The organism is Actinomycetospora sp. C-140, from assembly GCF_054796175.1.
Window position 1 is genome coordinate 1 of record NZ_JBTWNF010000010.1, and the last position, 57671, is coordinate 57671.

The following is a 57671-nucleotide window of genomic DNA, read 5'->3' on the forward strand; positions in this document are numbered from 1 at the left end:
ACACCTCCTCCACGACCGGTGATCCGCCGGCTCCGCGCGCCGTGCACAGGAAAGGGCCCCCGGGCGGGAACTCCTGCCCGAGGGCCCTTTCCGTCGTCGGGTCGACGACCGGGGATCAGGTCTCCACCAACACCGCATTGGTCAACGTGCCCACGCGCTCGACCGTCACCGACACCGAGTCGCCGTCGCGGAGGAAGACCGGCGGGGTCCGCGTGTAGCCGACGCCTGCCGGGGTCCCGGTGGCGATGACGTCTCCCGGCAGGAGCGTCATGGTCTGCGAGAAGTAGCTGATGATCTCGGCGACACCGAAGATCATGTCGGACGTACTGGCCTGCTGGAGGGTCTCGCCGTTCACCACGCAGGAGACCTCGAGGTCCTGCGGGTCGGGGATCTCGTCCGCCGTCACCACCCACGGCCCGAGCGGGCAGAAGGTGTCGAAGGACTTCCCCCGCACCCACTGGACGTCGGCGAACTGGACGTCGCGAGCCGAGACGTCGTTGCAGGCGGTGTAGCCGAACACATGGTCGAGGGCGTCGTCGACGGCCACCCGGTGGGCGACCTTTCCGATGACCACCGCGAGCTCGGCCTCGTAGTCGACATTCGTGGTGTCGGCCGTCCGGTAGCGGATCGCGTCGCCGTGCCCGACGAGGCAGGACGGGTACTTGGAGAACAACAGCGGGTTCTCCGGGATGTCGAGCTGGACCTCCGAGGCGTGCGGTTTGTAGTTGAGGCCCACGGCCAGGATCTTCGACGGCTGGCTCAACGGTGACAGGAACCGCACGTCGGCGACGGGGACCGGATCGATGCCCGGCCCCACCAGTTCCCCGCCGGAGACTGCCCGGAGAATCGATTCCCCCTCGCCGCCGCCTTCCACGATGAGAGGGATCACCTGTGTGTCATCGATGCGGCAGGCGGCGATCGTGCCGTCGGGGAGAACAGCGCGCGCGAGCTTCACGGGATGGTACTCCAGATGGGATGCGGAGGGGGAGACGAGATGGTGGTTTCGGAGAGGGACTTCGAGTTGGCCGCGGACGGCCCCACCCGAGATCTTCATCGCCGCGGTCTTGGCCGTTCGGGAACGTACGGGCCCGCTGACTCGAGCATGCCCTCGATCATGCGCGCATGGACGTCGATGTACATCAGTGCTCCGGAGCTTCAGACGGTCCCACTGCGGCGAAGGACGTCGGGGGCGGGACCTGGCGGCCTCTTGGCGAGGTCAAGATGGCTGTATACAGTAGCACCGACACCTAGCCGAGACATCGTTCTCGTGGAGGGCACCATGGTCCATCCGCACGGACCGGGATACGCGCTGCCGGACGAGGATGTGCACGACTATCGGGTCGCCGACCGGACCCTGCGCTACGCCGACGTCGGCGAGGGCCCCGCGATCGTGCTCATTCACGGTCTCGGCGGGTCGTGGCAGTCCTGGCTCGAGAACATCCCGGCCCTTTCACGTGGCCACCGGGTCATCGCGTTGGACCTGCCAGGCTTCGGGCGGTCCGAGAGCCTGCCCGCGCACTCGGGGGCCAACGAGTTCGTCGAGGCGATCGACGGGCTGCTCGCCCATCTCGGGATCACGTCGGCAGTGATCGTCGGGCACTCCCTCGGCGGCCTCGTGGCCACCCTCGTCGCCGAGCGCCGCCCGGGTCTCGCGCGGGGCCTCGTCCTCGTCTCCGCGGGCAGCGTAGGGCTCGGCCGGGCCCGGCTGGCGGCGATCGGAGCGGGCTTCGGCCTTTTCGACGCCGTGGTGCGCCGTACGCCGCTGCTCGATCTCGTCGCCACCCACCCCAGCCTGCGCTGGATGTTCCTGCGGTGGGCGGTCCAGCGACCCACCACCCTGGACCCCGACCTCGCCCGCGAGGTCATCCCCGCGATGAAGGCGCCCGGCTTCGCCGACGCCGTCGCCTCCGGGGTCGAGGTCGTCCGAGCCGCGGAGCCGGTCCGTGTGCGGTGCCCGACGATGCTCATCTGGGGTCGCGATGACCACCTCATCCCGCTGTCGACGGCGCATCGGCTGCGCCGTTCGTTGCCCGGCGCCCGACTCGCGGTGCTCGAAGACGTCGGGCACTGCTCGATGTTCGAGTGGCCGGAGGTCTTCGACCAGATTGTCCTCGGCTTCCTGGACGAGCTCGACCGCGGCACCGCCCCGCCCCCCGACCGCTTACCGGCAGGGCACGAACCGGTCGCGTGGTACGCCCGTCCCCGCCAGACCGGGGTGGTGCGCGCGGTCGTTCGGCTCGCGCGCCGCGGCCGTCGTCGGTTGACCCAGATCCTCGGTCTCGCCGCCCCGCTGCGGGTCGTGGCGGGTCCGCCCCCGCTCACCGGCCGCTCCCACCAGGAGATCGCATGACCACGTCGAACGAAGACCAGGAGGACGCCCGCCGGGCGTGGGCCGAACTGGCCGCCTGGGGTACCGGGACCGAGCTCAACGCGCTCGACTCGTTGATGTGGCGGACGTCGCGTCCTCCGGCCGACTCGTGGGCCGCGGTCGTGGCCATCGTCCTCGACGCCGAACCGGAGTGGGAGCGGCTCTGGAACGCCCATCAGTGGGCGCTGCGGATGGTGCCGCGGTTCACCGAGCGGGTCGTCGAGCCCGCCGTGCCGACCGGACCGCTGCTGTGGTCGCCCGACCCAGCGTTCGACCTCAAGCATCACCTGCGCCGAGTCGCCCTACCCGATCCTGGCTCGATGGATCAGCTCCTCGAGATCGCGCAGACCCTCGCGGTGGAGCCGCTCGACGCCGAGCGCCCGCCCTGGCGCGGGGTGTTGGTCGAGAACCTCGAGGGCGGTCGGGCGGCCTATCTGCTCCACTGCCACCACGTCCTCATGGACGGGGCAGGGGCGACCCAGCTCATGGCCCGGCTGCTCAGCCGTACCCCGGAGCACCAGCCCGACAAGCCGCTCCCCGACCTTCCGCAGCGCCCGCAGCACTCGCCGCTCACCGCGGCGTTGCACGGGGTGAAGGGCCAGGTCGAGGGCGCGCCCGGGTTCGTCAAGGGCGCGGCGGCGCGGGCTCTCGGGGCCCTGCGCAGCCCTGGCGACGTGATCGACTACGTCCGCTCGCTGGTACGGGTCGCCTCGCCCCCGCCTCCCACGCACAGCCCGATCCTCGCCGGCGGCGGCGACCGGATGAACTGGCGCTTCGAGGTGTTCGAGTGTCCGATCGCCGACCTGAAGAAGGCCGCCAAGTCGGTCGGCGGCACCGTCAACGACGCGTTCGTCTGCGCCGTGCTCGGTGGGCTGCACCTTTACCACCTCGGCAAGGCCACCGAGATCGATGATGTCCCGATCTCGATGCCCGTCTCGGTACGTGACCCGAAGGACCCGATGGGCGGCAGCCGCTTCACCGCCGCCTTCTGGTCGGCGCCTTCCAGCGTCGCCGACCCGGCCGAGCGCATCCGACTCATGCGCGAGCGGGTGGAGAAGCTCCGCGGCGAACAGGCGCTGGACTTCATCAACACCCTCACCCCGGCGATGAACCTCCTCCCCGGCGGGGTCGTCGCGGCGACGCTCGGCGCCCTGACGACGAGCGCGGTCTTGACGACGAGCTCGTGGCTCGGCGTACGGGAGCCCGTCTTCATCGCCGGGGCGCGCTTCGAGCGGATGTGGACCTTCGGCCCTCTACCGGGCACGACGATGTGCGCGACGATGGTCACACACGTCGACACCGCCTGCATCGCGCTCAACGTGGACGCCTCGGTCTACACCGACCAGGAGCTCCTGCGCGAGAGCACCCAACGCGCGCTCGACGAGATTCTGGAGCTGTCCGGGAAGTGAGCGGCGAGCTCGGCTCGCCAGTTCGAGGGGTCGTCTCGACATCGGCACACACGGCCTCGCTGTTGCCGAGCTCGAGGCGGGACGTCGACGCGCGCCCCGGTCCAGGCCGACCAGACGCGCTCGCCGTACATCTGATCGCCGAGGTCGATCGGTTGACGCTTCGCCAGCCGACGGTTGCGCGACCTGCGTGCGGGGCCCCGGCCCCGTCCGTGAGCACGCTGTCCGCGAGCGCGAGGAACAAGCTGGTGTTCACGAAGACCGCCGGATGGCCGCGGGCCCAGGCGGAGCGGATGTCGTGGTGGCCGGGGAAAGAGTTCCAGTCCGCCTCGATGTGCGAGATCATCCGACGCAGGCTCACTGCGATCTCGCATCGACCAAGACTGAGGCGACCACGCCGACAACGGCAATCGGCAGCCAGCCGCCGTTAAGTGACGTCGCGTGGCGCGATAGCTGCGGCGTCGCGGACGGCGGCGGCGTGCGCAGGAGACGTCGTGGCGGCGATCCAGAGGGAACCGGTCGACCGCACACATCGTCAACCTGAGCATGACCGCCTCAGCATCAAGCCGTCGCCACCGTGACCCCGTCAGCGCGCTGTTCGCCTCCGCCCTCAGCGGAGACATCTGCGCCGAGCACGCCCTGAAAGAGCTCGCCATTCACGATGATCGGGCGGCCGAGGCGTTCTGCGCGCTGGCCTACGTGAATGATTCAGCCGCATCCGAGGCCGGTCCTGCGGATGTCGCCGCGACCGATCAAACCGTCGCGGCGGTCATCGACGCCATCACCCACAGGTCCAGGTCGGCGTGACCCGCTCGTCGAGAGGCGCGTCGCCCTGGTCGGGACCGGCGACGCCTCGCCCGTCTCGCCCACGGCGCCGGTGGTCCACTCCTCGAGGCTCAGGCGGGACTCGGTGACGACCGCGCCGGCCTCCCCGGCGTTGAGGCGCTCTTCGGTGGTGCGCTCCCCGACCGCGGCGGCGGCCGGGACCGGGCACGGCGGGAGTCGCCACTTGCTCGCTGCGGAGGATTTCGCCGCGCAGGCGCTCAGCTTCCGATGCGCCGAGCGCCCCGACGCAACAAGGGCGGCGAGCCGCTCGAGCTTGGACAGCTTGTCGTCAGCACCGCCGCCGCTGATTCGCTTCGTGTCGGCGATCCTGTTGATCTGTGCTGCCAACGCCCGTGGTTCACCAAGGGCATCGGGGCTAATCGCGATCGAGAACCGCCACTCGGGGTGGACGACGATGAAGCGAGCGGAGCGCGTGTCCGTGGTCTCCTTCTTGGCCGTCGCCATCCCGACGAGGAGCGCCGATCCCGGCAGCACCGCTCCAGCAGCCATACGGGTCATGGTCGGTCGGTGATGGACGAGAACCTGTCCATCGCACTCGACCGAGGCGCTGACGTCGCCATCGAACAGTTGGCAGGCGTCGGCCAGGATGATGCGGTCGTCGTACACCATGAGTTGTGGCATCGAGCCGAACCCCACCGGATTCAGCTGGTGAACGGTGCCGATGAAGCGCGCCCGTCGCCGTAATTCGCCAGCTTGAACAAGCTCATCGACTTGCGCCTGCAGGCTCTTCTTGAGTGCGCCGCGGGCGAAGACTGGGCCTTCAGAGCGTAGCTGGAGCGCGCGGTGAATCAGTCGCTCCTCGCCCTGGACATCCCCCTCGGCTGCCCTACCCGCAGCTTGTCGGAGCAGCTCCGAGCCGCGGCGCTCGACGTCGGCGACTCGGTCTTCGCGAGACGCCTTTCGATCGCGCGGCACCTCTGCCGACGGCGCGGCCGTGCCGACGCGGCTCCCGCGCGGTGGTCCAGGCGGAATCGGGCGAGACCGAAGATCGCTCACGAGCGCTGCGAGGGCCTCGGTGTCGCGCTCGTGTACCAGCGTCGTGATGGCTATCGGCTGCCCGTGCTCGTCGTCGCGAACCAGGCGGACACCCATCCTGCCCTTCGGCAAGGCGAAGCCGACCAGGTCCTCAGGGTTCAGGACAAGCTTCGGTGGGCGGCGATGAAGATCGTCAGTACCGAAGATCAGGCGTGCGGACGTGACGGCCAAGATGTTGAGCAGCGGTCGCAACGAGTTGACGAGGAACAGGCCACGAAGTTCTTCTGCCTCGTCCAGGTGGGGCTCGAGCCGCGAGGCAAGCTTGGCCGCCTTGCGACTGGTCCCCTGCCCGCATACGAGGTCGCCGTCAGCGCCGGGCCGGTCATCATCGTCCTGGTAGAACACCCATCCCGGTGGCGGCGGGCCCCAGGCGGGATCGGGTCGCCACCCTGCGGCCGCTTCCCAGCCGCGCGGTGGTTGAGGCCAGTTCGGCGGTGCGGTCCAGCGCGAGGCCATATCCCGTTCCTACCCACGCTGCGCGGAGCCCATAGGCGAGCCACCCATCTGGCGGTAGAACGTCTGTAGGCGTGGGCCGTAGCGCGCTGACGGGTCGTTCATCTTGGACGGGGAGCAGAGCGCCCTTGCTCGGTGAGGTCGGAGAGCGACTGTCCTCGAGATCCCTCCGCGTGGTGCGGGTCGTGGTGCGAATTGGGGTCTACCAGAGGCTCGTGGAGCCCTCAGAGACACGCCAGCGAGAACAAAGGCCCTGGTAGGAGCCTTGAGAAGCACCTTCCCGCGTTCTTACAAGCCGTCGGTCGCAGGTTCGAATCCTGCCGCGCCCACCGAAGGTCAGAGGGTTCCAGAGCTCCGAGAGACACCGAGACCCACCAGCGGCACCTCGAGGCCGCAATTCTTGCGGGCTTCGCGCAGGGCGACCACCTTCCGACCGTGAAGGCTCTCGCTACCGACGACCAGGTCGCCGTGGGCGCGGCCCACGTGGCTCCTCGCGACCCTGCGAGCACTCGGGACGAGTGACACCGACCGACCGTTCACTCCGGGGTGACCGTGTCTCTCGGTGCCCATTTCGATCGTCGTCGTGAGCCGAGGAGCGGATCCGGAGTTCGCCTCGCTGCCGGATTCGGGGCTGCGGCCACCCAACTCGCTGCGAGCCGCTTTCCGATGTCACGCCGCCCGTATGTCGCAGATTGTCGGGCTCGATAGTGGGCTCGATAGTGGGCAAACCGGTCGAGAAAGCGCTCGAGACACGATGTCTGCGTGACGATCCGGCGAGGTCGCGGCGAGAAGGCTCGCGAGTCGGGGCCACGATCGGAGAGCACCGGGCCCGATGCCGGCGCGCCCAGGTCTCCGGAAACCCCCACCCGGTTCACCACTCGACCTCTGCCCGGTGACAGGTCGTTCTCCTAGACTGACGTGATGGCGTCCATCACACCAACCGCAACAAAGCCGCTGCGGGTGGTCGTGGTCGACGATCATGAGGTCGTTGTCGCCGGGCTCAAGGCGATGTTCGCGCCGTTCACCGAACGGGTTCGCGTGGTCGGCTCGGCGCAAGGGGTCGACGAGGCGCTCGAGGTCATCGCATCGCAGTCCCCGGACGTGGTGCTCGCCGACGTGCGCCTGGAGGGCCAGAGCGGCCTGGATCTGTGCCGGCGCCTCGGAGAGCAGACCCTCGTGCACCGGGTGGTGCTCCTCTCGGTCTACGACGATGAGCAGTACCTGTTCCAGGCGCTGCGCGCGGGTGCATCGGGCTACCTGCTCAAGCACATCCACGGCGAGGAGCTCGTCTCGCAGCTCGAGCTCGCGGCGGACGGTACGACGGTCATCGACCCCAGGATGGCCGGTCGGGCGGTCAGCTCGGCCGCACGCCTCAACCGCGACGAGTTCTGGCCCGGCGCGCACCTCGGTCTCAGCCATCGCGAGAGCGAGGTACTGGCGTTGCTGGTGGCGAGCTGTACCAATCGTGCGATCGCGGCCCGTCTCGTCGTCGGGGAAGAGACCGTGAAGACCCACGTGCGTGCCGTGCTGCGCAAGCTCGGAGTCGGCGACCGCACGGCGGCGGTGGCGCTGGCATTGCGAGAGGGAGTGTTCCGATGACCAGGAGACGCACGGACCCGGAGAGCGCACCGGCGCCGGGGCGGAACGGATGATCGGAAGCCTGGGGTTCGCCGACCCGGAGCGCGAGAACGCCGTCCTGCTCGCCATCATCGAGGCGACAGCGAGCGGCCCCGATCCGGAATCGCGAGCCGCCGCCGTCGCCGGGGTGATCACCGACGCCACCGCCACCGACGTCTGTTTCGTCCACGTCCTCGACGACTCCGAACAGTCGCTGACGCTGCTCGGGGCCACGCCACCCTTCGACGCCCACGTCGGGTCGGTGCACCTGCCCCTGGGTCACGGGGTCAGCGGTTGGGTGGCCAGCCACGAGGAGCCGGTGGTGATCCTCGAGGACAAGGAGGCCGATCCGCGCTACCTGCCCATCCCGGCGCTGCGTGGCCAGGAGTTCACCTCGATGGTCTCGGTCCCGATGATCAGCCCTCCGTGGGGGCTGACCGGGGTGCTCAACGTGCACACCCGCGAGCGACACGACTTCGACGACCGCGACGTGCGCCTCCTGCTCGCGATCGGGCGTCTCCTGGCGGGTGGGGTGCACCAGGCCCGCATGCACCGTCAGCTCGCCGCCCGGGAACGCGCCCACGAGCGCTTCGCCGAACAGATCGTGGCCGCGCAGGAGACCGAACGGCGCCGCCTGGCCCGCGAGATCCACGACGGAGTCTCGCAAGGGCTGGTCTCGCTCTCCTACCACCTGGACGCCGTGATCTCCCATCTCGATCGCGGCGACCCGGATTCGGCACGCGACGACATCGCCGCCGCCTGCGCCCTCGTCGACAGCACCTACGGCGAGGCCCGCGCCGTCAGCGGCGCGCTCCGGCCTCCCGTGCTCGACGATCTCGGCCTCACCGGGGCGCTCGCCGCCCTGGTCCACGGCACCCCTGGCGGCATCGCCACCTTCGCCGTTTCCGACGACGTCGACCTTCCCGACCACGTCGAGACCGCGATCTACCGCATCGCGCAGGAGACCCTGCAGAACGTGATCAAGCACGCAGCGGCCAGCCGGATCACCGTTCGACTCGACACGGACGGCGGCGACGTGCGCCTCGTGGTGGCTGACGACGGCATCGGGTTCACCCCCACCGCGACATCGGAGGACGCCGGGGACGACGGCGGATTCGGGCTGGCCTCGGTGCGCGAACGCGCCGAACTCCTCGCCGGCACGCTGCACGTCACGACCCGCCCCGGCGAGGGCACCACGGTGACGGTCACGGCCCCGGTTCCCGACCCGCTCGGCTCACGCGACAAGGCCATCAGCACCTGAGCGCCGCCACCGCGCCCGACCCACACGTGCACCGACCTCCGCGGACTCCGGAGTCGGTGCTGCCGCAATCGCCACCGGGACCGATGACCCGGTGCCCGGCGTCCCCGGCTCGCGCGAGGCGGCGACCCGTCAGTGGAACAGTCCCTCGCGCAACGTCGCGGCGAGAGCTGAGGCGCGATCGTGGACCCCGAGCTTGCGGTAGATCGCTCGCACATGTGTCTTGACGGTCTGTTCGCCGACGACCAACCGCCGGGCGATCGCGCTGTTGCTCATACCGACCACGATCAGCGCGAGGACCTCGCTCTCCCGCAGGGTCAGTCCCAGGCGTCCGCCGGGCCAGTGCTCCTCCCACACTTCGGTCCGGGTCACGGTCGACGGCGCTGCCGGCGGCATTCTCGGGTCGACGACCACCTCGCCCGCACGGACGCGGAGGATGGCTGAGACGAGCTCCTCGGCGGAGACCTTCTTGAGCAGGTAGCCGCGCGCACCGGCTTCGAGCGCGTGGGTGAGGAAGTGTTCGTCATCGTGTGCGGTGAGGATGACGACACGCGCGTCCGGGGACCACGTGACGAGCTCGCGGCAGATGTCGAGCCCGTCGGCGTCACCCAGTCGCATCTCGCTGAGCACCACATCCGGAGCGAGTTCCTCGGCGAGCTCCACTCCTGTGCGTGCATCATCGGCTTCCCCGATCACCCGGACCTCGGGGTGGCCGGCCACCATCGTCCTGATACCGGCCCGGACCATCTCGTGACCGTCGATGATCACGACGGTCACCGGAGAGCTCAACTCCCCCGGACCTTCCCTGGTGATCCCCGTCGGCGACGGTGCGTACCCGGTCACGAGGGGTGGCAGCGTCCCGTCGCCGAGCTGGAACCCGGCGCCCTGCCGACCGACGAGGTCGGCAGGGCGCCGGGAGCCCGTCACCGCGCGCCGACCGTGGGGAGCTCCTCACCGACGGGGGGAAGACCTGCCGCGTCGCGCACGGCCTTCGCGGCGGCGGCGGGGTCGTCGGCCGAGTAGATCGACCCGCCGACCACCGCGATCTCCGCACCGGCCTCCTTCACCGAGGTGATCGTGTGGACGCTGACCCCTCCCGCGATGGAGAACGGCACGCCTGCCTCGCGGCCATCGGCCAGCAGCGACTCGATCGAGTAGTCGGGTCGGGCCTGCTCGTCGAGTCCGGCGTGGATCTCGACGAAGTCCACGCCCAGCTGCGAGACCTCGCGGATGCGGCGTACACGGTCGTCCGTCACGGTGATCATGTCGGCGACGACCTTCCGGCCCGCCTTCTTGCCGGCCTCCACGGCCCCGCGGATCGTGTCGTCGTCGGCCGTGCCCATCACGGTGACCAGATCCGCGCCGACGGCGAACGCCAGGTCGGCCTCGAGCTGGCCGGCGTCGGCGGTCTTGAGGTCCGCGAACACGAGCCTGTTCGGGTGGGCGGACTTGAGTGCACCGATGGCGCTGACACCCTCGGCTTTGATCAACGGGGTCCCCAGCTCGAGGATGTCGACGTACTCGGCGACCTGGCGTGCCAGGGTCAGCGCCTCGTCGAGCGTGGGAACGTCCAGTGCTACCTGCAGCTTCACGGCGTCTCCTGATCTGTTTTCGACGTGCTCCCGGTCGGAGCGGTCTTGAATTGAGCACCATCGTGCCTCGACGAGAGATGCTCGACGGTTCGATCCGAAATCGGACCGCCCACCACCGCGGCCCTCGCCGGCCGCACGAATCGGAAATTCCTCTCCTCTTTGGTTCGACGGTCGATCCCGATGGCGATGCGGACAGGAATTGCCCGGGCGGGGCTCATGTCGAGGCACGCGACCACGTGCGGCGTGCCGCGTCGACGACGGCGTCAACGGTGAGTCCGAACTGCTCGTACAGGGTCTGGTGGTCCGCGCTGGCCCCGAAGTGCTCGAGGGAGACGATCTCGCCCCGGTCGCCCACGAAGCGGTGCCAGGACATCCCGACCGCGGCCTCCACGGCCACTCGCGCGGTCGCCGCGGGCGGCAGGATCCGCTCGCGGTAGGACTCGTCCTGGGCGTCGAACCACTCGACGCACGGCATGGACACCACGCGGGTGGGCACCCCCTCGGCCTGGAGGACCTCGCGAGCCGAGAGGGCCAGCGCGACCTCCGAGCCCGTGGCGATCAGCAGGAGCTCCGGCGCCCCGGCGTTCGGCCCGGTGGGATCGGCCGAGGCGATCGTGTAGCCACCGCGCATGACGCCCTCGGCGGTGACTCCGTCGAGGATCGGGACGTTCTGGCGGGTCAGGGCGAGCCCTGTCGGCCCGTCCGGCGTCTCGAGGATGCGGCGGAACGCGGCGGCGGTCTCGCGGGCGTCGGCCGGGCGGACCACGGCCAGCCCCGGCATCGCACGCAGCGCGGCGAGGTGCTCGACCGGCTGGTGCGTCGGACCGTCCTCACCCAGCCCGATCGAGTCGTGGGTCCACACGTAGATCGTCGGCAGTTTCATCAGTGCGGCCAGCCGCACCGCCGGACGCATGTAGTCGCTGAAGACCATGAAGGTCCCGCCGTACACGCGCGTGCCGCCGTGCAGAGTGATCCCGTTGAGAATGGCGCCCATGGCGTGCTCGCGAACGCCGAAATGCAGCGTGCGCCCGTACGGCGACGCCTGGCCCCACATCTCGGTCTTGATGGTGCTCGGGCCGAACGAGTCGGCCCCCTTGATCGTCGTGTTGTTGCTCTCGGCGAGGTCGGCCGATCCGCCCCAGAGCTCGGGGAGCTGGTCGCCGACCTTCTCGAGAATCTTCGCGAGCGCCTTCCGGGTGGCCACCGGGTCCTCGTCGGGACTCCAGTCCGGCAGATGGTCGACCCAGCCGGCGGGAAGCTCGCGCCGGCGCATCCGATCCCACAGCTCGTGGCGATCCGGGTTGTCCCGCGCCCACGCGTCGAAGGATTTCTGCCAGGCACGACGCGCCTCTCGGGCCCGTTCACCCACGGCCCGGGTGTGCGCGAGCACGTCGTCGTCGACGGCGAAGCTGACGTCCGGATCGAAGCCGAGGATCGTCTTGACGCGCGCGACCTCGTCGGCGCCCAGCGCCGAGCCGTGCGCGGCGCCGGTGTTCATCTTCTCCGGTGCCGGGAAACCGATCACGGTCCGCAGGGCGATGAAGGACGGTCGGGCGGTCTCGGCGACCGCCCTGTCGAGGGCCTCGCGGATGCCGGCCACGTTCTCGCCGCCGCGCACCGACTGGACGTGCCAGCCGTAGGCCTCGTAGCGCTTCGCCACGTCCTCGGACAGCGCGATCGACGTGTCGTCCTCGATCGAGATCCGGTTGTCGTCGTAGATCACGACGAGGTTGCCGAGCTGTTGGCGGCCGGCGATCGAGGACGCCTCGGACGTGACCCCCTCCTCGATGTCGCCGTCGGAGGCGATGACGTAGACGACGTGGTCGAAGGGGCTGTCGCCGGATGCTGCGTCAGGATCGAACAGGCCCCGTTCGCGGCGTGCCGCCATGGCCATGCCCACCGCCGCACCCAGGCCCTGGCCGAGCGGACCGGTGGTGATCTCGACACCCGGTGTGTGGCCGTGCTCGGGGTGGCCCGGAGTCTGGGAACCCCAGGTGCGGAGCTGCTCGAGGTCGTCGAGCTCGATTCCGTAGCCGGCCAGGAACAACTGCAGGTACAGGGTGAGGCTCGAGTGGCCGCAGGAGAGCACGAACCGGTCACGACCGGCCCAGTCCGGGTCCGACGGATCATGTCGCATGACGTGCTGGAACAGCGTGTAGGCGAGCGGAGCCAGCGCCATCGCGGTTCCCGGATGGCCGCTGCCGCACCGCTGGACGGCGTCCGCGGCGAGGACGCGGACGGTGTCGACCGCACGCGCGTCGAGGTCCGACCAGTCGTCCGGCACCGAGACTGCGAGGAGGGAGGTGACCTCGTCGAGGACACCGGTGTCGGCGCGCGAGGGACTTGCTTCCACACTGTTCACGACCATGCACTCCTGAGGTGTCGGTCCACGTTGCTGACGGCGCCCGCGAGCCTGTTCATCGCCCGACGAGCGTCTCGGGCTGGTTGGTCGCTTCGAGCACGGACATCCACAGGTCGCCGTCGGGATCGACGCGGTTGCGGTGACTCGTGATGAGCGGCATGGGGATGTGCACGAACCGTCGCCTCCACCGGACGACGACCGTCTCTGTCCGGCCGGCCATGGCAGCGTGGACCGCGGCGTGCGCCAGGCGGAGGCAGTAGACGCTGTCGTAGGCGTTGGCGGTGACGCTGCGGATGGAGTAGCTCGGGTCGATGTAGCGCAACGTCGGTGAGAGTCCGACCCGGGTGAGGTGCGCCTCGATGCGGTCGGTGAGGAACTGCCCGATGTCGCCGAGCCGGACGTTGCCCGAGACGTCGGTCGCTCCGTTCCCGTCGAGGTGTCCGGCCGCCTCGAGCAGGTCCTGCCCGGCGCCTTCGGCCACGACGATCACGACATGGCCCCGGTTCAGTACGTGATGCTCCACGCGGGCCAGCAGACCCTCTGCCCCGTCGAGGTCGAACGGGACCTCGGGGATGAGCACCATGTCGGCACCGTTGTCGGCCAGCGCCGCGTAGCAGGCGATGAACCCGGAGTGCCGACCCATCAGCTTCACGATGCCGACGCCGTGCTCGTGGGCCGCGGCCTCGGTGGCGACCGCGTCGATGAAGTCGGTCGCCCGCTCGAACGCGCTCTGGAAACCGAATGACTGGTCGGTGTAGGGCAAGTCGTTGTCGATCGTCTTGGGGATGGCGATCACCGCGATGTCGAGGCCGCGGCGGGTGATCGCGGAGACGAGGCGCATCGCCGCGCGGATGCTGCCGTCGCCGCCGATGACGAAGAGGATGTCGACGTTGCGCGCGATGAGGGTGTCGACCATCTCGTCGGCGTCCTGATCGCCACGAGAACTGCCGAGGATCGTGCCTCCGGACCGGGTGATGTCGGAGAAGTCGCTGTGCGACAGATCGATCGTGTCGTCCCGGTACTTGACCGTCAGTCCCCGGAGCCCGTTGCGGAAGCCGAGGATCCGCCGTACCCGGTAGTGCACGGTGAGCTCCTGGACGACCCCCCTGATCACGTTGTTCACGCCGGGGCAGAGCCCGCCGCAGGAGACGATGCCGGCCGTCGTCACGGCCGGGTCGAAGTAGATTCGCCGCCGTGGTCCGGCCGTCTCGAACGACGGGAGGTCCGCGGCAGGCGTCGCCCCGATCACCGAGATCGTGTCGTCGAGCATCACCCGGTCGTCCTCGTGGACGAAGTGCGGAGAGGTCTGCTTGTCGGCGAGCCGCGCGGAGAACGGCGACGGGTAACGGCCTTCTCCGAGCGTGCGGATGCGGAGATCATCCAGATGCACCGTCACGATTCATCCCCCGGAACTGGGTGGTCTGCGGTCCTTGAGGCTCGGATCCCGGCCTCGGGTCACCGCGGGAGGGCCCGCTCGAAGGTGATGTGTCGGATGAACTGCACCCATCCGTTCGCGATCAGGAGCGACTCGGCGAGAGTGCTGTCGTCGTCGCGTCGTGGCGCCGCCAGCAGCGCGCCGCCGCTGACGCCGGACGCGGCGAAGACGGCGTCCCCCGAGACGAGATCGTCGCGGTCGTAGACCTGCTCGATGCTCATCCCGGCGTCGCGGATCGCGGCGGCCTCCTCGGCGGTCTTGGGCGCCAGCCGCCCCAGCATGCCGCCGCCGAGTGCCCGGACCGCGGCCGCCGTCATCACGCCCTCCGGGGTACCGCCGACCCCGAGCAGGAGGTCGGTGTCGGAGTTCGGGAGGAGCACCTCGAGCGCCCCTGCGACATCACCGCCCGGCGGGCTGTGCACTCTCGCCCCCGCCGCCAGCACCTGCGCGATCAGCCCGTCCGCCCCGCGGTGGCGGGGCTTGTCCATGATGACGACTCGGAGCTCCGTCGCGGGCTTGCCGAGGGCCTCGGCGACCTTCTGCAGGGTGCGTTCCGGGGGATCGTCGAGATCGACGGAGCCGCGGGCCGCCGGCGGAACCACGATCTTGTCCATGTAGAAGCCGGGTCCAGGCGACCAGAAGGAGCCCGGTGCGCCGAGCGCGATCGTCGACATGGCGCCGGGAAGACCCATCGCGCAGAACGACGTGCCCTCCAGAGGATCCACGGCGATGTCGAAGTCGGGTCCGCCGTCGCCGTCCCCGACGACCTCACCGTTGAACAGCATCGGGGCGTCGTCCTTCTCTCCTTCCCCGATGACGACCGTCCCGCGTCCGGGGACGTGCGTGAGCGCGCGACGCATGGCATCGGTCGCGGCGCCGTCCGCGGCTTCCGCGTCGTGCCGGCCCACCCACGCCGAGCAGGCCAGGGCGGCGCTGTGGGTCGCTGCGATCGCCGTCGACCCCAGGACGTCGAGATAGACGCGCGGCTTGCGCAGCGAGTCGTTCTGGACCTGCATGTCGGACTCCACATCTCGTCACACGCCCTCGAGCAGGCGTCACGGGAGTGGTCCTGGTTCGACCACCCGTCGTACAGGGCGCGTGCTGGGAAGGACCGTTCGTCGGGGAGGATCGCCGGGACGCGGTGGTGCGCGGCCCGTGGAAGCAGGGCGCAGAGATCGACCCGGCTAGACGCTCGGTGCGGGCCCGGCGAGTTGGTCGGGGCCGCCCGGCCCCGGCCCCGGCCCGCTGGGGACGCCGTGGGGCGGTTGTCTCGGCCCGACCCACGGCATCTCGCCGCGCGCGGCGGCCGTGTCGATGGCGACGCGGAGCCCGCGGGCGGCGGCGCGCGGGTCCGACGCACCGTGGACGGCCGCGCCGACCACGGCGACCACCGCGCCCGAGCCCTGCACCTCGCGGATGCTGTCGAGGTTCACCCCGCCGGTGATGGAGAAGGGGACCTCCGACTGACGGCCCGCCTCGATCACGGCACGGATGGAGTAACCGCCGGGAGCCTGCCCGTGGAGACCCGCATGGAACTCGCAGAAGTCGGCTCCGAGCCGCACGATCTCACGAGCGCGCGTGACGAGGTCGTGGGCAGTGATCATTTCGGCGACCACGCCCTTGCCCCGGCTCCGGGCGACGGCGACCGCGGCCTTGATGGTGTCGTCGTCGGCCCCGTCCAGGACCGTCACGAGGTCAGCGCCGGCGCTGAAGGCGATGCCGGCCTCGAGCCCGCCGGCCTCGACGGTCTTGATGTCCGCGAGGACCGTCTTCTCCGGTTGCGACCCCTTGATCGCGCTGATCGCGGCCGTCCCCTCGTTCTTGATCAGGGCGGCTCCCAGCTCGAGGATGTCGACGTACTCGGCTGTGGAACGGGACAGGACGAGCGCCTCGTCGAGCGTGGCCACGTCCATGGCGAGCTGCAGTCTCACAATCCTGCCTCCCTGCTGGATCGTTTGACGTTGACGTCCGCGGCGGTCACTCGAGATTCGCGTGGAGGCGCCACAGGTCGCGCGCCGACGTCCCGCTGGTCTGCCAGAGGACGTGGAAGAGCGCGTCCGTGAGGATCAGGACGGACTGTTCGAACAGGCTCCCGGCGTACTGGGACGAGTTCGCGCCGTCGAAGTCCTGCTTGTCGGCTGCCGGCACCACGAGTGTCTCGGTGGCGAGATCCGCGAGGTCGGACTCCGGATCCGTCGTCAGCGCAAGCACCGTGGCGCCCTGGTCGGCCGCGGTGCGGGCGGCCGTGACCACCCGCTTCGTCGATCCGGAACCCGATGCCGCGACCAGCACGTCGCCTTCGACGATCGCCGGTGTGGTGGTTTCCCCCACCACGTGGGCGTTCTTGCCGAGGTGCATGAAACGCATCGCGGCCATCTGCAGCGCGAGCCCGCTCCTCCCCGTCCCCACGGTGAAGACGCCGGTGGCACCGGCCATGAGGGTTGCGGCCCGCTGCCATGCGTCGGTGTCGACACCCTGGAGGATCTCGCTGTGCTCCGAGGTGATCAGGTGCGCGGCCTCGTCGAACGTGACGACGTGATCGTGGCCGTCATCCGTGCCCACCTCGTGCGATGTCGACGTCGACATGAACACAGCCCCTTTCGCCCGGAAGGCCGGCTGCCCGCCAGCGGGGCATCGAGCCGTCCCCGGGCTCACTGTCCGGATAGGAGATCGATCGACCGGGGGAGAACCTCCCGGTGAGGGTCGCGCGACGGGTCAGGTCCTCGAGCCCCGACATCGGCGAGCGTGCGGATCGTGCATCGGGTGTCCGGTGTCCGCCAGGGTCAGGCGCCCCCGCCTGCCTGGCACCGGATGTCGGTACGGCGCGCATGCCTCCTGTCACCGGCTCGCAGCCGGTCCGCGTGCCTCCCGGCGTCGGGCGGGAGGGTCCCTCGCTGCAGCCGGCGCCGGTGGCCGGCCAGTGAGCTCCACGGTCATGAACGTGACGCTAGACACGGCGCACGGACCGCTGCCTCCCCTACGTGAGGGAGTCAGAGGGTTACTCCGAGCCACCGGCGTCCCCCCGGGACGATGCTCGTGGCGGCGGAGGCGCCTCGCGGGCCGAAAGGCATGACGTCACGCGTCAGCGCTTGCGCCTCCTCACCGGCGGCGGCTACAACTGTCGTCCGTCGGGCGTGCCTCGAGCCGTCCGACGACATCGGTGGCTCGTTCCCTCCGCCCCCTCGGGGAGCGCGCCCGATCGACGTGTCACTCCGCCGTTGGGCGCCCCTTCTGCGCCCATTCGGCCTGTGCCCGTTCGGGCCATCGTGATCCAGCACCGAGCAACGCGACCGGTAGCTGGTGATCGTTCTTCGTCGTCGCGCGCGGGCCGATCTCTTCCGCTCGGGCGGTACTCCACGTGAGAGGTAGGGGAACTCTGATGTCATCTCTGACCGAAGTTGCTCAGACGCTGGTGTCCAACAAGCGGGGCATCCTGGCTGCTGACGAGAGTGTCGGGACGATGGGCAAGCGTCTCGAGAGCGTCGGTGTCGAGTCGACCGAGGAGAACCGGCGCCTGTACCGGGAGCTGCTGCTCACCACTCCCGACCTCTCCGCGTCGATCAGCGGCGCCATCCTCTCCGACGAGACGATCCGCCAGGTGCTCTCGGACGGGACCGCCTTCCCCGAGGAGCTCGACCGGATCGGGGTGCTCGCCGGGATCAAGGTCGACACCGGTGCCAAGGCGCTCGCCGGAGCCCCGGGCGAGAAGGTCACCGAGGGACTGGACGGGCTCCGTGAACGGCTCGAGGAGTACGTCACGCTGGGGGCCACCTTCACGAAGTGGCGCGCGGTCTACTCGATCGACGACGGCCTCCCCTCGGACCGCGCGAAGCGCGCCAACGCACACGCCCTCGCCCGGTACGCGGCCCTGTGCCAGGAGGCGGGTCTCGTTCCGATCGTGGAGCCCGAGGTGGTCATGGACGGCGACCACTCCCTGGAGCAGTGCCAGGAGGTCACGCGCGGCGTCCTGCGGTCGGTGTTCGACGAGCTGGCCGTCATGGGAGTCGTGCTCGAGGGCATCGTCCTGAAGCCGAACATGGTCGTGGCGGGTGACGAGGCCACCGATCAGCCCGCTCCGGCCGAGGTGGCGCGCGCCACCGTCGACACGTTGCGCGAGACGGTGCCGCCGGCGGTCCCGGGGATCGCCTTCCTCTCCGGCGGCCAGGACCCGGAGGAAGCGACGGCCAACCTCGCCGCCATGAACGAGCTCGCGCCCCTTCCCTGGGAGCTGACGTACTCCTTCGGGCGAGCGCTCGTCGGTCCGGCCCTCGATACCTGGCGAGGCAGCCACGACCAGTGGGACGCCGCGCAGAAGGCGCTCTCGGACCGGGCGATCGCGAATGCCTCCGTCCGCTGAGCCACTCGGTCGCGATGAGCTCGGGCGCCGGAACGGTCCAGGTGGTCGAGGCCGTGCACCGGCTCGGCCGGCTCCACGATCTCTTCGGCCTGTGACGGCTCCGGTGTCCGACTCCGCACCGCCCTCCGCACCGCCCTCCGCCCCGCCGTCAGCGTTCCGGCGTCGGCGGCCGCCGGCCGCTCCGCTCGTAGCGTTCGAGCATCGCGATGCGCTCGTCGTGCCGGGGATCGCGCGAGTACGCGGTGTCGACGAATCGGGTGACGATCGCTGCGGCCTCCTCGTGAGTGTGCATGCGAGCGCCGATGGCGACGATGTGGGCGTCGTTGTGCTCACGCGCCAAGGAGGCTGTCTCGATGCTCCAGGCGAGAGCGGCACGGATACCGCGGACCTTGTTGGCGGCCATCTGCTCGCCATTCCCGGAGCCGCCGATGACGACGCCGAGACTGCCCTCGTCGGCGACCACTCGCGCCCCGGCCTCGATGCAGTAAGGAACGTACGAATCGTCCGGGTCGTGCTCTCGCGGACCGATGTCCCGGACGTCGTGACCCAACAGATCGAGGTGTCGGACGATGTGGTTCTTCAGCTCGAACCCGGCATGGTCAGAAGCGACTTAGACGCGCACGACTCGATTCTGGCAGTGAAATGGCTCGAACACTATACCGAGTCGTCGGGTGATGGTAACTTGAGGGCCACTCCATCGACTCATCCATCCGTCGACAGCGCGGCTCCGAATACGCTCGCTCCATCGATGATGGTCGACGCGACTCCGTGTGTTGCGCGTCCGCGGATACGACGACGAACGTGCGGCTGGGTCAATCCACATCACGGCGGTCTCGTTTCAGCGCGACGACCGCGCGTGACGTCGGAAAGGAGCCGAGGACGATGGCGACATGGACACTCCATCGACGACACGTCATCACCAACGGCGACTCCGGCTCGCCGAGAGCGCGGCGGAGACGTTCCGGACGAAGGGCATCGATGACCGAACCAGCCATCGTCGCGTCCGTTCTCGGCGCCGATTACTCCCGTCTCGCCGGCGAGGTCCTCGACCTCCAGAGCGCCGGTGTCGACCGAATCCAGTGGGACGTCATGGACGGTCACTTCGTCCCGAACATGACCTTCGGCGCCGCCGTCGTCGCAGCTTGCCGCCCGCACGTCGACCTGCCGTTCGAAGCTCATCTCATGATCGAGGAGCCGGACGCCGTGCTCGAGGACTTCGTGTCCGCAGGGTGCAACACGGTGATCGTCCACGTCGAGGCCTGTCCGCACCTGCACCGCACGCTGTCGATGATCAAGGATCTCGGTGCCCGGGCCGGAGTGGCCGTGAATCCGTCGACATCACTCGACTTCGCGACTCACGTCGTCGATCAGCTCGATCACATCCTGGTCATGACCGTCAACCCGGGATTCGGCGGCCAGGAGTACATCGAGGCGATGGAGGACAAGGTGTCGGAGGCGCGCGAGATCGCCGATCGGTCCGGTCGCTCCGTCCATGTCGAGGTGGACGGTGGAATCTCGGCCGGTACCGCGGCAGCGCCCTGGAAAGCCGGCGCGGACCTCCTCGTCGTCGGGTCGGCGCTGCTCAGTCACCCCGGCGGAAAACGTGTCGCGACCGAGGAGATTCGTCACGTGCTGACGGAAGCGGGAGCGAGTTCCTGACAGGAGCGGCAACCGATGAGGGCCACGTACCACGTCTCGCCGCGCGCGTCCGACAAATGACGAAGGAGAGCCATCGGCCATGATTGACAGTGCCACGAGGGAGAGCCAGGACCGTCTGTTGGAGCAGGCGGTCGGAGTGCTGCGTACCCGCTACGAGCTCGGAACCGGATACCCGCACGTCTCATCGGCCGAGGCCGAGGACGTGGTCGTCCTGCTCGAAGCCGCCATCAACGCGAGCGACACCGACGGGGCCGACCGGAAGGAAGCGGTCGCCCTCGCCCATCGCCTGGTCGACAACGATCACCCCGAGGCTTCCCCGCTGTGGCCTCGCTCTCACGACTGACGATCTCCGAGGCTCGGAGGACTCGGCACGGAATGCGCCTCGTCCCGAATTCGAGAGGATCAGGAAGGGCGTAGCTACGCCCTCGGGCGGGCGAGCAGGACCGCGGCCACGGCGACGACCCAGACGACGAAGGTGAAGGGCAGGTCGAGGCCGATCGGGCCGTCGAGGGCGAACGGTCCGCTGGTGTCGAGCGCGGTCACGGTCACGAGCCGCGCGGCGATCGCGACGACGCCGACCGCGGTCAGCCAGCGGGGGGCCAGCCCCGCCCGGTGCAGGCCGGCGGCGATTCCCGCGACCATGGCGGTGTCCGGGAAGACGCACGCGCCGAGCGCGACGAACTGACCCGTGTAGATGCCCGTGACGAGACCCGCGTCGCCGCCCGTGGCGGCCAGGTGCACAGCCAGCGCCCCGAAGATCGCGGAGACGCAGCTGGTGGCGTTGGAGAGCAGAGCGCCGGCCAGCCCGATGCGCAACGCCATCCCGCCGGGCGCGGACCGCGGCACGGACCACGCGAGGATCGCGACCATGGTCGTCAGGAGCGTGGCGAACAGCGCCGTCAAGGGGAGCGCCAACACCATGCCCCCGGCGGCGGCCGCGAGCCCGGCGGCGACGGCGGCGCTGCCGTCCGAGAGGTGGAGGTCCAACGGCGTCACCGTGCTCGCGCCGATCACCGCGGCCATCGCCCCCAGCCCCGCGACGGCCGCCCACCGCAGCGGGGCCCGCCCGGGTGCGGGGTCGGTGAGACGGTCGGGGTCGGGTCGGGCGACGGACGTCGTCATCGGGGTCTCCTGTCCGGTCGGTGGCGGTCCGGCAGGAGGGTCGCTCCACGCGCGCGCAGGATCATCGGCCGAAATGCCGAGATCCGTCATCCGCCGTGGCGCTGGACGATGACGACGAGCTCGGTGCGGCGGGTGACCGCGAGCTTGGCGAAGACGCGCGCGAGGTGGGACTGCACGGTGCGCGGCGAGACGACGAGGTGCTCGGCGATCCCGCTGTTGGTCAGGCCGTCGGCGGCGAGCCGCGCGACCTGCTGCTCCGCCGGGGTCAGCGCCGCCCATCCCGCGGTCGGACGGTTGCGGGGCCCCCGCGTGCCCGAGGCGAGGCGGGTGGCCTGCGCCTCGGACAGGGCACGGCCCTGCCGCCACGCCTCGTCGAACGCCTCGTCACCGAGAGCGGCGCGGACCTCACGACACAACGCAGCGGCGCGCAGGCCGCCGGCGGTCGACTCGCCCCACCCGAGTCGTTCGCGACGGGTGGCGGCCGCGCCCAGGAGACGGACGACGCGCGGACCGGTCCGTTCGACGTCGGCGAGGGCCTCCCAGCACTCGATCACACCGAACGCGTCGCCGAGCGTCGTGGCGATCTCCAGCGCCGCGTGGAGGTCCGCGACACCGGCGCGGGGATCCCGCGCGGACGCCGCCCGACCGGCGGTCCGGGTCGCGAGGGACTCGGCCCAGCGGTCGCCGATGCGCCGCGACGTCGCGCGGGCCTCGGCGGCGAGCGTCGCGGCGCCGTCGACGTCGCCCCGGTCCAGCGCGGCGGCCGCCTGTTCGGCGAGGACCGGCGCGAGCAGCAGCGGCGCGGCACCCACCACCAGCTCGGCCGCCCCGGCGAGCATCTCGGCGCGCACGTCGGGGTCGGCGAGAGCGGAGCGCTGGAGCAGGGCGTAGACCTCCAGCGCCGGAGCGCCCGCGGCGGTGGCCAGCTCGTGGGCCCGCGACGCGTGGTGCTCGGCGTCCGCACGATCGCCGCGCCGCCGGGCGACCCCCGCCAGGACGGCGTGCACCCACGAGGCGCGGTAGTCGCCGCCGAGGGCGCCCACGAGCGCCAAGCCGGCGCGCGCCTGGCGCTCGGCATCGGCGAGCCGACCCTGGGCCAGGGCCAGGTGCGCGCCGACGCCCAGGCCGAAGCCCTCGCCCTGGAGGTTGCCCGCGCCGCGCGCGACGGTCAGGCACTCCGCGATCGCCGCGTGCGCCCCCGTGACGTCACCGCGCATCACCTCGACGTAGCCGAGCGCGCCCGCGGCGTCGGCCAGGTTCCACGTGTCCCCGGACGCGCGGGCCAGCGGGACCGCCTCGGCCAGCAGCACCTGGGCCCGGTCCAGCTCGCCGCCGGACCAGGCGAGCTGGCCCAGCCAGCTCAGGGCGCGGCCGGCGATGCGGTCGTCACCGAGCCGGCGGGACATCTGCAGGCTCTCCTGCGTCGCGGGCAGCGCGACCGCGACGTCCCCGGTGAACATGCCCAGCACCCCGAGCCCCCACAGCGCCGCGGCGCGGGTGACCGTGGGCTCCGTCGGGGCACCGTCGAGCGCCACCCGGAGCCAGGCGACGCCCTCGGCGATCGACCCGCGCAGGTGCCAGAAGGACGTCAGCGCGGCTGCGAGCCGCAGCGCCGCCGCACCATCCCCCGACCCGTTCGACGTGGCCCACGACAGCGCCGCGCGGAGGTCGGGCTGGTCGGCCTGGAGCCGGTCCAACCAGGCGAGCTGGTCGGCTCCGGTCAGCGCGGGCTCGGCACGTTCGGCGAGAACCAGGAAGGTCCGGCAGTGCGCTGCGCGCGCGGCGGCGAGCTCGTCGCGGGCCTGGAGCTCCCGGACGGCGAACGCGCGCACCGTGTCCAGCATGCGGTACCGCGTCGGGGTGGCCGTGGTGTCGGCGGCGAGCAGCGAGCTCGCGGTCAGCTCGGCGAGCACGGTGTCGACGTCGGTCGGGGACAGTTCGCAGATCGCGCCCGCGGTCGCGGCGGTGAACGGCCCCGCGAGGACCCCGAGGCGGCGGAACGCGGGCCGCACCGGCTCGGGGAGCAGCTCGTGGCTCCGATCGATGGCGGTCGTCAGGCTCTCGTGGTGGGAACGCGTCGGCCGTCCGGCGACCGCGAGCAGGTCGAGCGGGTCGTCGAGCCGGGCGTGGATCTCCGTTGCGCTGAACACCCGCCGTAGCGCCGCCGCGAGCTCGATCGCCAGCGGCAGGCCGTCCAGTCGACGACAGATCGCTTCCACCGCGGCGGGATCGTCGTCGACCTCCGGGGCGGTCGACCGGGCGCGGCGCACGAAGAGCTCGCGACCGTCGGCGAGGTCGAGCGGGCCCAGCCGGACCACGTCCTCGCCGTCGACGCCGAGGATCCGCCGGCTGGTGGCCAGCACCTGCACCGACGGACATCGTTCGAGGATCTCGACGACCACCCGGCCGCACCCGGCGACGAGGTGCTCGCAGTCGTCCAGGATCAGTAGGACCGCCTGGGCACCGAGACGGTCGACCAGACCGTCGGTGACGGCGTGCCCCGGAGACGCCCGCACGCCGAGGGTGTCGCCGACGGCGTCGGCGACGAGGCCCGGGTCCGCGACCCCCGCGAGGTCGACGAGCCACGCCCCGCCGGCCCACCGGTCCTGCCGGGCGCGCGCGACCTCCAGCGCCAGCCGGCTCTTCCCGGCACCCCCCGGCCCGCACACGGTCACGAGCCGCGCTTCCCCGAGAGCGGCCTCGAGCCGTCGCCGTTCCCCGCCGCGCCCCACGAACCCGCTCAGGGGGTACGGCAGGTTCCCCACGACGACCACCCCGAGCAGGAACCTACGTCCCGGACGCTCGACGGGGCAGTCAGTGGGCGATCCTCACCCCCATGCGCCGGACGATCGCGCTGATCCGTCGCGTGGGTCAGCGCATGACCGAGATCAGTGGTTACGACCGAGCTGTCGCGCTGGCCGCCCACGTGTTCACCGCGATCCTGCCGATGCTGCTGGTCCTCGACGCGTTGCTGCCCCGGGACGCCCGGCGCCCGGCGGGGGATGCGCTCGCGGCGAGCCTCGGGCTGTCGAGCTCCGCCGCCTCGGCGGTCACCGCGGCGCTCCCGCCCTCCGCGGGGAACGTCCCGGGACCCTCCGGCGGGCTCACCGTCGTCGGGGCGCTGCTGCTCGCCGCCGCGATCTTCGGGTTCGCCCGGACCCTGCAGCGCACCCACCACGCGGTGTGGGAGCTCGGCCCCGGGGGAGTCCGTGACCGGGCCGCCGCGGCCCTGGCCGCCGTGGTCCTGGTGGCCGAGTTCGGCCTGCTCGCGTGGCTCGGCCCGGACCTCGTCCGGCCCGGCGGCAGCGTCGTGCTGGGTTTCGTCGGGCACGCGCTGTTCGCCGCGGCGCTGTGGTGGGTGCTGCAGTGGCTGCTGCTCGCCGGTCGGGTCCCGTGGCGCTCCCTGCTGCCGGGATCGGTGCTCACCGCTCTCGCCCAGACCGTCGTCGTCACCGTCTCCGGCAGCTACCTCCCGTTCTCGATCACGGGCCAGGCCGCGCGCAACGGCCTCGCCGGCGTCGTCATCGCCTTCCTGTCCTGGCAGGTCGTGATCAGCGTCCTGATCGTCACCGCGGCGGTCGTCGGTGCCGAGCTCGCCCACCACGATCGGCCGCGACGACCCCGGGTCGAAGGGGCGACACAACCCCGTCACCTCTGAGCCACCACGCCCACGATCCACGCCATCGCCGCATCGACCGCCGCGTCCGGCGGCAGCGCTCGCCGGGGAGCGCGGGTGTCCGGCCAGGGCACCTCGTCCGTCGAGCACCACACGACGCCCGCGACGTCGTCGCCGGCGCGGACCGCGGCCGTCACGACCGGCGCCGCCGACTCCCAGCCGACGAGCACGACCGGGCCGCGGACGCCGCACCCGCGCGCCAGTCCCACCAGGTCCGGGACCCGCCCGGCCACGACCAGGCAGTCCACGCCACGACCCACCGCCGACTGCCCGAACCGCGCCCACCCCGCCTCCGCCGGGAGACCGTCGGGCATCGGCACGAGCGCGCACACGTCCCCGCCCGCGCCGAACAGGTACGCGTCCGGCGCGACGGCCTCGGCCGGGCACGGCAGCAGCGGCACCGCGGCCCGGAAGGCCGCGACCTGCGCCGCGCGGTTGTCCCGGTGCGACACCGACGACGACGGGAACAGGTGGCCCGCGAACCCGTACGCCTCGGCCGCCGCCAGCAGCGCCGTCCGCGCGCCGGCGACGTCGTCGGCCGCCAGGCGGTCGTCGGCGGCGGCGACGGCGCGGTCGCCCTCGGCCCGCCAGAACCGCTCCCACCCCGCCACGTCGCCGACCCGGGTGCGGCGTGCCGCCGCCGCGACGGCGGCCGGGTCGGCGGCTCCCGGGTCGCCGAGCAGCCGGTCGAACGTCGGGTCGGGGTGACGGCGCACGACGGCGTCAGGAGAGACGGAACGTCGGCCGGCCCCGGGTGTCGGCGCCGGTGGGCAGCCCGAGCAGCAGGCAGTGGTTGAGCAGCGTCTGCTTGAGGAAGACGGCGAACACCGGGAACTGCAGGCTCCGCTGCACGGCGATGACCGACCGCGGGGCCGCGTCGGCCACGAGCTCGGTGTAGAGATCGTCGACGCAGACGCCGTCCGGGTGGCGCCGCAGGACCGTGTCGACCGCCGCGGCGAACTCCTCACCGGTGTCGAGGATCTGCTGCAGCCGGGCGCGGGCCTCCCCGCCCTCCACGGGCAGCAGCGGGGCGTGCCCGGCACCGATGCCGTCGAGCAGCCCCTCGTCGATCATCGTGATCGCCCGGGACGCGGTGGCGGCGGTGCGGCGCGGGTCCGAGTCGGTCCAGATCGGCACGGCGCTGGTCTCGTCGGCCAGCATGAGGAACCGCGCGTCGGGCAGGTGGTAGACGACGCCGCCGGCCGAGTGGCCACCCGATTCCAGGACCTGGACCTCCGGGCGACCGTTGTCGTCGGTGAACGTCCAGCCGGTCCAGCGCGTCGACCCGATCGCGATCTCCTCGGCCGGTGCGCGGTCCTCGTAGTCAACCATCGACGCGACGCACGGGTGCACGGCGGGGTAGGTCCGGAGCAGGATCTCGACGACGAACGACGGGACGAAGCCGCTCAGGGCCGGCCCGAGCCCGAGCGCGTCCATCCGCTTGCCGAGGTCGGCGACGTCCTCGGCGGTCAGGCTCGCGGGGGCGCCGAGCGCGCGCAGCAGGTCGGCGAGCCGGTCCGGGGGCAGGTCCAGGCCCGCCAGGTGGTCGAAGTACGGGACGCCCGAGCGGTACATCCCCGCGAAGAACGCCGCGTGGTCGACGGCGGCGGGCCGTGACGCGCGCGGGATGTGGTGCCGCCGCGTGGCCGCGGGGATCGCCGCCAGGACGTGGTTGTTGCCGAGGTGGTCGACGTGCCCGTGGCTGTTGAGCAGGAGGACCTCCTCGATCCCCGTGAACCGTGCGGCGACCGCGAGGATCGCCGCGTACTGCTCGGGTCCGGCACCGGTGTCGAGCAGGTAGAGGCGCGGTCCGCGGCGGTACACGGCGACCGTCGGCAGGTCCGGGTCGCCCCACAGCGAGTGCGGGTGGCGGCCCTCGACGAGTACCAGGTCGGGGGCGATCTCGTGCAGGGTTCCGACGCTCACGGGGCGGAAGGCTCCCGGCGGCCGCTCTCACGGCGGTCTCACGAAGGTGGGAGCGCGCTCCGGGAACGGACGAACCGGCCACGACCGGCGCTACCGTCGTGGTGTGGAGTTCCGCGATCTCGGGCCTCTCCTCGTCGAGGACGACGACCTCGCGCGCCCGCCCGGCGGCGCCCGCCTCTCCACGGTGCTCGCGGTGCTGCTCGCGCGCGTCGGCGAGACGGTCGCCGCGTCGGCCCTCGTCGAGGCGATCTGGGGCACCGACGCGTCGGCCCGCAGCGTGAAGGTCCTCGAGTCGCACATCTGGCGGCTCCGCAAGCTCCTCGAACCCGACCGCGGCCCGCGGGCGGCGCCGACCGTCCTGCGCACCGAGCCGACGGGCTACCGGCTCGCCGTCGACCCCGCGCACCTCGACTCGCACCGGCTGGCGGCGGCGAGCACGTCGGTGCGCGCCCTGCTGGCCGCAGGGCGCCACGACGAGGTCCTCGCGGCGAGCGAGCAGGCGCTGGCCCGCTGGCGGGGACCGTTCTGCGAGGACGTCGCCGACACCGGGTGGCTCGCGCCCGTCCGCGAACGCTTCTCCGACCTGCGCCTCGACCTCGCCGAGCACCGCGCCGACGCGCTGATGGCCGTCGGGCAGCCCGAGCGCGCCGCCCACGAGCTCGCCGCACTCGTCGGCGAGCATCCGCTGCGCGAGCGGCTGTGGGAGCGCCGCATCCTCGGGCTCTACCGCTCGGGGCGCCAGGCCGCGGCACTCGCGGCCCACGACCAGGTCCGCCGCATCCTCGCCGACGAGCTCGGCGTCGACCCCGGTCCGGCGCTCGCCGACCTCCACCAGCGGATCCTCACCCACGCCGAGGAGCTGCGTCCGCCGCCGGCCGCGGGGACGGAGCGCCCGGCCGTCCCCGTGCGGCTCCCCGGCCGGCGCCGGAGCATCCTCGGCCGCGACGCGGAGTGCGCGGAGATCGCGTCGCGCCTGCGCCCCGGCGTGCTCGTGACGGTGCTCGGTGCCGGGGGCGTCGGCAAGACGCGGCTCGCCACGGAGGTCGCCGCCGGCATGGGGGACCGGTTCCCCGACGGCGTGTGGTTCGTCGACCTCGCGCCGGTGACGGCCTCCGACGCCGTGCCGGCGGCCGTCGCCGACGCGCTCGCCCTGAGCCCCGTGCCCGGCACGTCGGCACAGGACGTCGTCGCCGCCCACCTCGCCGACCGGCGGTCCCTCCTCCTGCTGGACAACTGCGAGCACCTGATCTTGGGCGCCGGCCCGCTCGTCGACCGGCTCGTGGACCGGTGCCCCGGGACGGCCGTCCTGGCCACCAGCCGCGAGCCCCTCGAGGTGGCGGGCGAGCTCCGGCACCTCCTCGGCCCCCTCCCGGTGCCCGACGGCCCGGCCGAGGAGCTCGCGACGTCGGCGGTCGTGCGGCTGTTCCTCGAGCGGGCGGCCGATGCCCGTCCCGATCTCGATCCGGGCGGGCCGGACGGTCCGCTGCTGCGCCGGATCTGCGCCGCGGTCGGCGGCCTGCCGTTGGCCGTCGAGCTCGCGGCCGCCCGGGCCCGGTCGTTCGAGCTCGCCGAGATCGCCGAGAGCCTGGAGCGCTCACCCGGGGAGCTCGCGCGCAGCGGCCCCGGTCCCGACCGCCACGCGACCCTGCTCGACACCGTCGCGTGGAGCTACCGCCTGGCGGGGCCGGACGAGCAGGTCCTGCACCGCCGGCTCGCCGTCCTGCCCGGGCCGTTCACCCTGGAGGGCGCCGCGGCCCTCTGCGGGCACGCGCCGCTGCGGGCCGAGCAGGCCCTCGACCTGCTCGGCGGGCTGGCGCACCGCTCCCTCGTCACCTCGGTCCGGCCGGGTGCCGCCGGCCGGGCGACGACGTTCACGCAGCTCGTCCCGATCCGCGCGCACGCCGACCAGGTCCTCGCGCCGGGGGAGCGGGAGGCGGCGGCGGCGCGGGACCGCTGGGTGCTCGACCGCGTCGCCGCGGGGCCGCTGCCGGGCGCCGCGGGTCAGCCCGCGTTCTACGACTGGCTCGACGACAACGTGGCCGCGGTCCGCGCCTGCCTCCGGTCGTTGCTCGTCGAGCGTCCCGACCCGGCGGGCCCGCGGCTCGCCGCCCGTCTGCTGGTGTACTGGCACGACCGCGAGCGGCTCGTGGAGCTGAGCCGCTGGGCACACGCCGCGGACGACGCCGCGCCCGTCCTCGCCGGCTTCGACCGGGCAGTCGTCGGCGCGGTCCGCGGCTGCGCCGACGCCCTCGCCCACGACGCGGACGCCGCCGCCGGACACCTCGCCGCGACGGTGCCCGCGCTCGCCGCGCCCCCGGCCGAGCGGGCCCCGGAGGCGGCGCGCCTGCTGTTCGTCATCGCCATCTGCGCGTGGAGCGGCGACGCGATCGGGTGGGCGACGGACGCCGCCCGCGCGGCGGTCGCGGTGGCCGAGCGGGCCGGGGACCGGCACACCGCGCTGGGCGGGCGGGCCGTGCTCGCCGCCTCGGCGCTGCTCGCCGGTGACGCCGACCGCGCCGTGACCCTCGCCGACGCCGTCCTCGCGGACAACAGGGCCGTGGGCAACCAGCTCGCGGCCCTGTTCGCCGAGGTGACGCACTCGATCGCCGCGCTGTTCGCCGGGGACGGCGTCGCCGGCCTGCGCCACGGCGACGCGGTCCTGCGGACCCAGCTGCGGCTCGGGACCCGGAACTTCGCGGAATCGCTCGAGTCCCGCGGCGCCCACCTCGCCCACGCCGGCCAGCCGGAGGAGGCCGCGCGCACGTTCGCGGTGTCGTCGGCCCTCAGCGCACGCCAGGGCCGGACGTGGCCGTGGCACCCCGGCACCGACGAGCGGCTGGCGGCGGTGCGCGCCGAGCTGGGCCCCGACGAGTTCGAGCGCCACTGGGCGAGCGGACTGCGGACGGGTCGCCTCGACCCCACCGAGCTGGTCGCCGGCCTCGTCCTCGACGGTGCGGGAAGCGAGGCGCGTCTCTGAACGGCTTTGAGCGGGGTGGGAGCCCCGTGAGAGCGGGTCCGCCCATCCTCCGACCGGCCATCCGCCGCCGGTCCGAGGAGCCCGTGTGCCATCCAGCGTCCTGACCCCCACGCCCGCCCCGACACCCCCGACGACCCTGACCGGCCTGGTGTTCCAGGACGCGGAGTTCGACGGGCAGTTCCTCCGGGCACTGGACACGGTCCCCTACGGCGGCGCCGACGTCGGCGAGTCCTTCATGACCGCGCGCCGCATCACGCCCGGCGACCACGACGGCTGGCTCCGGGAATGGCAGGCCCTCGGCGACCGCGTCCTCGCCGCCGCCGACGCGAGCGCCGCCGCGGGCCGGCGGGTCAGCGCGTACGAGGGCTACCTCCGGGCGATGACCTACTACCGGACCTCCGGGATCTTCCTCTACCGGCCGCCGCTCGACCCGCGGTTCGTCGACGCCCACCGCCGCCAGCGGGACGCGTTCGCGCGGGCGGCCGCGCGGTCGCCGTGGCGGATCGACGCGGTCGAGATCCCCTACGGGACGACCCCGCTCGCGGCGTGGTGGATCCGCCCGGACGGGGACGGCCCGCACCCCACCGTCGCGATGGTCGGCGGGTACGACGGCACCAAGGAGGAGTCGTTCGCCGCCGGCGGCGTCGCCGCGCTGCGCCGCGGCTACGCCGTCCTGCTGGTCGACGGCCCAGGACAGGGCGCGGCGCTGACCGAGCAGGGCCTGGTCTTCCGGCCCGACTGGGAGGCCGTGGTCAGCCCGCAGGTCGACTGGCTGCTCGCCCGGCCCGAGGTCGACCGGCAGCGCATCGTGCTGATGGGACGCAGCTGGGGCGGCTACCTCGCGCCGCGGGCGGCGACCGCCGAGCACCGGATCGCCGCGCTGGTCGCCGACGCCCCGCAGTACGACCCCGGGGCGGGCGCGGCGTACCTGCTGCCCGAGCAGTACCGGGACCGGTTCCACACCGGGGACCCCGACGAGCTCAACGCCGTCCTCCGCCAGGAGATGGCCGCGAGCCCCGCGATCGCGTTCATCCTGGATCGCGGGATGCTCACCCACGGGTTCGCGACGCCGCTCGACTACCTGCGCGGGTCGGCGGACTACACGCTCGAGGGCCTCGCCCCCCGGATCACGTGCCCGACGCTGCTGTGCACCGGCGAGAACGACGTCCGCGGCAACGCCGCCCAGCCGCTGTTCGACGCGCTGACCGTGCCCAAGGAGTACCTCCGGTTCACGAATGCCGAGGGGGCCGGCGAGCACGACGAGGCCGGCGCCGCGGCGCTGTGGAGCCAGCGCGTCTTCGACTGGCTCGACGCCACCCTCCAGCGCTGAAGGCCCGACACCTCGCGGCGGCGGCCGGACGGACCACTCAGTGCGGCGGTGCCGTCGTCGTGCCGGGGCGCACGGACGCGACGAACGGCGTCCCGCCCGCCTCCGGGGCGCCCACCGAGAGGTTCAGCTGCACGAGGTCGCCCCGGTACTCGATCCGGGACACCTCGAACGGCCGTTCCCCGGCCTCGTCGACCATGTACTGGACGCAGGTCACGAGGAACACCGGTGTCCGGCGGACGACGTCGAACCGGTCGGCCTCGAACTGGCCGCACTGACTGACCTCGACGGAGATGTCCGCCCGGCCCAGGACGACCCCGTCGTCGGCGATCGGCGTGCCGGGTGGGATGAGCTCGCCGGGCCGGACCCGGCTCTCCAGCACGGCCACGTCGCTCGCCCGGAAGTACGAGTAGCAGATCGCGGCGGGCAGGTCGTCGAGGTGGACCACCGTGGTGATGCGGACGACCTCCGCGCCGGCCGCGGTGTCGAGCCGGCCGCGCACGCTGCGTTCGACCGTCGGGCGCGACACGTCGAGGACCTGGATCGACGTCGTCGCGTGGGGCGGGGAGGTGAGGAGCCCGGCGAGCCCGTTCACGGGGGTGTGGTGCTTGGCCTCGGCGACGAAGGTCCCCCGGCCGCGCACCCGCACGATCTGGCGGTCGTCCTCGAGGATGGCGAGGGCCTGCCGGACGACCACCCGGCTCACGCCGAAACGCCGGGCGAGGGCCGGCTCGGAAGGCAGGGCCTCCCCGACGCGCCACCCGCCGGATTCGATGTGCTGCTTGAGCACCTCCTGGAGCTGGTAGTACAGGGGCACGAAACTCGTGCGGTCAAGCGCCTCGGCGCCGAGCGGGATCACCGCAGTTCATCTCCCTCCGACAGCGCCCCCGTAGCTGTCGCAACAGTAGGACAACTGTTCCACTCGGAACCAGACAACTGTTCCGGAGAATGATCGATCTGGCCTCGTCGTCGCAGGTCAGCGGCTTGACGGTGTCGAAAACGCCCCGCTCTACTGTGCCGGACTTGTCCTGCGAGTGGCACAGGAGGGCCGGGTGGACGACGACCCCACCGCGACGCGTCGAGTCGACCCGGCGGCTCCTCGCGACACCGCGGACGAGAGCGATCTCGCCGGTTTCGGATACCAGCAGGAACTGCCGCGCATGTTGCGGTTCTGGACGAACTGGGCGATCGGGTTCGCGTTCATCTCGCCGATCGTCGGGCTCTACACGATCGTCGCGCTGGGCGCCCAGACCGCGGGCCCGGCCTGGGTGTGGGTGCTGCCCGTCGTCGTCCTCGGCCAGCTCCTCGTGGCGCTCGTCTACGCGCGCCTCGCCCGGGTCTGGCCGCTGGCCGGCGGCATCTACCAGTGGTCGCGCCGGCTCATCGGGCCGAAGTACGGATGGTGGGCCGGCTGGATCTACATCTGGGCGCTGATCCTCACGCTGTCGACGGTCGCCTACGGCGGCGGCTTCTTCCTCGGCGAGCTCATCGGGTGGGGCAACGACTCGGCGATCGGGCAGCTCGTGCTCGGGCTCGTGGTCATGCTGGCCTTCACCCTGGTCAACGCCGCGGGGCTGCACCTCCTGCGGTGGACGGTCAACATCGGGATCGGGTGCGAGCTGATCGCGAGCGTCGGCATCGGGATCGCGCTGATCACGGTGTTCCGCAAGCAGCCGGTCAGCGTGCTCGTCGACACCGCGGCCACGCCCGACGGCGGCCCGTTCCTGCCGGCCTTCGTCGCCGCGCTGGCCGTCGGCGGGTGGGTCCTGCTCGGCTTCGACGCCTGCGGCAGCGTCGCCGAGGAGACCCAGGAGCCGCGCCGGCAGGTCCCGCGGGCGATCATCGTCTCGCTCGTCACCGTCGGCGTCGTCGACCTCCTCGCCGCGGTGGCCCTGGTGCTCGCCACCCCCGACATCGGCGCCCTGATCAGTGGCGCCGACGGCGACCCGGTGTCCGGGGCCGTCGTCGCCGGTCTGGGCGAGTGGGCGGCCACCCCGTTCCTGGCCGTCGTGGTGATCGCCTTCGTGGCCTGCGGCATCGCGGTGCAGGGCAGCACGGTGCGGGTGGTGTTCTCGTTCGCCCGCGACGGCATGCTGCCGCTCTCCCAGGTCTGGCGGCGGGTCTCGCCCCGGACCCGGTCGCCGATCTACGCCGTCCTGCTGGTCGCCGTCCTCTCGTCCCTGGCGTTCGTCTACGCCAACGTGCTGCCTGTCCTGGTCGCCTTCGCGACGGGGGCCTACTACCTGGGCTTCCTGACCCCGGTCGGCGCGCTGCTCTACCGCTGGTTCAAGGACCGCGACGGCGGGCCGATCGCGCTGGGCGCGCTCGGCGTCGCCCTCACGATCACCGCCACCGTCTGGCTCGTCTTCGAGCTCGTCAACATCGCGTGGCCGCGCGGCGCGGACCTGCCCTGGTGGCAGGTCTACGCCTTCCCGCTCGGGCTCGTGTTCTTCGGCCTCGTCGGCCTGGCGTACTTCGTGGCCGCCCGGCCGGACCGCCGCTTCGTCCGGGAGAGCGTTTCCTTCGAGGACCAGGGAGAGATGGGGATGACCGATGGCCGATGAGCCCTTCGACCGTTCACAGCTGCAGGGCATCCAGGGTCTGCACCGCTTGGCCGAGATCCCGGGCACGGCACAGGAGGCGGCGGTCGCCCGGAGCCTCGAGCTCGGCCTCGAGGCCGCGGAGTCGATCACCGACCGGCGCATCTCCACGTTCTCCCGCGGCGCGCAGCCGGCCTTCGCCGGCATCAACACCTTCCTCAAGGCGCCCTACTGCGAGGACGTCCGCGAGATCGGCCGCTATGACGCGGCCGTCGTCGGCGTGCCGTTCGACATGGGCACGACCTACCGCTCGGGGTGCCGTTTCGGTCCCCAGGCCGTCCGGCGGATCTCGGCGGTCTACGACTCGTACAACCTCGACCTCGCCGTGGATCTCGAGGAGGAACTGTCGCTCTGCGACGCGGGCGACGTGTTCGTCATCCCGTCGAACATCGAGAAGACGTTCGACCAGATCGACCGGGCCGTCTCGCACGTGGTGGCCAACGACGTGTTCCCCGTGATCATCGGGGGTGACCACTCGATCGGCTACCCCGACGTCCGCGCGATCGCGAAACACGTCGAGGGCAACGTCGGCATCATCCACTTCGACCGCCACATCGACATCCAGGAACGCGACATGGATGAGCGGATGCACACGACCCACTGGTTCCACGCCACGAACATCCCCAACGTCCCGCCGCGGAACCTCGTCCAGCTGGGCATCGGAGGCTGGTACGGGTCCCGCCCGGGCCTGCGGGTCGCCCGGGATCGCGACACCACGGTGATGACGATCGGCGACATCGAGAACCTCGGCATCGAGAAGGCCGTGGAGGCGGCGCTGGAGATCGCGTGGCAGGACGCCGCGGCCGTCTTCCTGTCGTTCGACATCGACTCCGTCGACGGCGGCATCGCCCCCGGCACCGGCTCGCCGGAGCCCGGCGGCCTGTTGCCCCGCGAGGCCCTCAAGGCGCTGCGGATGATCGCGCGGGAGGGCATCTGCGGGATGGAGGTCATCGAGATCGCGCCGCCCTACGACGTCAGCGACTCCACGGCCCAGCTCGGTTGTCGGGCGATCATGGACGTCCTGGGGACGCTCGTCGCCGAGGGCGAGCTCGGGACACGGTCGGCCGGCACCTGACCGCCACGGGGTCGGCGCCGCCGCCGCTCACCAGGTGACCGGCAGCTCGAGCACGCCGCCGGTGAGGCTGTCGGTCCGGAGGCGGAGCGCCTCGGGCGGTACGGCGACGCGCAAGGTCGGCACCCGGGCCGGGAGCGCGGCGAACACCTCCCGCAGCTCCACGCGCGCGAGGCTCGCGCCCACGCAATGGTGCACCCCGTGCCCGAAGCCCAGGTGCGGGTTCTCGGCACGGCCGCGGTCGAGCTCGGTCGGGGTGGCGAAGACGGTCGGGTCCTGGTTGGCGGCCCCGATCGAGAGCACCACGGCCTCGCCGGGCGCGATCGTGACGCCGTCGAGCTCGACCGCGTCGTGGGCGTAGCGGATGAGCCCGCCGCCGCGCCCGCCTCCGGGCACGGGTAGCCGCAGGATCTCCTCGACGACCCGGCCCACGTCGTCCGGGCCGACGGGCGGGCGGGTGCCCTCGTGCGGGAACAGGCGCAGCACCCCGGCGTCGATCCGGGTCATCGTGGTCTCGTGCCCGGCGAACAGCAGGCCGGTCGCGATCCCGGTGACCGCCATGTCGGGGAGGGTGGGGTCCTCCCGCTGGGCGGCCACGAGGTCGGAGATCACGTCCTCGCCGGGCTCGCGCCGCTTCGTGTCGACCAGGCCGCCGACGTACCGGGCGAGCGCGGTGATGCCCGCCCGGCTCGTCTCGGCGTCGTCGATCGTCGCGGCCTGGGAGGACCAGGCCCGGAACGCGTCGCGGTCGGCGTAGGGCACGCCGAGGAGCTCGCAGATGACCAGCGCCGGCAGGGGCTCGGACAGCGCGGCGTGCAGGTCCGCCGGCATCGTCGCGGCGAGCAGGTCGTCGATCATCCCGTCCACGAGCTCGCCGACGTGGTCGGCCAGGTGACGCATGCGCCTTGCCGAGAACGCCGGGGCGAGCAGGCGTCGCATCCGCTGGTGGGACGCGCGCTCCTGCTCGGGGTCCGAGCCGCCCATCGGCCCGCCGAGGATCATCCCCTCGTGCAGCCGCGCCGCCTTCTCCGGCTCGGGGTGCGACCGGCCCAGGCGCGGGTCGGCGAGCAGGGCGCGCACCTGGGCGTAGCCGGTGACCAGCCAGGCCTCGTCGCCGACCCGCGTGCGCACGCGGGTCACGGGGGCGTGCTCGCGCAGCGGCCCGAGCGCCGGGGCGAGGCCGAGCGGGTCGGGCGTGGGGAAGGGGAGGCGGGGGAGGTCCGCCGCGGTGTCGGGCACGGGCCCATCGTGGCGCGGTGGTGGGCGGCCGCGCCTCCACCGACGGGTCGAGACGGGGTGGACGCCGTCCGCTGCGCCGGTCGTGCACCGTCACGTCCGGACCCACCTCGCGTTGGGTGCCAGCACCCAGGGGGCTCGGGTGTCGCCACGGAAGCTGCCCGCCCCTCGACGCACCTAGCGTTCTCCCACGACGCCTCCCCGCCCTGCCGGCGGTCTCCCGGCCGGAGCGGCGCAGGAGAGGAGAAGCCCGTGGTGGACACCGGACGGATGACGATCGGGACGGCCCGTCCGTCCGAGGTGCAGCGGTCGGCGTGGCTGTGGATCGCGGCCGTCGTGCTGCACGTGGCCTCGCTGCTCGCGGTGTACGTCGCGGTCGCATCGATCACGAGTCGGACGCCCACGGGAGCGCTGTTCGGCGCGCCCCACCTCGTGTTCGTCGTCGTGAGCGCGGCGATCGGTCTGGCGCTCGTGCTCGTGATGCGCCACGGCCGCAACTGGGCGCGCGTCACGCTCACCGTCCTGGGCGTGCTGAACGTCGTCGGCACCGTCGTCGGACTCGTCTTCGCCCTGGCCTACCCGGTGCCTCGCGGAGTGACGCTGACTCTCGGCGGGCCGGTCGGCGTCGCCATCGACATCGCCCAGACGGTGTGCATCGTCGCCGGGATCGTGCTGTTCTACCGGCCGCGCGCCAACGCCTGGTTCGCCGCGGCACGGCGCTGACGCCGGAGCCGGCGACCGTGGGGGCTTGCTCCCGTTCGCGTCATCGCGTAACACCTCATGGGCGTGCGCGATGCACCGGATGCCATGACGACAGCGGCCGTTCCCACCCCAGCCCTGGGTGCCCGCGCGCGTGTTCTCGACCGTCCGACGACGGAGCGCCGCCCCGCGATCCTCGCCGCCGCCGTCGTGTGCGCCGCGGTGTGGTGCGCGCTGTGCTACCTCCCGGAGCTGTCGTCGCGGCCGACGACCAGCGCCGTCGCGATCATGGTCGCGGTCGGCTTCGCGGCGGCCGCGGTGGTGGTCGCCGCGCAGCCGGGACGCCGCGGCGCCGGCATCGTCCTCGCCGCGACGTGTGTCCTCTGGCCGCTGAACAGCCTCGGCGGCTGGGACGCCGGTCCCGCGCCGTTCGCACGGCAGGTCGCCGAGTGCTTCTTCTGGGTGCTCGTCCCCGTCGGGGTCCTGCTCTACCAGAACCCGCGCTGGGGCGGCTGGGAGCGCCTGTTCGTCGGATGGATCACCCTCGAGTTCGTCGGCGGGCAACTGCTCTGGACCGCCCTCTCGCGCCCGGAATGGTCCGGGCTCCCCGCCGATGCCTGGTGGCCCTCTCTCGCTCCGGACCCCGCTCTCTTCGAGATCACCCGTGACGTGCTCGCCGCGCTGTATGCGCCGTCCGTCCTCGCGTTCGCCGTTCTCCTGCTCTGGCGCGGCCGCCGGGGTGCGCCGGTCGACCGGTACTCGATCGCCCCGGTGGTCGTGGCCGTCGCGGGTGTCGGCGTGGCGGCCGGCTTCTCGTGGTCGGTCTTCGAGCGGACCACGGTGATCGTGGCGGTGGCCCTGCTCCCGCTCCCCGTCGCGTTCGTGTACTCCGCGACGCGGCTCGCCCGCCTGCGCCTGCGGCTCAGCGAGGCGCTCGACACCGCGCCCGTCCCGTCGGCCACGGCTCCCCGGGCCACCGTCACGTCGGCGTTGCGGACGGTGCTGCGCGATCCCGACCTCGCGGTCACCTTCTGGTCGGCGGAGCGCGGCGAGTGGATCGGGGAGACCGGCGAGGTCCGCGCCCCGGGACCGGGCGCGGACCAGGTGGAGATCCCGGTCGTGCGATCGGACGGCCGGCTCTGCGCCGTCGTCTGCACACAGGCGACCTCGCTCGCCGCCCGTCGCGAGGTGGAGGCCGCCGTCCGTCTGGCCGGCACGGTCATCGAGAACGCCGGACTCCGCGCCGTGGTCCAGGCCCAGGCGGAGGCCGTGGGGCGGGCCCACGCCCGGACCGTGCAGGCCGGGGTGGAGGAGCGGCGGCGGCTCGAGCAGGATCTCCACGACGGGGCCCAGCAGCGGCTCCTCGGGGTGCTGACCCTGCTGGCCGCGGCCCGGCAGGACACCGTCGGCGAGACCGGGGAGTCCACGGTCGGCCGGGCCCAGACCGAGGTGCGCGCGGCCCTCGCCGAGCTGCGCGACCTCGCCCACGGCCTGCACCCCACGGTGCTGACCCGTGACGGCCTCCCGGACGCGCTGGCCGACCTGGGGGAGCGCCTCGCCCTCCCGGTCGAGGTCCAGGTGCGGGTCGGACGGCTCGAACCGGCGCTGGAGACCAGCATCTACTACGTGGTCAGCGAGGCCCTCACCAACATCCACAAGCACGCCGGCGCCGAGCGCGCCTGGGTGCGGGTGGCCCCGGGCGACGTCGGTGTCGACGTCGATGTCCGTGACGACGGCGTCGGCGGAGCCGATCCCGCGGGCGCCGGACTCCGGGGCCTCGCCGACCGCGTCATCGCCCTCGGGGGACGCTTCACGCTGCACAGCCCGGCGGGCGCCGGCACGCACGTCCGGGCCTGGATGCCGTGCGGGTGATCCTGGCCGACGACGCGGCGCTGTTCCGGTCCGGGCTGGCGCGACTGCTCGTCGGTGTCGGCGTGGAGGTCGTGGCGGAGGCGTGCGACGGGCCGGGCCTGCTGGCCGCCGTCGAGACCGCCCCGCCCGACGCCGTCATCGTCGACATCCGGATGCCCCCGGACTTCGTCGACGAAGGCCTCGTGGCCGCCGAACAGCTGCGCCGCACCCACCCCGAGCTGGCGGTCCTCGTGCTGTCCACCTACGTCGAGACCGGTCTGGCCGTACGCCTGCTGGAGTCGGGCGCGGGACGGGTGGGCTACCTGCTCAAGGACCGCGTCACCGACGTGACGGCCCTGCACCAGGCGCTCGAACGCCTGCTGGAGGGCCAGGCCGTGATCGATCCCGACGTCGTCGCCGGCCTCCTCGACCGGAGGGTCCGCCACAGCCCCCTCGCCGAGCTCAGCTCCCGTGAGCGCGACGTCCTGCGGTGCATGGCCGAAGGGCGCTCCAACGCCGGGATCGCCGCCGCGCTGTTCCTCAGCGAGCGCACCGTGGAGAACCACGTCGCGCGGCTCCTGGTCAAGCTCGACATCGACGCCGCCCCGGAGCACAACCGCCGGGTCCGGGCCGTCCTGCTGTGGCTCCGCGATCAAGCTCGGGTGAGCCCCTCGGGCTGACCGGAACCCTCCGGCACCCCGATCACCCGCCGCCGATGTCGTCGGTCGGCCGGAGAAGTGGGTGTCAGCACGGACGCGGCACCGGCTTTCCGCGATCTAGCGTCATGAGGTCGTTGATCCGGAGGGGGCCGCGGATGTCCGTCGACACCAGCGTCACGGCGCTGCCGTCCTCGTCCGGCGACGGACCCCGAGCCGTCGACGACCTGATCGAGGTCTTCACCACCGAGCGGAGCCGGATGCTCCGTTACGCCCGGCATCTCCTCGGCCACCGCGGCGAGGACGCCGAGGACGTCGTGCAGGAGATCATGCGGAAGGCCTACCGCCGGCCGCCCACGCTGCGCGACCCGCGCGCACTGCGGTCCTACGTGTACGCCGCCGTCCACCACGAGAGCACGACCTGGGGCGTGCGCTCGGCCACCGAGGGACGCCGGCGCGGCTCCGACGAGTCGCCGCTCGCCCTGCTCCCCGAACCGGGACCCGACGTCGACGACCGGATCGTGCACCACCTCGTGGTCGCCCGTGCCCTCGCGCGACTGTCGCCCCGGGAACGTCAGATCGTCGAGCTCGTCGACCTCCGGCGCTACACGGCGAAGGAGGCGGCCCAGGCCCTCGGGCTCGCGATCGGCAGCGTCAAGAGCTATCACCATGCCGCGCGCCGCCGCCTGCGCGACGATCCGGACCTCGCGGAGCTCGTCCGCTGACCGGAGGTCAGGCGCCCCGGGACGGACCGTGGTCCGTGGGCGACCGCCCGTCCCCCCGCGCGCACTCGGCGCGGATCGCGGCGCGCACGCGGGGTCCGGGCCCGCCGGGCAGCGGCGGCGGGTCCTGGCACAGCTTCCGGAAGGCTCGCCGTACCAGGTCGTCGACGGCCCGGCCGTCGTCGTCGAGGACGTGACACGCGTACCGGCGGATGCTCATGTGCTCGCGACGGTAGAACACGAGCAGCTCCTCCAGGCGCGCCGCGATGACGGGACCGACATCCGAGCTCACGGGTTGCTCGCGTCCCGGGTCGGCGACGGGAACGCCCAGCGCGGTCGGGAACCATCGCGGCTCGAAGCCGTCGAGAGCCCGCGACACGGCGTCGTCGGCCTCGCGCTCGCTCGCGTCCGGCATGCGCTGCTCCTCTCTGCCGGTGCCTCGGGTGGGCGCTCCCGAGACCGTCGTGGCTGTGACCCGCCGCGGGGACCAGCCCCGTCGGGGCGTCAGCGAGGCGCGATCCCCACGTCGAGGATCGTGATGGAGCTGCTCTCCTTGTTGGCCACGACGGCCCGGGTGCCGTCCGGGGTCACGGCGATCATCGACGCGCCGTCCCCGGCCGGCACCGTGCCGGTCACGTGGCCGTCGCGACTGCTGACCACGCTCACGTCGTGGGAGTCCTCGTTGACCACGTAGCTGTGGGCGCCGTCGGGCGCGAACGCGACGCTCTGCGGTCCCTCGCCCAGCGGCGTCGTCCCGACGACCCGGTTCGTGGCCGGATCGATGATCGTCATCGTGTCGCCGTCGTAGTTGACCTCCTCGACCAGCCGGCCGTCGGGGGAGACCGCGATGCTGTGGGGCGCCTGCCCCTCCCCGATCGGGATCGAGGCGACCGTCCGCCGCTGGGCGGTGTCGATCACCGTGACCTGCCCGGGCATGTGGTTCGTGACGTAGCCGTAGCGACCGTCGGGGGACAGGGCCACCCAGTGCGGGCTGACGGGCACCGGGATCTGGGCCACGGCCTGCCTGGTGCTCGGGTCGAGCACCGAGACCACGGAGGCGTTCATGTTCGGCACGTAGAGCAGGTGCGGCTCGGTCGGGGAGATCGCGAAGCCGAACAGCCAGGTCAGCGCTCCGCCCTGGGCTGCGCGCTGGCCGGTCGGGATCGCGCCGTCCAACGCGCCGACGCGGGTGTCCATCGTCCCGATGACGAGCTGGTCCTGGGCGCGGTCGTAGTACGTGACGTAGACGTCGTCGCCGCCGGGCGCGACGCCGACGAAGTAGGGCGGTCCCGGGATCGGGATGTCGTTGACCACCTGGCCGGTGCCGATGTCGAGAACTTCGAGCGACGGGCGATCGCCGGTGATCGTCAGGTACGCCGACTTCCCGTCGGGGGAGACGGCCACGGTCTCCGGCGGCCCGTTCGTGGGGAAGCTCCCGGTCACGGTGGGCTGGTCGAGGCTCGCCGCGGGCGAGGCGTGGTCGTCGTCGGCCGGCGGCGCCGTCGCGGGTGCCGGTGGCGCACCGGGCGCGCCGGTGGCGGGCCGCTCCTGGGTCACGATGACGCCGACGGCGACGACCACGATGGCGACCAGGACCACGGCGAGCGCGACGAGGAGCGCCGAGCGACGGGGTCGCGCTCCCGTCCGCCCGGCGCCGTCACCGGGCTCGCGCCCGGACCCGTCCGGGAGCGAGCCCCCGCGCCCCGGCGGCGGTCCGCCCGGGCCACGGACGACGGTCTCGGCGTCGTGGTCCGCTCCGGAGCCGGACGGCGAACCGGTGGCGGGGTCCCCGGTACCGCCCGCGGGGCGTGGTGGCGCGGTGAGCGTCGCCGTCGCACCGGAGCCCGCGTCGACGGAGACGAGCTCCCGCTCGCCGCTGCCGGTGCCCGTCGCCGCCGGCACGGACGCGATCGCGACGCCGGCCGCGGGCGTGGGGATCGACCCGCCGCCGGTCGAGCGCGCGAGCGCGGCCCGGGCGTCCCTCGCGAACTCCGCGGCGGAGGCGTGGCGTTCCGCGGGGTCCTTCGCCATGGCCCGCTCGACCACGGCGTCGAACGTCGCGGCGACCTCCGCGCATCGGGCGGACGGCGCCGGCGGGGCCGAGTCGGTGTGTGCCTTCATCAGCGACGGCAGCCCGTCGACCTCGAAGGGCGGGGTGCCGGTCAGGCACTGGAAGAACACGCAGCCCAGCGAATAGATGTCGGCGGCCGGGCCGGCGTTGCCGTCGAACTGTTCCGGCGCCATGTACTGCAGGCTGCCGACGACGACGTGGCTCGCGGTGAGCGACTGCGACCGGCCCGTCGAGGCCCGGGTGATGCCGAAGTCGGCGAGGTAGACGAAGTCCTCCTCGCCGGAGCCGCGGTCGAGCAGGATGTTCGACGGCTTGACGTCGCGGTGGACCAGGCCTTCACGGTGCGCCGACTCCAGGGCGCTCGCGACCTGTCCGATGACGGCGACCGCCCGCTCGGCGGGCAGCCGGCCCTCGTCGAGCAGCAGGCGCTCGAGGTCGCACCCGTCGACCAGCCGCATGTCGAGGAACAGCCGCCCCTCGATCTGGCCGTAGGTGTGGATGGGGACCACGTGCGGGTTGCGTAGGCGGGCGGCCACCCGGGACTCGCGGCGGAAACGCTTCTGGAACTCGGCGTCGTCGGCCATGTGCGTCAACAGGCGCTTGACGGCCACCTCGCGGTCCTGGTCGACGTCGTAGGCCTGGAAGACCTCGCCCATGCCGCCACGCCCGAGCAGTCGCTGCAGGCGGTACGGCCCGAACTCCTCGCCGCCGACCATCGTCGGTGCTCCCCCCGTCGCGTCGGCGGCACCCGCCGCCCCGGAGCTCTCCCCGTCCGGCGGACGCACCGCGCCGCCTCGCGGGCGAAGCCAGTCGCCGATCTGGTTGAACGCCACGACACGGTGGACTCCGCGGGGTCCCGGATGGTTGGGGGTCCGGGGACACGTTCTCGGAGGGAATCCCGATGTGCCCGACGCGCGGCCTCCCTACCGTCGTCGGCGACACCCGCGCACGCACCCGAGGCCCACACCATGACCACGTCGACGTCCCGCACCTCCCTGTTCTGCGACACCGCGCTCGCCGCGCGCATCGAGCGGGCCGAGGTGGACCTCATCGGCGCGGTGAGCCGGGCCGCCGCGGCCCGCTCCGGCATCGCCGGGTTCGTCACGCCCCTCGCCGGTGGCGCGGCGTCCTTCGCCGGCGCCGAATCGCCCTACACCAAGGTCGTCGGGCTCGGGTTCGACGGCGTGCCGACGGACGACGAGCTCGCGACGGTCGAGCGGGCGTACGCCGCGCACGGCGCACCCACCTCGGTCGAGCTCGCCCACCTCGGCGACCCCGATCTCGGCGCACTGCTCAGCGACCGCGGATACCGGCTCGAGGGGTACGAGAACGTCCTCGGACTGGATCTCGCCACGGCGACCGACCTCCCGGTGCCGGCGGGGATCGAGGTCCGCCGCAGCGGCGACGACGAGTTCGAGGCGTGGTTGCCGGTCGTCGTCGAGGCGTCCACGCACCCCGACACCCGCGGCGTGCCGTGGCACGACGAGTTCCCCGCCGAGGCGATCGAGGCCGCCCAGCGCGACTCGGCGGCGGCCGGGCTCACCCGCTACGCCGCCTTCCGCGACGGCGTCCTCGCCGGCGGCGCCGAGTTCCGCACGGTCGACGGCATCGCCCAGCTCGCCGGGGCCGGCACCGCGCCGGCCCACCGCCGCCACGGCGTCCAGGCCGCGATGCTGGCCGCGCGGCTGGCCGACGCCCGCGCCCTCGGTTGCGACGTCGCGGTGATCGTCACCCAGCCCGGCTCGACGTCCCACCAGAACGCCCAGCGGCGCGGGTTCGACCTGCTCTACACGCGGGCGACGCTGGTGCGACAGCCGTGATCGAGACGATCGGCCTCCACACCGGTCCCCGCCAGGAGCTCCGCGCGCTCTTCGAGCTCGCCGAGGACTCCGCGGAGCAGCTCGACTCCTACGTCGAGCTCGGCGACGTCCTGGTCGCCCGGATCGGCGACGAGGCGATCGGGCACCTCCAGCTCGTGCCCGGGGAGCACACGGGCGACGTCGAGCTGAAGAACATGGCCGTGGCCGAGGACCGGCAGGGTACCGGCGTCGGCCGCCGGCTCGTCCGCGCCGCGATCGACCTGGCCCGCACGCGTTCGGCGCGCTGGATGACGGTGGCGACCGCGGCCGCCGACATCGGCAACCTGCGCTTCTACCAGCGGGTCGGCTTCCGGATGCTCGCGGTCGACCGCGACGCGTTCGTGCCGGCGACCGGCTACCCGGACGAGATCGTCGTCGACGGCATCGTGCTGCGCGACCGGGTGTGGCTCGACCTCGACCTCGATCACCCGGGCTGAGCCGGGACTAGGACCGCGCCCGGAGCAGGGCGACGCCGTCGCCGCAGCTCGTCGAGCACGGGCGGGCGGCCGACCATCGCCAGCAGCAGCACGCGCAGCGGTCCCCGGACCTCCGGCCCGTCGCCGGTGGTCCAGTCGACGTCGTCCGCGATCAGGCGCAGCCCGGTGACCCGTCGCTTCGCGCCGAGCAGGGGCTGGGTGCCCTTCGCGACGTCCGCGGCGGCGACGAGGGCCTCCTCGGAGTGCGCGATCGTCGTGCCGGTCGGGTGGGCGATGTCCTCGCCGTGGGCGACCGTCTCCACCAGCCACGACCCGGTGGGGCCGGGCGGCGCGTTGCGGGCGTGGACCCGCTCGCCCAGCCGTTCGAGCAGCCTCGGCACGGGATCGGCGCCGACGGTCGCGACGTTGCGCGCCATGAGCCGGGAGAACGAGAACCCGCTGCCGGCGAGCCCGAGGAAGAACCTCGGCGGCGTCATCTCCGCGGTGGAGACGACGTGGGCGAGCGTGTCCTTGGTGCTCCAGCCCGCGCACAGCGAGGGTGTCGTCCACTGGTCGTCGCCGAGCCCGGCGAGGGCCTCGACCAGGCGCGACCGCTCGTCGGCGATCAGTTCCCAGGTGCCCATGGTCTCCTACCGATGACGACGACCGCTGTTTCGGTTGGAGTCGAATTGGAGTGCGGACGAAACCGAGAGTCAAGAGGACGGTGTGGACGAGATCCAGCGGGTGCTCCAGGCACTCGGCTCGCCGGTGCGACGGGAGATCCTCTGGCTGCTGGGCGACCGGGAGCGTCCGGCGGGGGAGATCGCGGCATCGGTGCACGTCAGCGCCCCCACCGTGTCCGAGCACCTCAGGGTGCTGCGCGACGCGGGCCTGGTCGCGATGCGGGTGGACGGCAGCTTCCGGCGCTACCGCGCGCGCCGTGAGGCGCTCATCGGGCTGCAGCACCTGCTCGTCGAGCCCGGGGACCGTTGGCGACCGGCCGACGACGTGCCCGAGCGCGATCGTGCGGCGGCGCGCACCGTCCCGGCCGTGCTCGCGTCGGTCGACCTCGGCTGCTCCCGGGAGCTCGCGTTCAGGGCCCTCACCGAGGCGGATCTCTACAGTCGGTGGCTGGGCGTGCCGGTCCGCATCGAGGACGGTCACTTCTCGGCCACCCTGGAGTGGGGCACCCACGTGCGCGGGCGCCACGAGCATGTCGTGGCCCCGGAGCTGATCGTCATGAGCTGGGACTTCGCCGACGACGTCGTGCCGGTCCCGGGCGCCGAACAGCGCGCCTACGCCCACGTCTCCGCGACCGGGACGGCAGCCGGGTCGAGGTGAACCAGCTGGTCGAGACCCCGGAGCAGGCGACGTTCATGCACAACGCCTGGCGGATGGTGCTCGGGCGCCTCGCCGAGGCCGCGCCGGATCTCGCCGGGCCCGAGAAGCCACGGCGGGCGCGCGCGAAGCACCGCCCCACGTGACGGATGCTCACCGCGCCGGCTTGTCGAAGGACGCGACGAGCAGGCCGGGCAGGCCGACGTAGGCCGCGTGGTTCGCGTCCGGCACGACGTCGGCCGTGGGCGTGGCGACCGCCTCGGCCGTGAGGCGCGGTTCGGTGTAGCTGTGCACCACGAGGCCGGCGTCCAGCGCGGCCGTCACGTAGTCCGACGGCAGGTGGGCGTGCAGGCGCAGGAAGCCGCGGCCGTGGTCGGTCGGGAACTGCGCCTGCCAGCCCAGCGTCACGAGGAACGGGTGGACGTCGCTGAGGACGATCCGACCGCCGGGCCGGACGACGCGGGCGAGCTCGCCGATCGCGGCCGCGAGGTCGGCGACGTGCACGAGGGCCAGCGCGCAGACGGCGGCGTCGACCGAGGCGTCGGCGAGGGGCAGGCGGGTCAGGTCGCCGTCGAGGAAGCGGACGTCGGGCAGCTTGGTCCGGGCCCGGTCGAGCATCGCGGGGGACTGGTCGACCCCGGTGACGGTGTGGCCGCGGTCGGCGAGGTAGGTCGCCCACCGACCCGTCCCGCACGCGGCGTCGAGGACCTCGCCGGTCGGCAGGGCGTCGAGCAGGCGGCGCAGCGGCGGCTCCTCGATGCCGAAGAGCCGCAGGGGACGGTCGTAGGTGGCGGCCCACTGCGCGTAGCCGTCGGTCAGGTCGAGCTCGACGCCGAGCTGCCCGGTCGGCGGGGTGCCGTCCAGCAGGGCCCGCGTCTCGGCGAGCCGCGCGGCGCGGAACTCCGCCGCGTCGGCGGTGTACAGCGTACGGAGCAGGGCCAGGCCCTCGACGCCGACCGTCAGTTCCTCGAGCGTGGGTCCGGGATCGGTCACCGCGAGGACGCTACCGAGGTTGCGCGGCTCCGGCGGGCGACCCGACGGGGTGCCACTGGCGCTCGGCCAGGAAGCCCGGGTCGGCGATGTGGTCGGGGTCGCTCACGAGGACGACGCCCAGAGCGGTGGCCCCGGTGCGCCCGAGGGCCTCGAGCGCGGACGACGCGTCGTTCGCTCGGGTCTCGCCCTCCTCGACGACGAGCAGCGCACGGTCGGCGGCGGAGCACACGACCTGGCCCTCGACGGATTCCACCGGCGGCGCGTCGACGATCACGAGGTCGGCGAGCGTGCGGCCCTGGCCGACCAGACGCTGGACGTGGACCTTGGAGAAGAGGGCGAACAGATCGTCGCGCCGGCTGCCCGGCGGGGCGACGAGGAGCCCGCGGCCGTTGCTGACGACCGCGGTCTCGACGCGGGCGCCGCGCTCGGCGAGGAAGTCCGAGACACCGGAGCGCGTCCCGATCTCCGAGGGCAGCGGCTCGGCCTCGAGGTCGGTCTGCAGCAACAGGGTGGTCTGGCCCTGCAGGGCGCGCAGGCCGGCCAGGGCGACGGCGACGCGGGACTTCGACGCCCGGGTCGAGGCCGGGCCGGTGATCGCGAGCGCGCCCGGCCGGGGCATGCCGGTGGGGTTCGTCAGCCCCGTCAGCGAGCGCAGCAGCTGGCCCCGGGCGTCCTCGCCCGCGCGGCGGCGTCCGCCCACGGTGGCCAGCACGGGGAGCCCCAGGCGGTCGGTCACCTCGCCGGGGGTGACGATCCGGTTCTCGGCGCGCCCCAGCGCACCGGCCAGCACGACGCCCAGGACCAGCCCGCCGAGCAACGCGGTGGCGGCGTTGCGCAGGGCGTCGGAGGACGTCGAGGACACGCCGGCGTTGAGCTGCAGGTCCTGGAGCTGGCTGATGGTGTCCGGGCCGGAGTCGACCTCGTCGCGCAGGGCGACGGCCATCGCGGACGCGGCGCGCTGCGCGGTGTCGGGATCGGGGGACTCCGCCTCCACGTAGAGGATCGGGCTCCCCGCGGCGAGCGACGCCGTCGCGGTCACCGACGGGTCGACGCCGGCGCGCTGACGCAGGACCTCCTGCGAGGAGGCCTGGTTGAAGTAGTCGATGTAGCCCTGCGCGGACACCGTGACCTCGTCCGGCGTGAGCTTCTGGGACACGATCGTCAGCGCGGCGTGCCCGACGTAGGTCGTGCCCTTGATCAGGGAGCCCCCCAGCGCGCCCGCGGCGGCCACCACGCCGATGAGGACGACCAGGACCCACCGCCGGCGGATGCGGTCCCGGTGGATCAGGAATCCCTCGCGCATGACCCCCAACAGTACGGCCGTGCTCGTCCCCGTCGGGTGAGCAGGTGGCGGGTCAGCCGATCGACCGCTCCCGCCCGGCCCAGTGCGGCGCCCGCAGTGCCTTCTTGTCGACCTTCCCGAACGGCGTGACCGGGAGGTCGTCGACGAGCTCGGCGGACTTGGGGCGGGCGTAGGCCGCGAGCCGGTCCCGGGACCAGGCGAGGAGCTCGTCGACGTCGACCGCACCCACGATCACCGCGTGCACGGCCTCGCCCCAGTCGTCGTGCGGCACGCCGATGACGGCGACCTGGGAGACCGCGGGGTGGCCCGCGAGCACGTTCTCGACCTCACTGCAGTAGACGTTCATCCCGCCGCTGATCACCATGTCCGCCCGCCGGTCCCGCAGGTGCAGGTAGCCGAGCTCGTCGAGGAACCCGACGTCGCCGGTCCGGATCCAGCCGCCCGGGAGGAACTTCTCCGCGGTCGCCGACGGGTCGTCCAGATAGCCCTCGAGGACGTACGGGGAGCGCAGGCAGACCTCGCCGGTCGCTGCGGTCGGGATCGGCTCGCCGTGGTCGTCGACGATCGCCACGTCGGCCATGATCGACGCGCGTCCGCACGAGTCGAGCAGCTCGGGACGGGCCGGGTCGTGGTCGTCCTTGGCCAGCCGGGTGCCCCAGTTCGGGCACTCGGTCTGGCCGAAGAGCTGGACGAACACCGGCCCGAACACCTCGAGGGCGCGGGCGAGCCGGCCGGGCGTGATCGGCGCCGCGCCGTAGACGACCGTCCGCAGCCCGAACGGCTCCGGCGTGTCCAGGGTGTCGAGCAGCCGGTAGAGCATCGTCGGGACGAGGAAGGTCCACGTGATGCCGCGGTCGCGCAGGGCCGCGAGCACCCGGTCGGCGTCGAAGCCGGGCTCGATGACGCTCGTGGCGCCCCGCAGCAGGGCGGACTGGGCGAACAGGCCGGCGGCGTGGGCGAGCGGCGTGGTCAACAGCAGGCGGTCGTCCTGCACGATCTCGGCCTCGAGCATCTGCGCGTACTGGAGGGCGACGGCGGACGCCTGGGTGTGCACGACGCCCTTCGGGCGCCCGGTCGTCCCGCCCGTGAAGTAGATCGCCGCCCGCGCGTCGGGGCCGATCGCCGGGGGAGGGGGCGCGGCGATGTCCGAGGGGCCCGCGAGGTCGCCGACGAGGATCACCGCGACGTCCGGGAGCTCCACGCCGAGCGCCGGGTCGACGACCACCACGCGCGCCCGGGTCTTCGCGACGATGTAGCGCACCGTGTCCGCCGGCAGCAGCGGGTTGATCGGCACCTTCACCGCGCCGAGGCGCGCCACCGCCACGTCGACGACGACGAACTCGACGCCGTTGCCGAGGTGGAGCGCCACCGGGTCGCCGGGCCCGACGCCGCGAGACAGCAGCTGGCCGGCCACGGCCGCCGACCAGCGATCGAGATCCTCGAAGGTCCAGCTCCGCCCGCCCGACTCGACGGCGGTCCGGTCGCGACAGCGGTCGAACGCCGCCGTGAACTCGGCGCCCAGCGTTGTCCGCACGAAGCCTCCCTGAGATCAGTGCATCGTCATGCCGCCGTCGACGGTCAGCGTGCTCCCCGTGATGTAGGACCCGGCGCCGGACGCGAGCAGCAACAGCGGGCCGTCGAGCTCGTCGAGGCGGCCGACGCGGCCCAGGGGCGTGGCCGCGTGGACGCTCGCGGCGCCGCGCTCGTGCGCCAGCAGCGGCGCCGTCATCTCGGACGCGAAGAACCCCGGGGCCAGCGCGTTGACGCGGATGCCGTGGCGGGCCCACTGGCGCGCGAGGTCGCGGGTCATCCCGAGCAGCCCGGCCTTCGAGGCCGAGTAGGCGGCCTGGGGGACGTCGGTCGTGGCGAGGGCCAGCGCCGAGGAGATGTTGACGATCGAGCCGCCGTTCTCAGCGGCGATCATCGCCCGGCCCGCCGCGGCGGCCACCTGGTAGGCCGCGAGGAGGTTGACCTCGAGGAGGCGGGCCGCCCGCGCGGGATCGTCGCGCTCGCTGCGGCCCCCGTAGCCGGTGCCGGCGTTGTTGACCAGGACGTGCACGCCGCCGAGCCCGTCCACCGCGGCGTCGACGAGGGCGTCGCACTGCGCGGGCTCGGTGACGTCGGTGGGCACGGCGAGGCAGCGCCGGCCCTCGGCCTCCACCGCCGCCGCGACGGCCGAGAGCATGTCGGCCCGCCGGGCGGCCACGACGACGTCCGCGCCCGCGCGGGCGAGGACCGCGGCGAAGTGGGCGCCGAGCCCGGACGACGCCCCGGTGACGACGGCGACCCGGCCGTCGAGGCGGAAGGTCACGACGTCGACCCGGCGACCAGCGGATCCGGCAGCGCGCCCAGCATGGCGCGCATGCTGCCCCCGGCCGCGAGGCCGCCCAGGGCCAGCGCGAACAGCTGGTCCGCGAGGCGGATGTCCGCCTCCTCGCCGTGCGGCGTGAACCAGTGCTGCATCCAGTCGATCATGCCGACGATCGCGCGCGCGACGATCCGCGGCTCGGCGGCCAAGGAGAACTCGCCGCACGCGGCGCCCTCGGCCACGAGGGCCTCGACCGCCTCCATGTACCGGGCGTCCATCCGCCGGAACTCCGCGAACCGGGCCGACTGCTCGAGGCGCCCCAGGTGCTCGAGGTAGACGAACGCGGCCGGGTAGTACTCGCTGAAGATCCGCACCTGCATGCGCACCAGCTCGCGGAGCCGGACCGCGACGCCGCTGCCGGTGTCGGCGAGCAGGCGCTCCAGCTCGTCGAGCAGGGCCCGGGCGGGCTGCTCGACCACCGCGAGGAGCAGGTCCTCCTTGCTGTCGACGTAGTTGTAGACGCTGCCCTTGAGGATCCCGACCCGGGTGGCGATGCCCTCGAGGGTCGCGTTCTCGTACCCGTGCTCGCGGAACTCCTGGCCGGCGGCCTGCAGGATCTCCGGCCAGCGGCTGGGACGGGGCATGGGGAACTCCTCAGGGGGCCGTGAACCGTGCCGGGAAGCGTTGCATGCCGCGCGAGAGCAGCACGGGATGCCACGACAGCGGCTCGTCGGTGAGTCGGAGCCCGGGCAGCCGGGTGAAGGCGCGCGGGATCGCGATCGACGCCTCGAGCCGGGCCAGCGGCGCGCCCAGGCAGAAGTGCATGCCGAGCCCGAAGCCGAGCTGACCGGACTTCTCGCGGGTGATGTCGAACGCGTCGGGATCCGCGAACACCTCCGGGTCGCGGTTCGCCGACGACGGGCAGAGGAACACCCGCTCGCCGCGGCGCAGCAGGCGCCCGCGCAGCTCCACGTCGTCGCCCATCACGCGCGCGACCGTCTTCGCCGGGCCGTCGAAGCGCAGGGCCTCCTCGACGGCCCCGGCCACGAGGTCCGGTCGCGCGTCGAGGAGCCGGCGCTGCGCGGGGTGCCGCAGCAACGCCAGGAGCCCGCTGCCGATGAGGTTCGTCGTCGTCTCGTGGCCCGCGAACAGCAGCAGGACCCCGGTCGCGATGACCTCGTCGTGACTCAGCGCGTCCCGGTCGTCGCGGGCACTGATCATGGCCGAGATCAGGTCGTCGGCCGGGTCGCGCTCGTGCGCGCGGACCAGGTCGGCCAGGTAGGCGGTCAGGTCGGCCATCCCCTCGGCGCCGACCGCGTGCCGCGTGGCGTCGCCCATGCCACCGAAGACCAGCCCGGTGATCTGGTCCGACCAGTCCTTGAACTGCTCGCGGTCCTCGCGGGGCACACCGAGCATGTCGGCGATCACCGAGGCGGTCAGGGGGTAGGCGTAGTCGCCGATGAGGTCGACGTCGCCGGTCCCGCGCCCGACGATCCCGTCCAGCAGCTCCGCGGCGATCTCCTCGACCGTGGCGGTCATCCGCGTGACCGCGCGCGGGGTGAAGGCGCGGCTGAGCAGGCGGCGCAGGCGCTTGTGGTCGGGCTGGTCCTTGAACACCATCCAGCCCTCGAGGACCCCGAACGCGGCCCGCACCCCCGGGTCGGCGTCGGGGCCGTCGAGCTTGGCGCGGCGGTAGGGCGTGATGCGGTCGGAGGAGAAGCGCTCGTCGCGCAGGGCGGCGGCGACGTCGTCGTACCGCGTGACGAACCACGAGCGGTACTTCGCGCTCCAGTGCACGGGGTCGTGCTCACGCAGGGCGGCGAGCAGCGGGTACGGGTCGGCGACGGCCTCGGCGCCGAGCAGGTCGGCGCGCTCGAGGTCGAGCGGTGAGACGGTCACCGGGCCTCCAGCACCGTCACGACGCAGGCGTTCCCGTCGAGCACCGAGACCCCGCCGCCCATCGTCTCCACGAGCCCGAGGCGGGCGCCCTCGACCTGCCGGGCCCCGCACCGACCGCGCAGCTGCCAGGTGATCTCCGCGAGCTGCGCGAGCCCGGTGGCCCCCAGCGGGTGGCCGCGAGAGAGCAGCCCGCCCGACGGGTTGACCGGGTGCGCGCCGCCGAGCGCGGTGACGCCACCGGCCGCGGCCTTCCCGCCGTCGCCCGGCGGCACGAGGCCGAGGGCCTCGGTGGTGACGATCTCGCCGATCGTGAAGGCGTCGTGGACCTCGACGACGTCGACGTCGGTCACGGCGTCGAGGCCGGCGGCGGCCAGGGCGTCGCGGGTGGTGTCGGCGACGACGTCGTGGCCCCAGACGTGGGGGGAGCGGTGGTTCCAGGGGGCGCCGCTGCGCAGGGCCGCACCGCGCACCACGACCTCGCCCGGATCGCCCGACGACGGGGTGAGCACCGCGGCCGCGGCCCCGTCCGAGGTGGGGCAGCACTGGAGCAGGGTCAGCGGGTCGGCGATCATCCGCGAGGCCAGCACCTCGTCGACGGTGTAGCGCCCGGAGTACTGCGCGCGCGGGTTGTGCACGGCGTGCGCGTGGTTCTTCACCGACACCGCGGCGAGCTGCTCGGGCGTCGCGGCGCCGGTGTGCAGGTACCGGGCAGCGCTCATCGCGTACATCGCCGGCATGGCGAGCCCGGCACGTCCCTCGGGGTCGGTGGTCTCGGGGGTGATCGCGCCGGAGAAGGCCGTGCTCATCTGCTCCAGGCCGAGCGCCAGCACGCGCCCGTAGCGCCCGGTGCGGACGGCCTCGTGCGCCTCGACGAACGCCGTCGTGCCGCTGGCGCAGGCGTTCTCGACGGTCAGGACCGGGATGCCGGTGATGCCCATGGCCCGCAGCACGCGCTGGGCGACCCCGGCGGGGGCGAACACCGTGCCGACCCAGACGGCGTCGACGCCGTCGGTCCCGGCGTCGGCGAACGCCTCGCTCACCGCGTCCCACGCCAGCCCCACCAGGTCGCGATCGGGCTGGCGCCCGAAGTGCGAGGTGCCGACGCCGGCCACCGCGACGCTCACCGGGCCACCTCCACCTGCAGGTCGCCGTCCTCCGAGGCGCCGACCAGCCACGCCGGCCCACCGATCGGGGCCGGCTCGTCCCCGGCGACGTGCGCGAGCACCCGCGGCCCGTCGTCCAGGTCGACGTAGGCCAGCGCGTACGGCGGGGTGTGGCCGGGGACGGCGATCCGCACCACGGTGCTGCTCCAGACGGTGCCGCGCGGGCCGAACTGCGCGGGCTCGACCTCGGCGCCGCACGCCGGGCACCGCGGCCAGGCGTAGGCCACCGGCTCGGCGCAGGCACGACAGCGTCGTCCCACGACGACCCAGTCGCCGTCGGCCGTGCGGTGGATCTCCGGGCGCGGATCGGCGCCCGTCGGAGAGGACATGAGCACTCCTGCGTCTCGGCTGGCGGCCATGTAAGCAAACGGATGGTCGGTTAACAACCATCGGCGCAGGAGGTTTGGCCGGGATCAACGCGGTCTGGCTGGCTAGTCGTTACCGCCCTTGACACTGCTGGTGAGCCGGACCACAGTGAGCGCAACGCCGATGGCAAACAACAGTTTGCCAACGCCGAGCCCCTCGCCCACCGTGCGCGCTCGAGTCGAGCAGGAGGAACCGATCGATGAAGTTCGGCTTTTTCACGATGCCGGAGCACCCGCCGCAGGAGAACTGGACGCTGTCCTACGACCGCGACATCGCTGCGGTGGTCGAGGCCGAGCGGCTCGGGTTCCACGAGTTCTGGATCGGTGAGCACCACACCGGCGGCTTCGAGAACGTCCCGGTGCCCGAGTTCATGATCGCCAAGGCGTCGGCGCTGACGCACACGATCCGGCTCGGCACGGGCGTGGTGAACCTGCCGTACCAGGACCCCTTCATGGTCGCCGAGCGCCTCGCCTTCCTCGACCACCTCACCCACGGCCGGCTCGAGTACGGCTTCGGCGGGGGCGGGCTGCCCACCGACAAGGCGTTGTTCGGGCTGGAGCCCTCCGAGGCCTCGCCGCGCACCAACGAGGCGCTGGAGATCATCTGGCAGCTGCTGACCTCCGAGGACCCGGTCAGCTACGAGGGCGTGTACTGGAAGTACGAGGACCGCCAGCTGCAGGTCGGCCCGTACCAGGACGTCCCGCCGTTCGCGATCGCCGGCCTGACCGGCACCCACAACTACGCGAAGTGCGGCGAGAAGGGCTGGAAGCCGCTGTCGGTGCACTTCGCGCCGACCGACAACGGCACCTACATGGACGCCCCGGACCTCAAGGCGATGGGCGCCGCGATGCTGGAGGCGGGCAACCGCGCGGGCATCGCCGAGTCCGTGACCCGCGAGAACTGGCGGATCGTGCGCGAGGTCTACGTCACCGACGACAAGGACCAGGCACTGCGCGACATCCGCGAGGGCGTCAAGCGCTCCTACGACTACCTGTTCGGCCTCGGCCTCGGCGCCCTGATGAAGATCGGCGACGGGATGACCGACGCCGACCTCACGCTCGACTGGATGGTCGAGAACATCCCGTGGATCGTCGGCAGCCCCGAGGACTGCACCCGCCAGCTCAAGGAGCTGGAGGAGGAGACCGGCGGCTTCGGCACGCTGCTGATCAACTGCCGGGACTGGGTCACCACGGACAAGTGGAACCGCTCCCTGGAGATGTTCGCCCGCTACGTCATGCCGCAGTTCCAGGCGAACCAGCGCATGGCCCGCCGCCAGAAGATGGCCAACGTCGCGCTCGGCATCGCCTGATGGCGCCCGGGATCACCCGCCTCGAGGGGCGCGTCGCGGTCATCACCGGCGGGGTGCAGGGGATCGGCCGCGCGGTCGCGCTCCGCTGTGCCGCCGAGGGCGCCACCGTGATCATCGGCGACCTGCAGGACGACGACTCCACCGCCAAGCAGATCGTCGCCGACGGCGGGCAGGCCACCCACATCGTCATGGACACCCGGCAGCGTGACGACTGGAAGCGCCTCATGGACGAGGCGATCGGTGGTCACGGCCGGCTCGACATGCTCGGGAACATCGCCGGGGTCACCAACACGTTCGGCCCGGACAACGTCGTCGACCTCGACGACATCGGCTGGGACCACGTCGTGGGCACCGACCTGCGCGGGGTCTGGCTGGGCATGCAGGCCGCCATCCCGCGCATGCTCGAGCACGGGGGCGGGAGCATCGTCAACATCGGCTCGATGGCCGCGCTCAAGGGCCTGGAGAACCTCGCGGCCTACTCGGCGGCCAAGGGCGGGGTCGTGAGCCTGACCCAGCAGGCGGCGATGGAGTACGGCCCGCGGGGCGTGCGCATCAACTGCATCTGCCCGGGCACGATCGACACCCCGATCCTCGCCGGCATCACCGAGGGCATGCGCAAGAACTTCGAGGCCGCGCACATCATCCCGCGCCTCGGCACGCCCGAGGACATCGCCGCGGCGGCGGCCTTCCTGTTCTCCGACGACGCCGCGTTCTGCACCGGGGAGATCCTCCCGGTCGACGGCGGCTGGAACACCAAGGGCAGCGCCGGGTAGGACGGCGCCGGCTGACCAGCCGGTGCAGCGCGGGACCGGTGCCCCCCCCGGCGCCGGTCCCGCGCGACCTCCTGCCCGTCCTCCTTTCCGTCCTCCTGTCCGACCGAGCGAAGGAGTCAGCGTGGACCTGTCCGGACAGACCGCCCTGGTCACGGGCGCCGGCAGCGGCATCGGCAAGGGCATCGCCCGGGCCCTGCTCGACGGCGGCGCGAACGTGGTCGGGCTCGAGATCGAACCGGCCAACATCAAGACGGCGGGCGAGGAGCTCGCCGGCGGCGACCGCCTCGCCTGGTCCGAGGGCTCCGTCGCCGTCGCCGCCGACGTGGAGGCCGCGTTCGACCTCGCCGAGAGCCGCTTCGGCACGGTCGACCACCTGGTCAACAACGCCGGTACCGCGTCGCTGGCCCTGATCGTCGACACCGCCGAGGACGACTGGGACCTCATCGTCGACACCTGCCTCAAGGGCACCTTCCTGTGCACCCGGGCGTTCGGCCGGCGGGCCCTCGCCGCGGGACAGGGCGGCACCGTCGTCAACATCTCGTCGCTCAACGCCATCGCCGCCACCGACGGCCTCGGGCACTACTGCGCGGCCAAGGCCGGCGTCATGAACTTCACGAAGGTCGCCGCCGGCGAGCTCGGGCGCCACGGCATCCGGGTCAACGCGATCGGTCCCGGCACCGTCAACACGCCGCTGGGGGCCGGCTTCACCGTCGGGCAGATCGGCCAGGAGTTCCTGGACCGCACCCTGGTCGGCCCGCCACGGCACCAGGAGCCGGAGGACATCGCCGACGTCGCGCTGTTCCTGATGTCCCCGACCGCCGGTCGGATCACCGGCCACTTCATCCCGGTCGACGGCGGCCAGCACGTCCGGGGACTGCACTCCTACTGGGACGTCGCCGAGGAGCAGGGCCTCGTCGCGCGGCCGGGACAGTGACCACCGAGGCGCAGGAGCTGGCGGCCCCGGACGCCCGCGGGTTCCCCCGGTTCTGGGACGCCGAGCGCGAGACACGCGATCCGGCCGAGCGCGACCGGATCGTCCTCGAGCGCATGCAGCACCAGCTGCACTACGCGTACAGCGAGCTCCCGTTCTACCGGCGCCACTACGACGCCCACGGGTTCCACCCCGACCAGGTGCGCTCGGTGGAGGACTTCACCACCAGGGTCCCGGTGATCACCAAGAAGATGCTGATCGCCGACCAGCGTGAGCACCCGCCGTTCGGCAGCTACACGCCGCCGTTCGCGCCGGGGCAGATCGCGCGCATCCACGGGTCGTCGGGCACGTCGGGGACGCCGACGATGTACGCGGTCTCGAAGGCCGACTGGCAGCGCGCCGCCGACGTGCACGCCATGGCGCAGTGGTGTGCCGGCATCCGGCCCGACGACCTCGTGCAGGTCGGTTTCCCGTTCGGGCTGTTCTTCGGCGGCTGGGGCGTCGTCCAGGGCGCGGAGCGCATCGGGGCCACCGTGTTCCCCCTCGGCGTCACCGACTCCGAGCGCCACCTCGAGCTGATCACCACGCTCGGCTCGACGGTCTTCAGCGCCACGCCGTCGTACTGCATCCACCTGCTCTCGGTCGCCGAGCGCCTCGGCCTCGACCTGGCCGCGAGCACCGTGCGGCGCA

Annotated in this window: 50 protein-coding genes and 1 pseudogene (1 of these 51 running past the window's edge); 24 read left to right on the forward strand and 27 right to left on the reverse strand. The window is 72.7% G+C overall.

What is annotated here, in order from left to right; translation table 11 throughout:
* Positions 1-115 precede the first annotated feature (115 nt).
* Complete coding sequence (locus ACR9E3_RS17320; protein ID WP_460381630.1) at positions 116-1054, reverse strand: fumarylacetoacetate hydrolase family protein; 939 nt, start codon at positions 1052-1054, stop codon at positions 116-118.
* Between the two features lie 225 nt (positions 1055-1279).
* Here ACR9E3_RS17320 and ACR9E3_RS17325 point away from each other — a divergent pair, with 225 nt between their 5' ends.
* Together ACR9E3_RS17325 and ACR9E3_RS17330 are read left to right on the forward strand one after the other, a co-directional pair.
* A complete protein-coding gene (locus ACR9E3_RS17325; RefSeq protein ID WP_460381632.1) occupies positions 1280-2350 on the forward strand; it encodes an alpha/beta fold hydrolase in 1071 nt (356 codons plus the stop codon).
* On the forward strand, positions 2347-3777 hold the full coding sequence (locus ACR9E3_RS17330; protein WP_460381634.1) for a wax ester/triacylglycerol synthase domain-containing protein: 1431 nt from the start codon (positions 2347-2349) through the stop codon (positions 3775-3777). The genes ACR9E3_RS17325 and ACR9E3_RS17330 overlap by 4 nt, the downstream gene beginning before the upstream one ends.
* 705 nt (positions 3778-4482) lie before the next feature.
* Here ACR9E3_RS17330 and ACR9E3_RS17335 read toward each other — a convergent pair.
* Positions 4483-6000 (reverse strand): hypothetical protein, encoded by a 1518-nt coding sequence (locus ACR9E3_RS17335; protein ID WP_460381636.1) that lies wholly within the window; start codon positions 5998-6000, stop codon positions 4483-4485.
* Between the two features lie 1029 nt (positions 6001-7029).
* Between ACR9E3_RS17335 and ACR9E3_RS17340 the strand changes: the two genes are divergently transcribed.
* A complete protein-coding gene (locus ACR9E3_RS17340) occupies positions 7030-7707 on the forward strand; it encodes a response regulator (protein ID WP_460381638.1) in 678 nt (225 codons plus the stop codon).
* A 49-nt stretch (positions 7708-7756) separates the two neighbouring features.
* Positions 7757-8986: a GAF domain-containing sensor histidine kinase gene (locus tag ACR9E3_RS17345; RefSeq protein WP_460381640.1), complete on the forward strand. Its 1230-nt coding sequence runs from the start codon at positions 7757-7759 to the stop codon at positions 8984-8986.
* A gap of 129 nt (positions 8987-9115) precedes the next feature.
* Here ACR9E3_RS17345 and ACR9E3_RS17350 read toward each other — a convergent pair whose 3' ends face one another.
* From ACR9E3_RS17350 to hxlB, 7 genes are all read right to left on the reverse strand, one after another.
* On the reverse strand, positions 9116-9760 hold the full coding sequence (locus tag ACR9E3_RS17350) for a response regulator (protein ID WP_460381642.1): 645 nt from the start codon (positions 9758-9760) through the stop codon (positions 9116-9118).
* Positions 9761-9906: 146 nt separating this feature from the next.
* Complete coding sequence (gene hxlA / locus ACR9E3_RS17355; protein WP_460381644.1) at positions 9907-10575, reverse strand: 3-hexulose-6-phosphate synthase; 669 nt, start codon at positions 10573-10575, stop codon at positions 9907-9909.
* A 214-nt stretch (positions 10576-10789) separates the two neighbouring features.
* The gene (tkt, locus tag ACR9E3_RS17360; RefSeq protein WP_460381646.1) at positions 10790-12943 is read right to left on the reverse strand and encodes a transketolase; all 2154 of its coding nucleotides are present in this window, start codon (positions 12941-12943) and stop codon (positions 10790-10792) included.
* Positions 12944-12992: 49 nt separating this feature from the next.
* Entirely contained in the window at positions 12993-14333 is a 1341-nt protein-coding gene (locus ACR9E3_RS17365; protein ID WP_460381648.1) for an ATP-dependent 6-phosphofructokinase, read from the reverse strand.
* Between the two features lie 59 nt (positions 14334-14392).
* A complete protein-coding gene (gene glpX / locus ACR9E3_RS17370) occupies positions 14393-15388 on the reverse strand; it encodes a class II fructose-bisphosphatase (protein ID WP_460381650.1) in 996 nt (331 codons plus the stop codon).
* Between the two features lie 168 nt (positions 15389-15556).
* Positions 15557-16303, reverse strand: a complete 747-nt coding sequence (locus ACR9E3_RS17375; RefSeq protein ID WP_460381652.1) for an orotidine 5'-phosphate decarboxylase / HUMPS family protein — start codon at positions 16301-16303, stop codon at positions 15557-15559.
* 46 nt (positions 16304-16349) lie between these two features.
* The gene (gene hxlB, locus ACR9E3_RS17380) at positions 16350-17027 is read right to left on the reverse strand and encodes a 6-phospho-3-hexuloisomerase (protein ID WP_460381654.1); all 678 of its coding nucleotides are present in this window, start codon (positions 17025-17027) and stop codon (positions 16350-16352) included.
* A 724-nt stretch (positions 17028-17751) separates the two neighbouring features.
* Between hxlB and ACR9E3_RS17385 the strand changes: the two genes are divergently transcribed.
* Positions 17752-18729, forward strand: a complete 978-nt coding sequence (locus ACR9E3_RS17385; protein WP_460381656.1) for a class I fructose-bisphosphate aldolase — start codon at positions 17752-17754, stop codon at positions 18727-18729.
* A 148-nt stretch (positions 18730-18877) separates the two neighbouring features.
* Here the strand turns inward: ACR9E3_RS17385 and ACR9E3_RS17390 are convergent.
* Positions 18878-19339, reverse strand: a pseudogene (locus ACR9E3_RS17390) (ribose-5-phosphate isomerase); the annotation flags it as partial.
* Positions 19340-19707: 368 nt separating this feature from the next.
* Here ACR9E3_RS17390 and rpe point away from each other — a divergent pair.
* Together rpe and ACR9E3_RS17400 are read left to right on the forward strand one after the other, a co-directional pair.
* Entirely contained in the window at positions 19708-20388 is a 681-nt protein-coding gene (gene rpe / locus ACR9E3_RS17395; RefSeq protein ID WP_460381658.1) for a ribulose-phosphate 3-epimerase, read from the forward strand.
* Positions 20389-20467: 79 nt separating this feature from the next.
* Entirely contained in the window at positions 20468-20731 is a 264-nt protein-coding gene (locus ACR9E3_RS17400) for a hypothetical protein (RefSeq protein ID WP_460381660.1), read from the forward strand.
* Between the two features lie 74 nt (positions 20732-20805).
* Here the strand turns inward: ACR9E3_RS17400 and ACR9E3_RS17405 are convergent, their stop codons facing one another.
* Positions 20806-21510 (reverse strand): hypothetical protein, encoded by a 705-nt coding sequence (locus ACR9E3_RS17405; protein WP_460381662.1) that lies wholly within the window; start codon positions 21508-21510, stop codon positions 20806-20808.
* A gap of 86 nt (positions 21511-21596) precedes the next feature.
* On the reverse strand, positions 21597-24275 hold the full coding sequence (locus ACR9E3_RS17410) for a helix-turn-helix transcriptional regulator (protein ID WP_460381664.1): 2679 nt from the start codon (positions 24273-24275) through the stop codon (positions 21597-21599).
* Positions 24276-24346: 71 nt separating this feature from the next.
* Between ACR9E3_RS17410 and ACR9E3_RS17415 the strand changes: the two genes are divergently transcribed.
* A complete protein-coding gene (locus ACR9E3_RS17415; protein ID WP_460381666.1) occupies positions 24347-25168 on the forward strand; it encodes a YhjD/YihY/BrkB family envelope integrity protein in 822 nt (273 codons plus the stop codon).
* Here ACR9E3_RS17415 and ACR9E3_RS17420 read toward each other — a convergent pair.
* Together ACR9E3_RS17420 and ACR9E3_RS17425 are read right to left on the reverse strand one after the other, a co-directional pair.
* Entirely contained in the window at positions 25159-25902 is a 744-nt protein-coding gene (locus ACR9E3_RS17420; RefSeq protein WP_460381668.1) for a hypothetical protein, read from the reverse strand. The genes ACR9E3_RS17415 and ACR9E3_RS17420 overlap by 10 nt on opposite strands.
* Positions 25903-25909: 7 nt before the next feature.
* Positions 25910-27112: an MBL fold metallo-hydrolase gene (locus ACR9E3_RS17425; protein WP_460381670.1), complete on the reverse strand. Its 1203-nt coding sequence runs from the start codon at positions 27110-27112 to the stop codon at positions 25910-25912.
* Between the two features lie 103 nt (positions 27113-27215).
* Here ACR9E3_RS17425 and ACR9E3_RS17430 point away from each other — a divergent pair, with 103 nt between their 5' ends.
* Together ACR9E3_RS17430 and ACR9E3_RS17435 are read left to right on the forward strand one after the other, a co-directional pair.
* Positions 27216-30089 carry a BTAD domain-containing putative transcriptional regulator gene (locus ACR9E3_RS17430; protein ID WP_460381672.1) on the forward strand — a complete coding sequence of 958 codons (2874 nt, stop codon included), beginning with the start codon at positions 27216-27218 and terminating at the stop codon, positions 30087-30089.
* 85 nt (positions 30090-30174) lie between these two features.
* On the forward strand, positions 30175-31419 hold the full coding sequence (locus ACR9E3_RS17435; RefSeq protein WP_460381674.1) for an alpha/beta hydrolase family protein: 1245 nt from the start codon (positions 30175-30177) through the stop codon (positions 31417-31419).
* 37 nt (positions 31420-31456) lie between these two features.
* Here ACR9E3_RS17435 and ACR9E3_RS17440 read toward each other — a convergent pair whose 3' ends face one another.
* Positions 31457-32275 carry a GntR family transcriptional regulator gene (locus tag ACR9E3_RS17440; protein WP_460381675.1) on the reverse strand — a complete coding sequence of 273 codons (819 nt, stop codon included), beginning with the start codon at positions 32273-32275 and terminating at the stop codon, positions 31457-31459.
* Between the two features lie 193 nt (positions 32276-32468).
* Between ACR9E3_RS17440 and ACR9E3_RS17445 the strand changes: the two genes are divergently transcribed.
* Together ACR9E3_RS17445 and ACR9E3_RS17450 are read left to right on the forward strand one after the other, a co-directional pair.
* Positions 32469-33980, forward strand: coding sequence for an APC family permease (locus ACR9E3_RS17445; RefSeq protein WP_460381676.1), 1512 nt, complete (start codon positions 32469-32471; stop codon positions 33978-33980).
* Positions 33970-35091 (forward strand): agmatinase family protein, encoded by a 1122-nt coding sequence (locus tag ACR9E3_RS17450; RefSeq protein ID WP_460381677.1) that lies wholly within the window; start codon positions 33970-33972, stop codon positions 35089-35091. Before ACR9E3_RS17445 ends, ACR9E3_RS17450 begins: the two co-directional genes overlap by 11 nt.
* Positions 35092-35118: 27 nt before the next feature.
* Here ACR9E3_RS17450 and ACR9E3_RS17455 read toward each other — a convergent pair whose 3' ends face one another.
* Positions 35119-36327 (reverse strand): cytochrome P450, encoded by a 1209-nt coding sequence (locus tag ACR9E3_RS17455; RefSeq protein WP_460381678.1) that lies wholly within the window; start codon positions 36325-36327, stop codon positions 35119-35121.
* Between the two features lie 249 nt (positions 36328-36576).
* On the opposite strand from ACR9E3_RS17455, the gene ACR9E3_RS17460 reads away from it, so the two are divergent.
* The 4 genes from ACR9E3_RS17460 to ACR9E3_RS17475 all read left to right on the forward strand — a co-directional run bounded on the left by ACR9E3_RS17460 (position 36577) and on the right by ACR9E3_RS17475 (position 40255).
* Positions 36577-37047, forward strand: a complete 471-nt coding sequence (locus tag ACR9E3_RS17460; protein ID WP_460381679.1) for a hypothetical protein — start codon at positions 36577-36579, stop codon at positions 37045-37047.
* A gap of 84 nt (positions 37048-37131) precedes the next feature.
* A complete protein-coding gene (locus ACR9E3_RS17465; RefSeq protein ID WP_460381680.1) occupies positions 37132-38895 on the forward strand; it encodes a sensor histidine kinase in 1764 nt (587 codons plus the stop codon).
* A complete protein-coding gene (locus ACR9E3_RS17470; RefSeq protein ID WP_460381681.1) occupies positions 38886-39554 on the forward strand; it encodes a LuxR C-terminal-related transcriptional regulator in 669 nt (222 codons plus the stop codon). Before ACR9E3_RS17465 ends, ACR9E3_RS17470 begins: the two co-directional genes overlap by 10 nt.
* A 134-nt stretch (positions 39555-39688) precedes the next feature.
* Positions 39689-40255 carry an RNA polymerase sigma factor gene (locus ACR9E3_RS17475; RefSeq protein ID WP_460381683.1) on the forward strand — a complete coding sequence of 189 codons (567 nt, stop codon included), beginning with the start codon at positions 39689-39691 and terminating at the stop codon, positions 40253-40255.
* A 7-nt stretch (positions 40256-40262) separates the two neighbouring features.
* Here ACR9E3_RS17475 and ACR9E3_RS17480 read toward each other — a convergent pair whose 3' ends face one another.
* Complete coding sequence (locus ACR9E3_RS17480; RefSeq protein ID WP_460381684.1) at positions 40263-40667, reverse strand: hypothetical protein; 405 nt, start codon at positions 40665-40667, stop codon at positions 40263-40265.
* 89 nt (positions 40668-40756) lie between these two features.
* Positions 40757-43156, reverse strand: coding sequence for a protein kinase domain-containing protein (locus ACR9E3_RS17485; protein ID WP_460381686.1), 2400 nt, complete (start codon positions 43154-43156; stop codon positions 40757-40759).
* A 135-nt stretch (positions 43157-43291) separates the two neighbouring features.
* Here ACR9E3_RS17485 and ACR9E3_RS17490 point away from each other — a divergent pair, with 135 nt between their 5' ends.
* Positions 43292-44143 (forward strand): GNAT family N-acetyltransferase, encoded by an 852-nt coding sequence (locus tag ACR9E3_RS17490; protein ID WP_460381688.1) that lies wholly within the window; start codon positions 43292-43294, stop codon positions 44141-44143.
* Positions 44140-44619: a GNAT family N-acetyltransferase gene (locus tag ACR9E3_RS17495; RefSeq protein WP_460381690.1), complete on the forward strand. Its 480-nt coding sequence runs from the start codon at positions 44140-44142 to the stop codon at positions 44617-44619. Before ACR9E3_RS17490 ends, ACR9E3_RS17495 begins: the two co-directional genes overlap by 4 nt.
* Here the strand turns inward: ACR9E3_RS17495 and ACR9E3_RS17500 are convergent.
* Positions 44607-45242 carry a maleylpyruvate isomerase family mycothiol-dependent enzyme gene (locus ACR9E3_RS17500; RefSeq protein ID WP_460381692.1) on the reverse strand — a complete coding sequence of 212 codons (636 nt, stop codon included), beginning with the start codon at positions 45240-45242 and terminating at the stop codon, positions 44607-44609. The two genes, ACR9E3_RS17495 and ACR9E3_RS17500, sit on opposite strands and share 13 nt — an antisense overlap.
* Before the next feature lie 82 nt (positions 45243-45324).
* Between ACR9E3_RS17500 and ACR9E3_RS17505 the strand changes: the two genes are divergently transcribed.
* Both ACR9E3_RS17505 and ACR9E3_RS17510 read left to right on the forward strand, forming a co-directional pair.
* The gene (locus ACR9E3_RS17505; protein WP_460381694.1) at positions 45325-45939 is read left to right on the forward strand and encodes an ArsR/SmtB family transcription factor; all 615 of its coding nucleotides are present in this window, start codon (positions 45325-45327) and stop codon (positions 45937-45939) included.
* Entirely contained in the window at positions 45936-46082 is a 147-nt protein-coding gene (locus tag ACR9E3_RS17510) for a hypothetical protein (RefSeq protein ID WP_460381696.1), read from the forward strand. The genes ACR9E3_RS17505 and ACR9E3_RS17510 overlap by 4 nt, the downstream gene beginning before the upstream one ends.
* Before the next feature lie 7 nt (positions 46083-46089).
* Here ACR9E3_RS17510 and ACR9E3_RS17515 read toward each other — a convergent pair whose 3' ends face one another.
* The 8 genes from ACR9E3_RS17515 to ACR9E3_RS17550 are packed head-to-tail and all read right to left on the reverse strand — an operon-like array spanning position 46090 to position 53931.
* Complete coding sequence (locus tag ACR9E3_RS17515; protein ID WP_460381698.1) at positions 46090-46929, reverse strand: class I SAM-dependent methyltransferase; 840 nt, start codon at positions 46927-46929, stop codon at positions 46090-46092.
* A gap of 10 nt (positions 46930-46939) precedes the next feature.
* Positions 46940-48232, reverse strand: a complete 1293-nt coding sequence (locus tag ACR9E3_RS17520) for a hypothetical protein (RefSeq protein WP_460381700.1) — start codon at positions 48230-48232, stop codon at positions 46940-46942.
* A gap of 52 nt (positions 48233-48284) precedes the next feature.
* Positions 48285-49766 (reverse strand): AMP-binding protein, encoded by a 1482-nt coding sequence (locus tag ACR9E3_RS17525; RefSeq protein WP_460381701.1) that lies wholly within the window; start codon positions 49764-49766, stop codon positions 48285-48287.
* 15 nt (positions 49767-49781) lie between these two features.
* The gene (locus ACR9E3_RS17530) at positions 49782-50543 is read right to left on the reverse strand and encodes an SDR family NAD(P)-dependent oxidoreductase (RefSeq protein ID WP_460381703.1); all 762 of its coding nucleotides are present in this window, start codon (positions 50541-50543) and stop codon (positions 49782-49784) included.
* Entirely contained in the window at positions 50540-51184 is a 645-nt protein-coding gene (locus tag ACR9E3_RS17535) for a TetR/AcrR family transcriptional regulator (protein ID WP_460381705.1), read from the reverse strand. Before ACR9E3_RS17535 ends, ACR9E3_RS17530 begins: the two co-directional genes overlap by 4 nt.
* Positions 51185-51194: 10 nt before the next feature.
* A complete protein-coding gene (locus ACR9E3_RS17540) occupies positions 51195-52439 on the reverse strand; it encodes a cytochrome P450 (protein WP_460381707.1) in 1245 nt (414 codons plus the stop codon).
* Positions 52436-53563 carry a thiolase family protein gene (locus ACR9E3_RS17545; RefSeq protein WP_460381709.1) on the reverse strand — a complete coding sequence of 376 codons (1128 nt, stop codon included), beginning with the start codon at positions 53561-53563 and terminating at the stop codon, positions 52436-52438. Before ACR9E3_RS17545 ends, ACR9E3_RS17540 begins: the two co-directional genes overlap by 4 nt.
* Complete coding sequence (locus ACR9E3_RS17550) at positions 53560-53931, reverse strand: Zn-ribbon domain-containing OB-fold protein (RefSeq protein WP_460381711.1); 372 nt, start codon at positions 53929-53931, stop codon at positions 53560-53562. Before ACR9E3_RS17550 ends, ACR9E3_RS17545 begins: the two co-directional genes overlap by 4 nt.
* A 236-nt stretch (positions 53932-54167) precedes the next feature.
* Between ACR9E3_RS17550 and ACR9E3_RS17555 the strand changes: the two genes are divergently transcribed.
* From ACR9E3_RS17555 to ACR9E3_RS17570, 4 genes are all read left to right on the forward strand, one after another.
* Positions 54168-55277, forward strand: a complete 1110-nt coding sequence (locus ACR9E3_RS17555) for an LLM class flavin-dependent oxidoreductase (protein WP_460381713.1) — start codon at positions 54168-54170, stop codon at positions 55275-55277.
* Positions 55277-56050: an SDR family NAD(P)-dependent oxidoreductase gene (locus ACR9E3_RS17560; protein ID WP_285659262.1), complete on the forward strand. Its 774-nt coding sequence runs from the start codon at positions 55277-55279 to the stop codon at positions 56048-56050. The genes ACR9E3_RS17555 and ACR9E3_RS17560 overlap by 1 nt, the downstream gene beginning before the upstream one ends.
* A gap of 121 nt (positions 56051-56171) precedes the next feature.
* Positions 56172-56984: an SDR family NAD(P)-dependent oxidoreductase gene (locus tag ACR9E3_RS17565; protein WP_460381715.1), complete on the forward strand. Its 813-nt coding sequence runs from the start codon at positions 56172-56174 to the stop codon at positions 56982-56984.
* Positions 56981-57671: the 5' portion of a phenylacetate--CoA ligase family protein gene (locus ACR9E3_RS17570; RefSeq protein ID WP_460381717.1), read on the forward strand. Its footprint extends 689 nt past the window's final position; the window shows 691 of its 1380 coding nt (coding positions 1-691); the start codon lies at positions 56981-56983; the stop codon falls past the right edge of the window. The genes ACR9E3_RS17565 and ACR9E3_RS17570 overlap by 4 nt, the downstream gene beginning before the upstream one ends.

Excerpts from the sequence above, each read along its gene's own strand:
- ACR9E3_RS17320 (WP_460381630.1), bottom strand. The coding sequence starts at position 1,054 with ATGAAGATCTCGGGTGGGGCCGTCCGCGGCCAACTCGAAGTCCCTCTC.
- ACR9E3_RS17325 (WP_460381632.1), top strand. The coding sequence starts at position 1,280 with ATGGTCCATCCGCACGGACCGGGATACGCGCTGCCGGACGAGGATGTG.
- ACR9E3_RS17330 (WP_460381634.1), top strand. The coding sequence starts at position 2,347 with ATGACCACGTCGAACGAAGACCAGGAGGACGCCCGCCGGGCGTGGGCC.
- ACR9E3_RS17340 (WP_460381638.1), top strand. The coding sequence starts at position 7,030 with ATGGCGTCCATCACACCAACCGCAACAAAGCCGCTGCGGGTGGTCGTG.
- ACR9E3_RS17345 (WP_460381640.1), top strand. The coding sequence starts at position 7,757 with ATGATCGGAAGCCTGGGGTTCGCCGACCCGGAGCGCGAGAACGCCGTC.
- tkt (WP_460381646.1), bottom strand. The coding sequence starts at position 12,943 with ATGGTCGTGAACAGTGTGGAAGCAAGTCCCTCGCGCGCCGACACCGGT.
- glpX (WP_460381650.1), bottom strand. The coding sequence starts at position 15,388 with ATGCAGGTCCAGAACGACTCGCTGCGCAAGCCGCGCGTCTATCTCGAC.
- ACR9E3_RS17385 (WP_460381656.1), top strand. The coding sequence starts at position 17,752 with ATGTCATCTCTGACCGAAGTTGCTCAGACGCTGGTGTCCAACAAGCGG.
- rpe (WP_460381658.1), top strand. The coding sequence starts at position 19,708 with ATGACCGAACCAGCCATCGTCGCGTCCGTTCTCGGCGCCGATTACTCC.
- ACR9E3_RS17400 (WP_460381660.1), top strand. The coding sequence starts at position 20,468 with ATGATTGACAGTGCCACGAGGGAGAGCCAGGACCGTCTGTTGGAGCAG.
- ACR9E3_RS17405 (WP_460381662.1), bottom strand. The coding sequence starts at position 21,510 with ATGACGACGTCCGTCGCCCGACCCGACCCCGACCGTCTCACCGACCCC.
- ACR9E3_RS17415 (WP_460381666.1), top strand. The coding sequence starts at position 24,347 with ATGCGCCGGACGATCGCGCTGATCCGTCGCGTGGGTCAGCGCATGACC.
- ACR9E3_RS17450 (WP_460381677.1), top strand. The coding sequence starts at position 33,970 with ATGGCCGATGAGCCCTTCGACCGTTCACAGCTGCAGGGCATCCAGGGT.
- ACR9E3_RS17465 (WP_460381680.1), top strand. The coding sequence starts at position 37,132 with ATGACGACAGCGGCCGTTCCCACCCCAGCCCTGGGTGCCCGCGCGCGT.
- ACR9E3_RS17475 (WP_460381683.1), top strand. The coding sequence starts at position 39,689 with ATGTCCGTCGACACCAGCGTCACGGCGCTGCCGTCCTCGTCCGGCGAC.
- ACR9E3_RS17480 (WP_460381684.1), bottom strand. The coding sequence starts at position 40,667 with ATGCCGGACGCGAGCGAGCGCGAGGCCGACGACGCCGTGTCGCGGGCT.
- ACR9E3_RS17490 (WP_460381688.1), top strand. The coding sequence starts at position 43,292 with ATGACCACGTCGACGTCCCGCACCTCCCTGTTCTGCGACACCGCGCTC.
- ACR9E3_RS17500 (WP_460381692.1), bottom strand. The coding sequence starts at position 45,242 with ATGGGCACCTGGGAACTGATCGCCGACGAGCGGTCGCGCCTGGTCGAG.
- ACR9E3_RS17520 (WP_460381700.1), bottom strand. The coding sequence starts at position 48,232 with ATGCGCGAGGGATTCCTGATCCACCGGGACCGCATCCGCCGGCGGTGG.
- ACR9E3_RS17535 (WP_460381705.1), bottom strand. The coding sequence starts at position 51,184 with ATGCCCCGTCCCAGCCGCTGGCCGGAGATCCTGCAGGCCGCCGGCCAG.
- ACR9E3_RS17550 (WP_460381711.1), bottom strand. The coding sequence starts at position 53,931 with ATGTCCTCTCCGACGGGCGCCGATCCGCGCCCGGAGATCCACCGCACG.
- ACR9E3_RS17555 (WP_460381713.1), top strand. The coding sequence starts at position 54,168 with ATGAAGTTCGGCTTTTTCACGATGCCGGAGCACCCGCCGCAGGAGAAC.
- ACR9E3_RS17560 (WP_285659262.1), top strand. The coding sequence starts at position 55,277 with ATGGCGCCCGGGATCACCCGCCTCGAGGGGCGCGTCGCGGTCATCACC.